We start from the raw sequence: 57,671 nt of genomic DNA on the forward strand, positions 1-57,671 counted from the left end.
AATCCGATAAATAGCAATAAAATAAAAGATACACTTATGTAAATATTCCTCAATATTTTTTTATTCATCCCAAACGTTCCACTACTTCCTTCCTAAAAAAGGCAGATTGGCTTTGCTTTCCTGGCCTTGCAACAGGCGGTTTATATTTTTTTTGTGGGTAAACACTACCATAATAGATAAAAGAACGCCAAATACCAGCAAGAGCGGCTCATCGGGGTGAAAAGCGGGTAACAGCAGCAAGAGCGGAAAAGCAATGGCCGCAATCATGGAGCCCAGCGACACATATTTGGAGATAACCAGTACCACAATAAAAATACCTAAGCAGATAAGAGCCGCCGGCAGGTGCACGGCCAGCACCATGCCCATGAGGGTAGCCACGCCCTTGCCGCCTTTAAAGCCCACGTACACCGGAAAAATATGACCTAGTACGGCCATTACGCCCATTATCAGTTTAAACAGTACCAGCTTATCATCCGGAATTAAATCTTGCATGACCAATATATTGGCAAGCGAAGTAGCGGCCCAGCCTTTAAAAATATCGAACAGCATTACAAAAGTACCGGGCTTTTTGCCCAGCACCCGGAACGTATTGGTAGCGCCGGCATTACCGCTGCCGTGCTGCCGCACATCAATGCCGTAAAACTTTTTGCCTACCCAAACCGCCGTCGGGATGGCACCAATTAAATAAACAACTATTAGAAAAAAGGCAATAATTAAAATATCCATAAATATTTTCGAAAGGACTTATAACTAATAAACGCAAATAAGCCGGACTGGTAAAAATTATTTTGCGAGAAAGTCTATTTTAAGAGCATGTTTAAAATTTATCCTTTGGGCTGCAAAGGATTGGTATTGGAACCTGACTTCGTCTTTTTTTCGGGACGTAGCGCTGCTATGTCCCTCAAAATGAGTCTCGCCAGAACCCAATACCAATCCTTTTCGCGCTCAAATACAAAATTTAAACAAGCTCTAAATACAGTTTAATACCGGACTGGTCCGCAAATTACAGATTCTGTTCTTACGTTTCAGGCAACAGCTATAAATTTTCACCCTACTATTGCAAGGCTTTTGGGCCATTAAACGCCAGGAGCAGGCACAAAAAAGCCGCTCTGGTGAAGCGGCTTTCTGTTTTTCCCAAAAATAAATATTAATTCATATCAGGTAGCAGACCTTCATCTTCTTTACCTTTTTTAGCCTTTTTCTTCTTCTTAGGTTCTTCGGTCATGCCGGGTAAGGCCATGTCATTGGTTTGTTTCGCGGGCTTGGCCGGCTGGGCAGCGGGCTCCTGCGACATATCCACTGCATCGGATTTGGCCGCTTTATCTTTCTTCTTTTTCTTGCCGCCGCTGTCTTCCATAAAATCGAAGTTGCCGGTTTTTACCGGAGCACTTACTTTGCTGCCCGCTACACCTTTAAGCGGGTCATAAGCGCTATTCTGCAGGTAAGCCTTCTGGTAATCGGTTACGAATTGGTTTTTCTCGATTTCTTCGGCCGTTAGTAAGCCGCTGTTCCGTTTAGAAGTTACCAGGCGGTTAAACTCTTCATCCGTAGAAGCCACCATCATCACACTATTATCATAAGTAAAGTAGTACCACAAACCCGGATTCGGCTGCAGGTACAAGGTAACAATATCTGATTCTGGTCCGCGCTTAATTTCGAGATAACCCGGCACCTGGGCATTAATATCTTTCTTAAGCATGTTAGATAAGCTCAGCATATTTTTGCTGTACCAGGCTTTGGTAGAATCGGACCACCGCAGTTCTACGTTACTAAACACCAGACTCTTCTGGAACTTAGAAGAAAATACCGGCAGCGGGGTATATTTAGACTGACTGGCAAATGCCTGGGCTTCTTTTGCCGGTACAAACTGGGCTAATTTGTTTAAGAGTAAACTATTATCGGTGATGGCCTCGGGCGCATTACCGGCGTTGTTGGCCAAAGCAGCGGACATGGCATTCAGGGCCTGCTCCGGCATATTTATGTCGAACGCAAGCAAGGCATTCAGCACGTATAAATTAGCTTTGGGCCTGGCGGTAGCGGCGCCGGCTGCGTCCAGTTTAAAGGTTTTACTCGGCTGAATCAGGTTAAATTTACCTTCGTAACTGGCAATGCCGGTAGAGTCGTTAAAGGTCATGAGGTTACCGGCTAACTCTTCGCCGGCAATGCGACTGGGTTTACCCAACTTAAACTCTTTCTGGTTTTTGTTGTATGCCAACTGACCTTCTACCTCGAATACATCTAAGTCGGTTTCGTCTTTTTTCTGCGACACAAAGGTGTTGTAGATTTTATTATTGGCCACACTTACGTGCAAACCGGTTTTAAGCGGCGTGCCGTCAGCCGATTTTGGGGCTTCAATGTTAATTTTTACCTCGGCCGGGTTTACGGTTGCTTTGTACGGGAACCAGTCCGAAGCGCCGTCTTCGCCGTTAACCGCCACTTTTACATAGCCGTCGAAATTCCAGAACTGCTGGTTAGAGCTCATGATAATATCGCCTTTATACTGAACGCCCGGCGCAATCAGGAATTTATCTTTTTCGGTTACGGTAGCGGCGGCTTCGGTATGCGGCAGGGTTTCGTCCTGAACATCCGGCTTCCGCAGGAAACGCATCCGGTCTTTTTTGCCCGGATCGGCGGTATTCATGGCTAGCAAAGTAGAATCAGGCCGGGCTTCCTGGTCGGCTTTCGGAGCGTTCTTTTTCTTTTTGCGGGAGGCTACGGTTGGTTCGGCTGCCATATCAGATTCCGGGTTAAGGGGCGTATCTCCGGTCGGCGCATTTTCAGTAGTTACTTTCGCTTTTTTCCCTCTGGTTACTAAACTTGCTTTCCGGAATAAGCCACCCTTTTTCACCGGAACTTCGGCGACGGCAGCCGTATCATCCGGCATTATTTCGGTACTAACCAAACCGGCCTTGTCCCGGTTGTTCCATTCCATCAGGTCGTTTTCGGTAATTACCGGCTTCACCTTGTCCATGTTTTTCATGGCGAACTTACCAAACTTAATGGCGAAGGTGTCGGCAGCGGCGTTTACATAATTGACTTTGGCATTACCCTGGTAATTCAGCCGCGACAGAATATTTATTTCGCCCTGGTATAGCTGGTGGTACTTATTCAGGGTATCGCTGACAACAACTGCTTTTTGCAGGGGCTTCAGGTTAGCACTTTCAATAAATACCCGGCCACTATCGGGTACCACGTGCGCATCGGCCACAGCAATGTAGGGCACGCCCCCAATATTCAGGGTGTTTTTGCTGATATCGTAGCTGGCTGATTTGGCTTTAAACTTAAGGCCTTCGTGCGACGGCCTGCCCGAAACAAAGTAGGCATGACTGCCATCTTTGCCTTCGGTTTCGCGCATGGTTACTACTTTTTTGTTTACATCCCACATACCACCGCTGAGGGAAGTCCGGAACTGAGAATTCGGAAAATCGGTACTGGCAATGCCGGTACGTTCCGGCGAGAAAGTAGCCTTCCCTTTGGTTACATTAAAATCCAGCAATACATCAGAAGCCCGCAGGGCTGGTTTGCCCGGCGTTTCCGATTTAATTTCGAGCGTGGCGTTACTGGCCTTGAAATGGTCTTTCGCAAAAGCCAGGCTAGGCGATTTAATAAAACCATCGGTGCTTTCTACCACCCCATCGCCAAAAAACCCTTCGGGCGTTAGAATAGCAATACCCTGGTACGTGTATTTACCGCCGTACAGCTTAAATGGCTCACTCACGGTACTAATGTTCATGGTATCCTTTTTAGGCAACCATTCCATTACATACTTATGAAAAGTACCGCCCATGTAATACGCTTTGCCCACCGTCGCTTCCCGGATAGTCGCCTCGGTACCTAAAGTTTGGACTTTACTCAGGTAAAAGGTGAAGGCATTAGACTTGAGCCGGGTGGTCAGGTATTCTACCTCGCCGGTACCCTGCAAGCCTTTATTGCTCATGGATAGTTTGTTGTAAAAACTACCTTTGCCGCCGTAAGCCGGCAAACCGCCTTTGGGTGTCGTATATTCAAAACCCAACGACTGATCGGGCATTACCGATAATTGGGTTTCGATGGGCGGGAAAATACCCCCGGAATAGAATTTACCTTTAAACCCAACAGCTCCCGGCATACTGGTGCCTAGGCTATCTATTTTAAAGCGCGGAATGGCAAAGTAAACCGTAGTATCATAAGCACCGCCCAATATTTCGGGTTTGTTAAAAAACACGAAGGCGCCGCCGGTAGCATCAAACATTGGGAAATGCGCGTATTTTTTCCGGCCCGATTTATTATCGGCTTTGTTTAAGTAAAGCGTTCCGGCCGATTTGGTAAGGCTGTTGCTGCTGAATTGTTCGTTGCCAGATTTTTTGTCTTTGGCGTTTTTCTTCTTTTTAGGAGCGGCAATGGCAATAGTATCAATTTTCGCCATATCAACCACAAACTCGTCGTACTTAAACGTAAATTTAGATCCGCGGAACCGCAAATCAGCGGCTACAACCGCACCGTTAAATTTTATTTCCCGGTTTTTCAGAATGCGTACCTGGTTGCTGTCGGGCTTGGCATAAACCGCTACCGAATCGCCGGTAAAATAAAATTTTTCAACGCCCCGCACCAGCATTTCGTTTTTGTTCAGGTCGAGCGTAATATTTTTACCCGAAGGCATTAAAGATTTAAGGGTAATAAAGTCGAAATCCTTTTTACCCCGGGCCGCTTTCATGTAATGAACCGCTTTGGGCTTTACCGTAACCTGTCCGGTTGCCGGGTTAAAATCCAGAAAATTCTGCTTGGCCAGCATAGAGGCGGCCAGCTGCAGTTCTTCTTCTTTTATTTTGGTGCTTTGGGCCAGTTCGGACAGGTAAAACGTATTGGTGCGCCGCTTATCGGCGAAATTGGTAATAACAATAAGCGGGTGAAAATCGGCGGTACCTTTTAAGTACTCGTAGCGCTCTTCGGTAAAATATTCTTTCGAAGCCAGGCGTGCCGGCACCTCATTTTTAGCGGTCAGAATTGAAAAATTAACCGTTTGCTCCGGTAAAACCCAGGTTAGCATTTCGGAGCTGATTTCCATCTGGTGATAGGAACTGTAAAAAGGACTGGCCATGGCCTGCTCACTGCGGGTAAGCACCAGTTTCTGGTTCGGCTTGCTGTATTTCAGCCGGAGGCCGGGATGCGCAATGGTATCGGCTTTATTAAAAAGAAGAACAGCCGCGTTCTCCGACGTAATAACACTATCCTGCAGCGAAAAATTAGCCGCCGTGGCTTTAAATTTTGGGGCGCCGCTGTGGCTCACCGTAATTTCGGAACCACTGCCATCCAAAGCTCCCGCACTAATTTTATTACCGGCCAGGGTAAGGCCGCCCTGGTATTTAATATTTTCGCCGATGCTTTTAAGGCGGGCATTATTCGTATAGGAAATAAATTTAGGGTAACCCGTATCGGCACCGGGTGTTTTACGGCGCACGTTCCGGAATTCAAAGACACCTTCTACCGGGGCTTCCAATATCGCCGGGTAAGTAAGCGTTACCCCATCGGCTTTAAAAGCGGCCTTGCTGATGTCAAAGCTAAACTTTTTAAGGGTAACGGCGGCTTCCCCATCGGGCTGTGCCCAGGTAAACTGGCCTTTTTTACCCACAAAAATATTACGCGCCAATAACAAGGCGCCTTCCGTCTGTTTTAACAGCAACGAATCCGGGCCGGATACAAAAAATAAATCAATATTATTTAATTGCAGCACCGGGCCTATTAATATCGGAATACCATCGCTGGTTGTTTTTACCGGGTCTTTGGCATTAGCTGCCGGCGTAGGCGGTGTGTCTTTAAAATCGTCGTTCCAGACTATTTCTCCTTCTTTGGGGGCTGCTTTCGTAGTTTTTTTAGGTGCTTCCTTAACTGGTTCCGGTTTTACGGGTTCCGGTTCTTCCTGGGGTTCAGTACCATCGCGGTATGCAAACGTAAAAGTACCGCCCAACACCCGCAAGGTATTAACCGGCGATTTATAAATAACTTTAGACGCCAGAAAAGAATAAGAAGTTTGCAGAAACTTTTCGAACTCCGGCGTTTTTTCTTTGGCCAGTGCGGTTTCCGTAACGGTTAAAAACTGGTCTAGCGCAGCGTTATTTAGTTTATGAATATTAACGGCACTTACCAGCGCCCCGTATAAGTTTTCGAGATGCGGCCGGGCTTTTAGTTTTTTAGCCTGCATTTGCTGCGAAAGCGCAATAATCCGGGCTTGCTGGCTGCTGGTTAAGGTATTGGTACCCCAGATTTCTTCGAGACGGGCAGCTACCTTTATGGCGTTTTCGTTTTTGGTACCGGCCATCAGGGCTTTCACATCCAGTATAAACTGGGCCGGCTCTTTCGAGAGTTTCTGGGTTGGTGTTTGCGCCTGCGCCCACCCAAGTACACTCAGTAAAAAAAATAAACTAAAGTAAAATTGTTTCATATATTAAACCCACTAATAAACCTCCTGAACTACTACTTCTGGAAAACAGCTGATACCCAATTGTTTTTTATACGATTATTTTTAAAATCCAATCCAACCGAAGCGGCTTTCTCTTTAATCTGGCCCAAATCTTCGGTATAAAACCCACTCAATATTAACGTACCGCCTGGGGTTAATATTTGCGCGTAAGCCGGTAAATCGGCCAGCAGCACATTACGGTTTATATTAGCCAGAATAACCTCAAAGGGCTGTTCCCCTGCCAGTACTGCGGCATCGCCTAAGCGCACGTCAATATCGGGGCAGCCATTCAGTTCGGCATTTTCACGGGCGTTTTCAACGGTCCAGTCTTCAATGTCAACGGCTAGTAATTCGGCCGCCCCGAGTTTGCAAGCCAGAATTGCCAGAATACCCGTGCCACAGCCCATATCCAGCACCCGCTTGCCGGCATGGTCTACCGTCAGTTGGTTCTCAATCATGAGGGTAGTGGTTTCGTGGTGGCCGGTGCCAAACGACATTTTCGGGTTGATGACAATATCGTAAGTCACGTCGGCGGGTTTGGGATGAAAAGAAGCCCGCACCGAACAAATACCGGCAATCAGCAGCGGTTCAAAATTCTTTTCCCACTCTTCGTTCCAGTTTTTCTTCTCTATTTTCTCGATGGTATATTTTATCTCGCCGGCGGCTTCGCGGTATTTATTTAAGACTTCCTGCAGATCGGCTTCCGAAAAAACAGCTTCGGTAATGTAGGCGCACAAACCCTCGTCGGTTTCCATGAAGGTATCGTAGCCGTACTGGCTCAACTCGGCGGTTAAAATGTCGTTAAACTCGGCGGGGGCAAAAAGGGTAATTTGGATAAAATCCATATAAAGGTTATTTTCTACAACCGGCAAATGTTCGCGCTTTGGTGTAATGAATGGTAAAATCGGCGAAAGCCCGGTTGGTGGTTATAAATAAAACGTGGTCGGCAAAGTTACGGCTCGTGGTAATGTACCAAAGGCCAGGGGCATCGGCAAAAAGCTTGTTATTTTCTCTAAATACTAGTAAATCGGCGTAGGTGTCTTCGGTATCGATGTAAACCGTAAAGCGGGCGTAATTCTTTTGTTTGGGGTCAGCAGTAAGATAAATGGAGCCGAACATGCGGCAAATTTCCGGTTCGCGGGGAGCCACAATCGGTATTGTTTCGGGCTTACCAACAGTCGAACCCGCCGGGCTGCCAAGGCCCAGTAAGAAGAAAAATAAAGGCAGAAAATAAAGCATTCCGGAAAAACTAAGTCGCCACTATACCCGAGCGGATGCAAGTGAATTAGAATAATCCCAATTACATCCGCTCTAAGGTACGAAATAAGTAAATCCAGAACAAAAAATTCTTATTTTTATCAGAATGATTTTACAATATCGGTGAAATCGCGGGATTTTAACGAGGCACCGCCAATCAGGCCACCGTCGATGTCGGGCTGCGAGAATAATTCGCGGGCATTACCCGGGTTAGCGCTGCCTCCGTACAGAATAGTAGTGTTCGCAGCGGCGGCGGCATCGTAGTGGCGGGCAATCTGCTCCCGGATAAAGGCGTGCACTTCCTGGGCTTGCTGGCTCGTAGCGGTTTTGCCGGTACCAATCGCCCAGATAGGTTCGTAGGCAATTACCACCCGCGCAAATTCTTCGTTGGTTACATGGAAAAGTCCTTCTTTCAGCTGGGTTTCGATAACCTCAAATGTTAAATCCTGCTCGCGTTGTTCTAAAGATTCGCCGATACAGAAAATTGGAATTAATCCAGCTTGCAGGGCGGCTTTTACCTTCGCTTCTAATAACTGGTTGTCTTCGTTAAAATATTGCCGGCGTTCGCTGTGGCCCAGGATTACGTATTCCACCCCAACCGATTTCAGCATTGCGGCCGACACTTCGCCGGTATAAGCACCGCTTTCTTTCTGGTGGCAGTTCTGGGCACCCAAATGAATTTTACTGTTTCCGCCAAGGGCTTTGCCAACGCTGCTTAAAAACGGAAACGGCGGACACAATACTACCTCGGCTTGGTTGTTTACTTCGTCCTGCACCATATTTACCACTTCCGATACCAGCGCCTGCGCCTCGTCGAAGGTTTTATTCATTTTCCAGTTGCCGGCAACAATTTTCTTTCTCATATTTTTTACTTTCGGTTTTGAGTTGTGTATTAAATTTGAGTTATACGGCGTAAGATTAAGAATTTTGCCGGGGAATGCCTAAAAGTTAAGGTGTGATTTACATTCACTAGCGCCGAAACCTTCTTTTACCAGTAGATTACTTTATCATTACAAATCCGAGTTTTACATTAAAACCCAGATGCAGGCGCCTGAATTTGCCTTCCTGCCGGTCAACCGGTTCAAAATAAAAGTCTACCGGCTCTTTGTAATCACCGGGCTGTTCGCCAAAGGTCTGGTGGTCTACTTTTATCCAGCGTAAACCCGGACCAACAAAAGCATCCAGCAAAAAGCGCTGCCCCAAATAATATTCCAGTCCAACTTTTAAACAAGTGCCCCACATCCGGCGGTTTACATCCGAATATTCGTAATGATAATCCCCATCCGGTTTTACTAACCAATTATCGGTTTTCCGATATTCTTCCGGACTAAAAAACACCGCAGTGCTAACATACGGCTTCACATTGGCTTTATCGTGCCCCCAGGCAGCAGGAAAAAAGTATATTATTTCGCCCCGCAGTTTAAAATATTCATGATTGCGGTATTGGTACTCTTCATTCTTCACAAATTGCTTCGATAAGCCTTTGTAAGGCAAACCATAGTCGATTGAAAAACCAATTCTGCTCTTGAGGGTAGCCTGTGCACCAAACTGCAGAGTTGCCGCCCGCAGGTCGAGTACGTTTAAAGGAGAAAACCTAATTTGCAGGGTTGGCTTGTTCTGTGCCAGGGTTCCGGTCAAATTAGCAAGCAGGAACAATAAAAGGAGTAAAGCCCGCCCGATAAATATTTTTTTCATAGCCAAAAACATCAGCATAAAAACCTGATTGCCAGCAAATTCAGAATAACCTGTTTATTAGCCAATATAATAGTAGAACTAGCCCTGTAGCAACCAATAATAACTATTTATTTACAGAAACAGACGAAATTTCATAAAAAAGCCCGGCTATTTGGCTCCAGAAACCAAACCAGCCGGGCTGTTATATTAAAATAAAACTTCTCGTGCGCTTAATCTAATGCGAACACCAGGGGCCGGCAGGTGCTGATTTCGTTAGCCACTGGGCATTATATATACAGGCTAAAAATTATTTACTAAAGCTTGAGCATCCAGAAGATGAGAAAAGAAGATGCATAATTTTCAAGCTGATTTATTTAACGAGTACAAACCCAATTTTAGCGCCAAGAGCCAAATGTGGCCGGGTAAAACTACCTTCCCGATTATCTACTGAGCCGAAAGAAAACCGTGTTGGTGGTTCTATGTTTTCTCCAAAAATCTGGTGATCTATTGTTATCCACCGCAATCCCAAACCCACAAAATTATCTAATATTAATCTCCGGAAGACAATATATTCCTGGCCGACTTTTATACAACCGCCCCAGAGTTGACGATTCACATCCGAGTATTCGTAATAGTAATTTTCGTCCTCTTTTAATAACCAGCTATCTATCTTTTGGTACTCTTCCGGACTATGGAATGCCTCGGCACTAAAATATAATTTGGATTTTTCATCGCCTTTAAGCCAATCTGGCTGCATAAAATATTTGAGTTCGGCCCGGAGTTTATAATAGTCGTGATAGCCATACCTGTTTTCCGGGTTCTGAAATATGGTTTTGGCCAATCCTTTGTAAGGTATGCCATAGTCTACGGATAGACCAATTTTATTCTGTATAGTTCCTTGTATACCTAATTGAATGGTTGCCGCCCGTGGATCAAATAAACTTAAAGGCGAAAAGCGAAACTGCAGCGCACTTCTGTTTGGTTCCTGGGCTATGGACAAGCGGGTAAACAGGAGTAAAATCAGCAGAAGATTACTTCTAAAAAATATATTTTTCATAGCTGAAGTTAGCTAAATCAAAAAGCAGGTAAGATTGCTGGTATATGAAAGATATATTTTATTCAGCCTATATAATATAATACGTGACCTCAGCCATAGAGGCCAATACTTTACTATTATTTCTGATACTAGCTTTTTCGGTTCTCTTGAAAAGGACTATTGTATAAAAGGCTTACAGGCAATTACGAGTAACCCCAAAATTTTCTACTTTTCAATTCATGTAAAATATTCTTCCAAGATGACAACCTGGTAAAAGCTGTTAGGTATCAAAAATTTGTTCTGTACAAATATTTGATCCTGATTATAGAATAACTTTTTCCTCTCTATTTAGACTTAAATGTAAAAGGCTTGAATTTTAATTGCTGCTCATTTAACAGATTTACCTTTCTGTAAGTTTTGCATAGCCTGGGCATATCTGCGGCCTAGTTCCCGGGCGGAGGTGGCATCAAAGTGGGTATTATCGCCTTTATGGGTTAAGCCCGCGGCGCTAACCACCGCCGTAAAAGGCACCTGGGCCGGCAATTGATTTAGTACCTGATTCATGCTTTTGAACGGCTCTTTAAAATACCCCAGTTCGCCGGCAACAAAGGGCAAATCAGGCGCGTCTAATTCGGTCCGGAAACGGTTAATCAAATCTTTTAACCTGACCAGGTGCAGTTGTTCCGCCGCCGGGTTGCTATCGGATTCGCCCTGGTGCCAGATAATGCCTTTTAAAACGCCGGTTTGCATGGCTGCTTTCGCACGGTCGATGGCTTCGTCGTACGGGTAGCCTTTGGTTTGATCGTGGTAGCCGCCTTTTACCCACGAAGTAATGGAAGAACCGCCATGCGCGGCAGGAATAAGGCCAATCCGGATTTTACCGGTAACAAGAGTTGCCATTTCGCGGCCAAACGAAAATCCCGGTCCGGTACCCGGATTTGGTTTATCCCAATGCAGCGGTTCTCTGGCCGGCTGCCACGTTTTGTCTTTGGCAAAGACCAGCAAATTGGGTACGGTTACGGTATCAGGGCCAACCGGGGTAGCCCGCCCGGCCATATTCGATTGCCCTACGAGTAAATACAAATGCAAATCCGGATCGGGCTGCTGGTTAGCTGTTTTAGTATGTACCTTACAACAAAACAAAAGCAGTAAAAGCAAAAAGCTGTAGCCGTATTTCATATTTTCTTTACCATTTCCGGCCCACGCAGCCGGTACCTGTAAATATATAAATCCTGCTTAAGAAAATAAGAGCTTTTTACTATAGCCCGAGCCAATATATAAGAGTGCCGAAATTCAAAATGGCTAAAAAAGAAGCTAACTTAGGCTAACTTCTCTTTTAAATACCGGGCGGTATGGTTATCCTCCAGTTTCACCATATCTTCGGGGGTACCTTCAAATAATAAATGGCCGCCGTTTAAGCCGCCTTCTGGCCCCATGTCAATAATCCAGTCGGCGCACTTAATAATATCCATGTTGTGCTCAATTATTAAAACCGAGTTGCCTTTATCAATCAGCGCATTAATCGCAGTGAGCAGTTTGCTGATATCGTGGAAGTGCAGACCGGTAGAAGGCTCGTCGAAGATAAACAGAATATTCTCGGAATGCGCGGTGGCGCCTTTGGTTAAGAACGAAGCTAATTTTACCCGCTGCGCTTCGCCGCCGCTGAGCGTATTCGACGACTGCCCCAAGCGGATATAACCTAAGCCTACATCATCGAGCGGTCTTAGTTTTTCGGCTACTTTGGGTTGGTCTTTAAAGAAACCAATGCTGTCGGCAATGGTCATGTCCAGCACCTCGGCAATATTTTTATCCTGGTACTTTACGTCCAGAATATCCTGCTTAAACTTATGGCCGTTGCAGCTTTCGCACTTCAGGTAAATATCGGCCATAAACTGCATTTCTATTTTTACCTGGCCTTCGCCCTGGCACACCTCGCAGCGGCCGCCTTCAATATTAAAAGAGAAATGCGAGGGCTTAAAGCCCCGGGCTTTGGCCAATGGCTGGTCGGCAAAAAGTGTCCGGATGCTGTCGTAGGCTTTTACATAGGTAACCGGGTTAGACCGCGACGACTTGCCAATCGGGTTCTGATCCACGAATTCCACGTGCGCTACTTTAGAATAATCGCCCTGAATTTTATCGAACTTGCCGGTAGCATCGGAGTGGCCGCCTAATATTTTGGTAAGCGCCGGGTGCAATATTTTTTTAATCAGGGTTGATTTTCCGGAACCGCTCACGCCCGTTACTACTGTCATGACATCGAGCGGAAACTTAACGCTCACGTTTTTAAGGTTGTTTTCACGTGCGCCTAATATTTCTACGGCATTGCGCCATTTGCGGCGTTGGGCCGGTACCGGTACGGCCATCTCGCCGCTTAAATATTTACCGGTGTAGGTCTGGGGCGTTTTTAAAATATCGTCGAAAGTTCCCTGGAACATGAGGTTGCCGCCACCCGAGCCAGCTTCCGGCCCGATATCAATAATCTGGTCGGCAATTTCCATCATTTTTTCTTCGTGCTCTACCACAATTACGGTGTTGCCCATTTGCTGCAAAGAACGCAACACGCCAATGAGTTGCTCGGCATCGCGCGGGTGCAGGCCAATACTAGGTTCATCCAGAATATACATAGAACCTACCAAGGCACTGCCCAACGAAGTAGCCAGGTTTATGCGCTGCGACTCTCCGCCCGATAAGGTAGAAGAAAGCCGGTTGAGGGTTAAATAGCCCAAACCAACCCGCACCAGGTAACTCAAACGATTCGTGATTTCAATAGCCAGGCGATCGGCTACGGCGGTTTCGTGCGCGTCCAGTTCTAAGTGCTGGAAAAATTCGAGTACGCCGGTTACAGGTTTCAGCAATAAATCGGTTATGCTCTGGGCGTTTATTTTTACGTACGAGGCATCTTTGCGCAGGCGGGTGCCGCGGCAATCCGGGCAAGTAGTGCGGCCCCGGTAGCGGCTTAGCATGACGCGGTATTGTATTTTGTGCGTTTGGGTCTGAATGTGGTCGAAAAAAGCGTGCAAGCCATCGAAATATTCATTGCCGGTCCAGAGGAGTTGCTGTTGTTCTTCGGTTAGTTCGTTAAAGGGCCGATGAATTGGAAAATCGAACAGAATGCCGTTTTTAATTAACGGCTTCTGCCATTCACTTTGCTTTTCGGTCCGCCACGGCGCAATGGCGCCTTCGTAAACCGACAAACTTTTGTCTGGAATAACCAAATCCTCGTCGATGCCCAGCACGGTACCAAAACCTTCGCAGCGCTGGCAAGCACCGTAAGGGTTGTTAAAGCTGAAGAAATTTACGTTGGGCTCTTCAAACACCATTCCGTCCAGCTCAAACCTATCCGAGAAGACGCGGGTTTCTTCGCCAAAAATTACGTGGCACTCGCCGTGGCCTTCGAAAAATGCCGTTTGCACCGAGTCGGAAACCCGGAACTGCAAATCTTCGTCGTCTTTGCGCACGACAGCCCGGTCAATCAAAATAAAAACTTGTTCGGTAATATCAGCAGCACCGCCGGCTAATAAATCTTCGATAAACAGCACCTGGCCGCTGGTATAAATTCGGGAGTAGCCTTTCTGCAAAAGTAAATCCAGTTCCCGGGCCATTTCGCGGCCATGCTGCAACTGCAAGGGAGCCAGAATCATTACCCGGGCGCCATCATCGAGGTTGAAAATAAAATCAACTACATCGCTTACCGAGTTTTTCTTTACCTGCTGCCCCGAAATTGGCGAAATGGTGCGACCAATACGGGCGTAAAGCAATTTTAAGTAATCGTAAATTTCGGTGCTGGTGCCTACCGTGGAGCGGTTATTTTTAATGCTTACCTTTTGCTCAATGGCAATGGCCGGACTAATGCCCCGGATATAATCGACATCGGGCTTATCCATACGGCCCAAGAACTGGCGAGCATAGGAGCTTAAGCTTTCTACGTACATGCGCTGGCCTTCGGCATACAAGGTATCGAAAGCCAGCGACGATTTGCCGGAGCCCGAAAGGCCGGTAACCACAATAAATTTATTGCGCGGCAAAGCCACGCTCAGGTTTTTTAAATTATGAACCCGCGCGTTTTTTATTAAAATAAACTGCTTTGGGTCTAGGGTATCTATAATATTATTATCGGTATGTGAAGTCATGCTGTAAGGTTGGTCCAAAACCATTCTATCCGTAACAAAACTCCAGACGAAAAGATTGGTTTTCCGGCGCAAATTTACGAATACATTACCGGAATAGGAAGCAATGCTTTTTACCTTTTGGTTTACCGGCCTGAAAAACAAATAAATACCTAAAACCTTGGTTCTCTGCCCATACTTTTGTAACGTAGTATCAGCTAACACGTAAATTTTAAGTCACTCACAATTTAAACAAACGCTAAAACTATGGGTAAAGGAGATAAAAAATCCAGAAAAGGTAAATTAGTTAAAGGATCGTTCGGCAATAGCCGTCCGCATAAACCAACCAAGAAAACCGAAGAAAAAACAGCCACCCCTAAAAATGCTGCGGCTCCTGCCGCTACGAAGTAGTTCATTTTTCTTCCCGGAAAATAAGCCCTCTCTGTTTACCGGGAGGGCTTCTTGTTTTTTGCTATTGCCTTCTTCCGTGAATGGTATAACCAACTACATTAGTTTCTGAAAATTGGTAGTAATTAAAATTAAAACCGTATCTAAACTATAACTAGCCTGCATCTGCGTTCCTAATTCCTGAAACTGGGTGCGTTGCCTCTATAGCTAAATTTTAATTATTCTAATTCCTACCGTTTCACCCTATAAATAAATTACGCCAACCTTACCCTAAAAAATGGGTAAAATATGCCTGTTTAGCTTGTCTGAAAAGCAAAATATGCCCAAGCTTAAAACATATTCATTCCGCAGTAAAAAATGGTGCTGAAAGAAGAAAATTTTAATTAAATTTAATCGTTTCCATAAGAAACCCAATAATCCAACCGATTACAGAATAACGCATATGAATAAAACCATTTACACAAAAGTAAAGGGTAAAGTATTTCTGCTGCTGCTGGCCACCATCTGCCCGATGGTAACCGCAAGTGCCTATGCTTTTAAAGAAAAATCTGCAAATTTAGTTTTAGCCGATATTGTAGTTAAAGGTACCGTCCGTATTCAGGGGAGCGGGGGCCAACCGGCCGAAGCCATGCCTGGCATTAACGTTATAGAAAAAGGCACCCAGAACGGCACAATCACCGATGCCCAGGGCAATTTTCAGCTTGCCGTGAAAGACAATGCCGTGCTGGTGTTTTCGATGGTTGGTTATCAGTCCCAGGAAGTACCGGTTAGCAACCGCACCACCATTAACGTTACGCTGGCCGAAGGCGGCAAGAGTTTAGAGGAGGTAGTGGTTACGGGTTATCAAACCATCGACCGAAAAATGTTTACCGGCTCTGCGGCTTTGTTAAAGGCTGGTGACGCCAAACGAGAAGGTATTACGGATGTTAGCCGCATGCTGGAAGGCCGGGTAGCCGGCGTATCGGTGCAAAACGTATCGGGTACTTTTGGTGCCGCGCCTAAAATACGCGTGCGGGGGGCTACATCCATTACCGGCGATAATAAACCGTTGTGGGTAGTAGATGGGGTAATTCTGGAAGATGTAATTAATATTTCGAATGAGCAGTTATCAACCGGCGACCCTTCTACCCTGATTGGTTCTTCGGTAGCCGGTTTAAACCCCGACGATATCGAAAGTTTCCAGATTCTGAAAGATGCCTCCGCCACTGCGATGTACGGTGCCCGCGCGATGAACGGGGTAGTTGTTATTACCACCAAAAAGGGTAAAATTGGCAAACCCATTGTATCGTATACCGGTAATTACAGCAGCTACTTAAAACCCACCTATCGTTCTTTTGATATCATGAACTCCGCCGACCAGATGTCGGTGTATTTAGAACTGGAACGGAAAGGCTGGTTAAACCATTCGGATGCCTCGCGCCGGCAGAATGGGGGTGTTTTTACGAAAATGTACGATCTCATAAACTCCTACGATGAGGGTACCGGCACATTTGGTTTACAGAATACCCCAGAAGCACGGGCTGCTTTTTTAAACCGCTACGCCCGCACCAATACGGATTGGTTTAATACGTTGTTCCGGAACTCTTTTATGCAGGAGCACTCGTTAAGCATCTCGTCCGGAACCGAAAAATCGCAGCTATATTTTTCTACGAGCTATTTACAGGATAACGGCTGGAGCCTAGCCGACCAGGTGAAGCGCTTTACCGGAAACGCCCGGGCCAACTTTAATATTTCAGATAAAATATCGATTGGCTTAATTTCGCAAGGTTCTATCCGGGATCAGCAGGCACCCGGCACGGTAGGCCGCATCAGCAACCCGGTTACCGGGCAGTACGACCGCGATTTCGATATAAATCCGTTTAGCTATGCCCTGAATACCAGCCGCACCTTAACGGCTTACGACGAGAATGGCAACCGCGAGTACTTCCGCCGAAACTTCGCCCCTTTTAATATCCTGGACGAGATTGAAAACAACACGCTGGACCTGTCGTTGCTGGACCTGAAACTACAGGGCGATTTTTCTTATAAAATCCGGAATAATCTGAAATATTCGTTTCTGGGGGCCATCCGTTACGCCAAAACCAACCAGGAACACCGGGTGCGGGAAAATTCGAATATGGCCAATGCTTACCGGGCAGCCGGCGATGCTACCGTACAGGCCGCCAACAAATATTTATACCGCGACCCCGACAACCCCGAAGCCCAGCCAGTAGTGGTGCTGCCTTACGGCGGTTTTTACAATACCACCGACGATAATATTGTAAGCTATAACTTCCGGAATAATTTAGAATGGGATAAAACCCTGAACGAGGTTCATACTTTGCGCTTTTTTGCATCGCAGGAACTTAGGTATGCCGACCGCCAGAACAAAGTTTTTAATGGCTATGGTTACCAGTACGACAAAGGCGGCGTACCCTATATAGACTATCGTATTGTTAAGAAAAACGTGGAGGGTAATTTTAATTATTACGACATGAACATGCGGTACGACCGGTTTCTGGCGTATATGGCCAATGGCGCTTATTCGTACAGAGGCAAATACAACCTAAATGGTACCGTTCGTTACGATGGCTCTAACCTGCTGGGAGAGGCCCGCACGGCCCGCTGGCTACCCACCTGGAACATTAGCGGTTCCTGGAACCTGGATACCGAACCCTTTATGGAACGCTTTGCCGGTATTGCCAACCGCTTAACCTTACGTGCTACCTACGGCCTTACCGCCAGTATGGGCAATGCTACCAACTCCAGTTTGGTATTACAAAATGCCAGCACCCGCCGGCCTTACTTATCAGAAGTTGAATCGCAGATTAGTATTCAATACCTCGAAAACTCAGAACTGACCTGGGAGAAGCAGTACGAAACCAACATTGGCCTGGATGCCGGTTTGTTTAACGAACGGATAAACTTAACCATAGATGCTTACCACCGGAACGGTTTCGACCTGATTGGGGAACTGCGCACCTCCGGTATTGGCGGAGAAGCCATTAAAACGGCCAATTATGCCGATATGACTTCGCAAGGAGTGGAATTAACGCTGGGGGGTAATGTCATAAACCAAAAAGATTATGGTTTCCGCACCCAGCTTACGGCTGCTTACAACAGAGGCAAAATTACCAACTTAAAAAACGAGCCTAATATATGGGCATTGGTTACCTCCGATGGTGGACCAAAAGAAGGTTATCCGTACCGCGGTTTGTTTTCCATCCCTTTCGCAGGGCTCGATCCTACCACTGGTTCGCCCTTGTTTAAAAATAATGAAGGAGAAAGCACCGGCAATATTTACCTACAGGGACAGGAAACCGACTTTTTAAAGTACGAAGGGCCCATCGACCCAATTTTCACCGGCGGCTGGTTTAATGCATTTCGGTACAAAAACTTTTCTTTGTCGGGCTTGGTAACCTACAGCGGGGGCAATAAACTGCGACTTAACCCAGCGTTTGCCACCAGCTACACCGACCTGGATGCCATGCCGAACGCCTTTATAAAACGCTGGACCCTGCCCGGCGACGAAGAAACGACCAATGTACCTTCTATTCTGGACCGGATTGAGGCGTCGCAACTAGGGGGCACTTACCCGTACAATAACTACAATTATTCCTCGGCCCGGGTAGTAGATGGTGATTTCGTGCGGCTAAAACAAGTATCGCTTACGTATACCTTACCGCCCACCCGCATCAGCAGCATTGGCCTGAACAACCTTTCGTTAAGTTTAGTAGCCAATAACTTGTGGTTAATTTACGCCGATAAACGCTTGAATGGTCAGGATCCGGAGTTTTTCAGTTCCGGTGGCGTAGCCATGCCAATTCCGCGTCAGTTTACTTTGTCCTTAAAAATTGGTTTATAAATAGTTTAAAGCCTGGTTTAGCTGTTTTGGCAGAAGCCACAAATATTATCACTTTTAACCTTAACAGCTTAATCCCTCATCCCTGAAAATTTTAAATGAAAAAAATAAGTTTATACCTTACGCTTAGCAGCCTCCTGGCTTTTACAGGTTGCGAAAAGTTTCTGGAACAACCCGTAGACCAGCGCACCCAGCTAGATACGGTAGAAAAGGTGAGCGAATTATTAGCAACCGCTTATCCACAGGCCGACTATGCCACTTTCACCGAGTCCTTATCGGACCTGGCGCAGGACAAAGGAGTTGGCCAGGGCATCGTTGAACCAGAGAACCGGGATCCTTATTTCTTCCAGGATGTCCGTTACCGCGAAGAAGGCTCGCCGGATTTTTACTGGTATGCTGCCTATAAAGCCATTGCCGCCGCTAACCATGCCCTGGAAACTATTAGCAAGGCTTCTAACCCGGAGGCGTATCAGGCACAGAAAGGCGAAGCATTACTGGCCCGGGCTTATTCGCATTTTATGTTAGTAACCCTTTTTTCTAAAGTATATAACCCCCAAACGGCCGGCACCGATCCGGGCATACCATACGTAACTACCCCGGAAAAAGTAGTATTGGGCCAGTATGAACGGGGTACGGTAGCCTCTGTGTATGAACAAATTGAAAAAGATATAACCGAAGGTTTGCCTTTATTAAGCAACCAGGCTTACCGTATTCCTAAATATCATTTTAATACAACCGCTGCCCACGCCTTTGCCACCCGGTTTTATTTATTTAAAAAAGACTACGCCAAAGTAATAGAACACGCCAACCAGGCTTTTCCGGGTAATACCATAGGTTCTAATCTGCGGCCTTGGGTAAATGTTTACAGCACCCTAACGGCTAACGAAGGGCTGGCTATTTATACCCAGGCTTCGCAAAATGCCAACTTGTTGTTAGTAGAAGCCCGTTCGTTGTGGGCACGTAATCTGGCCCAATACCGGTATGGGTTAGCTACTCCGGTGGTAAACCGGTTGTTCCGGAGCCCTAACGTAACGGGTGCCCGCTGGATTTTTCCCTTGTATACCCAGGGCGAAGAAAATTGGCTCGTGTTAAAATTCCGGGAGCATTTTGTACGGGAAGACATTAACGCCGACATAGGCTTACCTTATACTATTTTTCCGTTACTAACCGCCGAAGAAGTATTATTTAACCGCGCTGAAGCTTACCTGGAGTTAAATAATAATACAGCGGCCCGTACCGACTTAAACCTTTATGCCAGTATGCGCATCGAAGATTACAATGCTAATACCCATGCTATAACCGATGCCAAACTCCGGAATTATTACGGCACTTCCAATGTAAAACAGGGCTTATTAGCCGCCTTACTCGACTTTAAAGCCGCGGAATTTGTGCAAGAAGGCATGCGGTGGTTTGATATATTACGCCACGGCCTTACGGTAATTCACCCTATTGCCGAAGGACAAACCCTCACCCTGCCACCCAATGATCCGCGCCGGGTACTTCAAATTCCGCAGGAAGTGGTTTTGTCCGGCATTGAACGCAATCCCCGTTAAAAGAAAGAATTGAGAACACGATGAAGAATTATTATAAAATACTGGCTGTATTTCTGGGGTTTAGCCTGCTAACGGCCTGCACGGAAAAAGAAAATCTGGACACAGATCTGGTTGGTTTAGGAGGGGAAACCTGGGTTAAAGGGCCTGTAGATAACTGGCTGGATCAGAATTATGTAAGCCCTTACAATATAGAAGTAAAATACCGCTTCGACCGCTACGAACTGGCGCTGGGCCGGGTACTTTCGCCACCCCGCGAAGACAAGGTTATTCCGGTAATGGAAACTATTAAAAGCACCTGGATAGAACCTTATAACCTGGAAGCCGGACCTAATTTCATCAAAAAATTATCGCCGAAACAATTTGTACTGGTGGGCAGCGCTTCTTACAACTCCAACGGTACCATTACCCTGGGTACCGCTGAGGGTGGCCGCAAGATTGTATTGTACGTGGTAAATGATTTCGATAAAAAGCAGAAAGATGAGGTTAAGCAAATGCTGCACACCATCCACCACGAGTTTGGCCACATCTTACACCAAACCATTATGTATCCGGAAGAATATAAAAGGGTTACTACCGATTATACCGCCAGTTGGAACGATTTTTCTTTGGCGGAGGCCCGTTCCCGCGGCTACATAACCGAATACGCCCGCAGTAACCCCGACGATGATTTTGTAGAAATGATTTCGATAATGCTGATAGAAGGCCGCACTGGTTTTAATAACATTGTAAGCAGTGCTCCGGAAACAGCCCGCCCGCTCTTAAGAAGAAAAGAAGAACTGGTGGTGCGCTACTTTAAAGAAGCCTGGAATATAGATTTTTACGCTTTGCAAACCAGAACCCAGACCGCTATTAACGCCTTGTAGAAGCCACCGGAAAGTCTGAAAAAATAATTAACATGAAAAGAATATTTCACTTGTGTCTGCTGGTAGTAATGCTGCTGTCGGCGTGTGATAAAAAAGAAGAGATTGCCCCAGGCGAAAAACCCGATGAGCGGCTGAATAAAACCTTGACCGATTACAAGAACCAGTTGGTTGGTGCCGAAAACGGTTGGAAAGCGGTTTTGTACCCGGATGGTGGCGCGGCCTACAGCTTTTATATTAAGTTTAACGCCAACGATCGCCTGTCGATGCTGAGCGATATGAATGCCAGTTCGGCTGCTACTGCTCTGGAAAGCACCTACCGCTTAAAAGCCATGCAGCGCCCGGCCTTGCTGTTCGACACCTACAACTACATGCATATTCTAGCCGACCCGGACCCCAGTAAGAGCAATGGAGAGGTAGGTGCCGGAAAATATTCGGATTTTGAATTTTCATTTGAATCTGTTACGCCCGAAGCCATTACTTTAACCGGAAATTTGCAGGGCAGCCGGCTGATTTTAACCAAGGCCACCAAAGATGAGGCCGATAATTTTATTAAAAGAATAGCCGAAAAAGTTAAGACCTTTGAAAGTATAAACAACTTCGCTACCTATTTCAAAAAGTTAGTTATTGGCAACTCCTCTTACGATATTTCGGTAGATACAAACCTGCGGCAAATTACCTTTACCTATTTTGAAGGAACAACTGCCAAGACCTTTACCACCGATTATTATTATACCGAAACCGGTATTACTTTTTTAACTCCTTTTGCTGTAGGCGGATTAAATATTACTGGTCTTAATGCCATCCAGTACAATGCTACCAACCGGAACATTAGTTTTACGGTTAATAACGTAGCCGGCAATATTCAGGAGTCGGCCCGGCCTACCAGAATAGATGTAGAGGCCGCCCGCAGCTTTTTTAACGCTACCGGCGACGATTATTTAGTTGCCGAAAGCGGATTTACGGTAAACGGCGTACCTGATGCTTATAAGGTTTCTTCTATCACCAATTTTTATTTTGTTGCCTTCTGGCCTAAATACGGCACTTCTAACGGACAATCTTACGACATATTTGGAGTGGTTACCCAAAATCCTACTAGTGGTCAATTAACACTTTTCGGACCAGCCGCCGCATCAAGGTTAACTACCGATGGCCGTATTGTTTATACTTTATTGGGAACGGTGGGTACGCAGCCCGCCGGTGTCGAAGCCATCATGACCCCAACCATTGCCTTATGGACGAATACCCAAGGCTTTTATGTAGTTACAACGCAATATGGCGTTGACCTGGTAAGTGCCAGCGATGGTAAATCCTGGATTAATTTATACAGGTAAAAAATATTCCTCCCTATACTATTAAAACAAAAAAGCTCCCGGTTTAACACCAGGAGCTTTTTTGTTTTTTATTTTATCAAGAACAACCTTAGTTAATCGAGAAAGAATGGGTAATCACGGCGGTTTTATTTAAAATAGCCGTTACCGAGCAATATTTTTCCATCGAAAGTTCAATGGCCCGCTTTACTTTATCTTCGTTCAGGTCGCCTTTAAAGTTATAGTGTACATGAATATTTTTAAAAACCGAAGGCGTTTCGTTGGGAACGCGCTCGCCTTCAATACTAATACTCATATCTTCTATTACCTGCCGCTGCTTCTGCAAAATCAGCACAATATCAATGGCGCTGCAACCGCCTAAGCCCATCAATATCATTTCCATAGGCCGGGCACCAGCATTTTCGCCCCCAATGTCCGGCGAACCATCTATATGTACGGGTACGCCAGCGGTACCTACTGCTTCAAAATGAAAGGCTTCGTTTACGCGCCTCAATTCTACTTTCATATTAATCCGTGTTAAGTATCAGGATATGATTATGCCGGCAAAATTAATATTTTCGGCTTAAATCATGCTTATAACAATGCCGCAGGCAATATAATTTCAATTGTTAGGGTTTGAACCCAAGCACCAATACTGTATAAAGCTTTAGTTATTCTGCCTTAGGGGGTTGAGGCGGTTCCATTACCGTACCGCAGTTTTTGCAGGTTCGTTTTTCTTCCGAAGCATAAAATTTATTCATTACCTCGGGTAATTGCTTCACAATATCGGTTACCTCTAAATATTCTTCGTACAGCTTTTCACCGCAATTTTCGCAGAACCACAAGAATCCATCCTGCTCGCCGGGTTGCCGGTAGCGCTCAATTACCAGGCCGATGGTATTAGCGGGCCGTTGTGGTAAATGCGGTACTTTGGCCGGCAACAGAAATATTTCGCCTTCTTTAACCGGTACATCCACGGGCTTGCCGTCCTCTATAATCCGTACATTAATATCGCCTTGAATTTGGTAGAAAAATTCTTCGCCTTCGTCGTAATGAAAATCCTTGCGCGAATTGGGGCCGCCCACCACCATCACAATAAAATCCTGGTTGTCTTTAAATACCTGGGCATTGCCCACCGGGGGCTTTAAAATATGCCGGTGTTCGTCAATCCACTTCTGAAAATTAAAAGGTCTGGTTATCATAGCGTTGTTCGTTAATCGTGGTTCGTAAACCGGGTTGGCACTTACCAAAGAGATACTGTTTTTATAGCAAGCTAATTTATACGGCTAAAAGTATAAAAAAGCATTTATCAATTACACAAAACTTTACCCTAATAATCTGTTTTATTTGAGGAGATAAAAATAAGATTAGGCTTAACTACTTATTTGCGGATAACGAACAACGATTAATGAATAACGACTAAATTTAGGCATGGATTTAAACTTAAGCCAGAAACAAGCCATCGTCTGCGGCAGTACCCAGGGCATTGGCAAAGCCACTGCTATAGAATTAGCCTTACTGGGCGCTTCGGTAACCTTGATTGCCCGCAACGAAGAAAAGCTAAAAGCTACACTAACCGAACTAGACACCAGCCAGGGCCAGCAGCACGACTATATTTGTGCCGATTTTACCCAACCCGAAGTACTGGCCGAGAAGATACAACAGTATGTGCAGCAAAAAACGGCTGTGCACATTTTGGTAAACAACACGGGCGGGCCGGCGGGTGGGCCTATTCTGGAAGCTAAACCCGAAGATTTCAAGGCGGCTTTTGCCAGCCATTTGCTTTGCAACCACCTGCTGGTACAAGCGGTAGTGCCGCTGATGAAAAAAGCCAATTATGGCCGCGTTATTAATATTATTTCTACCTCAGTAAAGCAGCCGATTCCGGGCCTGGGGGTTTCAAATACCACGCGGGGAGCCGTGGCCAACTGGGCCAAAACATTATCCTTTGAATTAGCTGCCTTTGGGATAACCGTAAATAATGTGTTGCCGGGGGCCACAGTTACCGGTCGCCATACATCTTTAATTCAGGCCCGGGCCGAAAAGACAGGTAAATCAGTAGCAGAAATTGAAGCCAATATGTTACAGAATATTCCGGCCGGCCGCTTTGGCGAGTCGAAAGAGGTAGCGGCGGCAGCGGCTTTTTTAGCGACTCCGGGGGCGGCTTACATTAATGGGGTAAGCATTCAGGTAGATGGCGGACGCGTGAGCAGTTTATAGAGAGCTTAGCTTAAGTACAGAAATTTTAAGCGTTGGGTATCTGATAAACTAACTAATATTATGCCAGTCTGCAACCAACCCGCTGCCACTAGGCAGGTACCATCATGCTTATTTACTTGTAACGGAGGCTAAATACGCTAACGGAAGATTTTATTAAGGGCAAGCTTTTTAGCTGCACATAAGCTAATTTTACATACTTTTCGTTTAGCCTTTAATAATTCAGCTTCCAGAAGTAATTAATTTATCAATGCGCCTACAACCTGCTTTTTTTCTGTTATTGTTAACTTATGTTGGGCTGTTTCTGGCCGGCTGCGATGCCCCCGAACCGCGCACCCGGCTGCTATTTGCAACCGGTACTGGTTTAATTGCAGGTAACCAATCGGTAACCGGCGGCAATATTGTATCTACCTCGGTTTATGCCGAAACCGGTTCGGGCAATGCCTTAAAAAACTTTAGAATTACCTGCACTTACGATAATGGCCCGGATTCGCTTATTTACCTGGACTCGACGTTAAATGCGCCGGAATTTGGTATGTTTTTCACTTTTGCCACCCGTAATGTGCCCGGCAAAGAAACCTGGGCTTTTACCATTTCCGACGAAAAGAATGCCGTTTACCGCCGAAAATATACCCTTACTACTACCTCCAGTAATATTCCGCGGCAACCTTTTTACACCTATTCCAGCTATTTTTACCAAAAATCGGCGGTCGAAAATCTGCGGTATTTTTCTTTACATGATGGTACAACTTACCCGGGTTATGCCGTCCAAAACAATCCGGTTATCAAAGCCAAAGTTGACTTTTATTTTAAGCAGCAGACCGATGAAAGTATTTCGCTGCAGGCAATGCCGGGTTCTGGCATTCGGTTTAGAGCCACAGCGCTTTCTCCCGCCGACTTTAGTGATACCCGGACAGAAGAAGCCTTGGTCAATGCATTTGCCACCAGTAATGCGGCGCTGGTTGAGGAACTGCCTGATTTAAAGAAAAACCAGTTATTGGCTTTCAAAACCGGCTCAAAATCCGGTCTCATCCGGATTACCAGCTTCGATAAGGCTTTTGATGCCCAGCTAAAAGATTCGGTATTGGTGCGGATGCGCTACGAAGTTAAAACGCAGAAGTAAAATTCAGGTTAAAGCTCAAGTACTGTATTTCTTTTATTTACCTAAAGAGAAAGCCGGAAGATTTTAACTCGAATTATAAAAAAGGGAACCGCTAAATAGCGGTTCCCTTTTTTATAATTACCTGATATTCTTAAAAGTTTAAGCCTACCGTAAATAATAAATTATTAAAACGGTTCTTAGTATTTACTACCGGCTGTTCGGATACATTGTTAAGGGTGTATGGCGAGTAAACTGAATTGGCCGATGAATTAACCAGGGCCACATCTAAAAAATAACCAGATTGCCGAATGCCCGCGCCGGCGGTAATAAAAGATTGCTTACGGTCAAAAGCGCTGTTTTCGTAAGGGTCGCCCATAAGCGCATAACCTGCCCGTAACCGGAAAATATCAAAGCGGCCTTCGGCTCCTACTTTAAAGTTTACGGCAGGTTTAAATAAAGTACTTATCTTATTATTTTCATCCCGGAATTCACCACTATCCGTTTCGTCGTTTAGCCGGGCTTTACTGTAATCTACGTATTCCAGGTCGCCGGAAATAAAGCCGTTTTTACCCAGAATAAAAGCCACGCCCCCGTTCAGGCGCATGGGCGTAGTTAAGTTATAACTGTATTCACCGGGGTCGGTACTAACGTTGTGCGATTCATGCTCCTGCACCTGCAAAGAAGTCTGGTAAGAATCGTTCATGGCATAATAGGTTGGAGTCTGAAAGCTGGCTCCTACCCGCAACAAATCGTTTGGTTTAAATATTATCCCTAAACGGCCATTAATTCCGTTACCGGTAGTCGTAAACTCATCCCGCAAGGTCAGGTTATGAAACACCGTAGTACTATTATTTTCCGATTCTTTAAAAGTGCTAACCTGGTTGTAACGCATGGTTGATAAACCAATAGAGGCTCCCAGGAACAATTTATCGCGGTAGCTGGCGCCATAGGCAAAATCCCATTGGTTCTGCGCACCCTGGCTCAACACATCTTCTGACTGCTGCACCACTCCTAAGCGATTAGTAGCATAATATTCTTTTGCATCCTCATCGTAATTAATCAGGTACGTTTCGTATGCCAAACCTTCACGGTTTTCGAAGTTAGTTTGCCCAATGCCAAACTTGTTAGCACTTTCGGCCAGCGATTCAACAATAGTAGCCCCACTGGCGGCGCGCTGGTAATTAAACTTATTGTGGAACGACTGCTGGCGGGCAAAACCAATTCCAAAAGAACCACCGCGCCAGGCACCTTCGGTACCATCGCTCTTGCGGCGGCCAAATACTACCCCTAATTGCCCAAGGTTCAGGTTCTGGCGCTGATCTACCGAACTGGCACCATCTACGGTGCTTTTGGTATTGCCAAACTGAATACCGGGGCTAAACGTAAATTCAGATCGACGGTAAAGACCCAGACCTGCCGGGTTACCGGCTAAGTTACCGGCATCGGCGCCCAAAGCTGCTTGCGAACCGCCAATTCCCTGCACCCGGGCCGTACCACTAATTCCTAATCGGGAATAGCGTAAAGCATCGTTTTCGTTTTGGGCCATTGCGGTACCGGATAGGCAAAGCAATGCCAGTCCGGTTAAAATATTAATCGATTTCATGTTAATTTAAGCTAAACGTAACTAATTAGTTCCGGGGTCGGCCGCCACGGCCACCGCTGCTACTTCCACCATCGCTGCCGCTGCTGCTACCGCCCGAAGAAGGCCGGCTGCTGGGTTGGTCGTAAGTACGAGGGGCCTCGTAACGAGGTGCCTCATACGTTCTTTCCCGGCGGGGCGCCTCATAAGTCCGTTCTTGGCGAGGAGCCTGGTAAGGTTCCCGTACGCGTTCCTGGCGCTCCATACGCTGCGGCTCATACTCACGGCGTTGTTGTGGCTGGGTAGTTTCCGGGGTATACCCCTCGGTGCTGCGCTCTCTACGCTGCGGACGAACAGATGGGCGTTCTTCCACGCTACGGGTCGGCTGATCCGGGAAGTTATAATCGTTGGTTTCAACCCTCGACCGGCGTGCCGGACGCTCCCGCTCCAGGTTTGGCTGAACCGTACGGTCAGCTGGACTTTCAACGAGATTTTCGGCATTTTCAGCGCTCCGGCTCTGACGACCTACCCGGGTAGCTCTTTCGGGAGAATCAGTTGGCCGGGCCATATCCGGAGAAGTATTCCGGCTGCCATTCACATCCGGCGCAGTATCTGCATTACCAGCTGATCTGGCACGGGTAGAGCGAACATCGGCATTGGCCGGACGGCCGCCGCGGTTATCGCCGGGAGCTACCACACCGCCGCCACCACCTGGTGCTACCCGGCCGGCATCACCCCGCGGACGGGCACCAGTATTGGTACCAGCATTACCATCAGGCACTACGCTTCGGTCGCGACGCGGACCATACTGTACTTTTGTAGCATTATTGGTATCGTTCCGGTACCAGCCGCTATTGGCATAATAACGGTTATAGCCACCACCACCGTACCAGCCCCGGTTAAAGCCGCCGTAACCCGCATAATACGGATATCCGCCGTAGAAGCCACCATAATAAGGCCGGCCAATTACAACAGTTAAACCCGTGTAAATACGTGGATTTCTAAAGCCGTAATCGTAGTAAGGGCTGTAGAAAGGATCGTAATAAGAGTAGGAAGAATAAAACGGATCGTAGAACGGAGACCGACCGTACATATACGAATTGCGGTTATACCACGAATAATCGGGGTAGGCTAAATCGTAATAAGATAAGCCCGACCGGTAAGGGGCATAACGCCGCGAAGAATACAGGTAATCATCAGAGTAATAATCTTCTGTATTGGCATAATCGCGGGAGCTGTAACCAGTACCGCTGTTCTTCTCCGAATATTCCGGATTTGGTACCGCATTCTCTTCTACTACCATTTGTTCATCAGCTACTTCCGTAGCAGCAGAAGCCACTACCTGGTCCTGAATTACGGTTTTATCGGTAGAGGCATAATAAACATCGTCGTATTCAGAAGACTGAAAAGCGACGGGGCTGCTGCAACCAATTGCCAGGGCCGCAAACGCGGGTATCAAAAGAAATTTGTTTATATTTTTCATGGCCTTGCTGATAATGTAATATACCTGGAACAAAATTTAAAGACAATCGCGCCTCCAGGTAACGGTTTATCTATTTATTAACGTAATTTTGCCCCGGATTGGTGCAACTAATATTTGTTTTTATATAGCAAAACTTGTACCAAACCTATAAGGTTTAATATACTACAAATATAAGAATAAAAATGAGCAAAAGCTTGCCTAAAAGAAGCGAAGATTACTCTCTGTGGTACAACGAATTGGTGAAAAGAGCCGGCCTGGCCGAAAACTCGCCGGTGCGCGGCTGTATGGTAATAAAACCGTATGGTTATGCTATCTGGGAAAAGATGCAGCGGGTACTCGATGATATGTTTAAAAGAACGGGGCACACCAATGCTTACTTCCCGCTGTTTATTCCTAAATCTTTTTTTAGCAAAGAAGCCAGCCACGTAGAAGGCTTCGCCAAAGAATGTGCGGTAATTACTCATTATCGTTTAAAAAATGCCGAGGACGGCAGCGGTGTAATCGTAGATCCGGATGCTAAACTGGAAGAAGAACTGATTGTGCGGCCTACTTCCGAAACCGTTATCTGGAACACGTACAAAGGCTGGATTCAGTCGTACCGCGATTTACCATTATTAATTAACCAGTGGGCTAACGTAGTACGCTGGGAAATGCGTACCCGTTTATTTTTGCGTACAGCCGAATTTTTGTGGCAGGAAGGCCACACCGCCCACGCTACTGCCGAGGAAGCCATTGCCGAAACCGAGCAGATGCTGGATGTATACGCCGACTTTGCCGAGAATTTTATGGCCGTGCCCGTAGTAAAAGGTATTAAAACCCCCAACGAGCGTTTTGCGGGCGCTTTGGAAACTTATTGCATCGAAAGTTTGATGCAGGATGGCAAAGCCTTACAAACCGGTACTTCACACTTTTTAGGGCAGAATTTTGCCAAAGCCTTTGATGTAAAGTTTGCCACCAAAGAAGGCGGTTTGGAGTACGTGTGGGGCACGTCCTGGGGCGTAAGTACCCGCTTAATGGGCGCGCTGATTATGGCGCACTCCGATGACGATGGTTTGGTATTGCCTCCTAAATTAGCGCCTATTCAGGTAGTAATTGTGCCGGTATTTTTTAACGATACGCAACTACAGCAAATCAGCGAAAAAGCGATACAAATTAAAAAAGCCCTGGAAGCCAAAGGCATTTCGGTAAAATTCGATAATCGTGACACCCAAAAGCCCGGCTGGAAATTTGCTGAATACGAGTTGCAGGGTGTACCGGTACGTATTGCCATTGGTGCCCGCGACTTAGAAAACGGCACCGTAGAAGTAGCCCGCCGCGACACCAAAGAAAAAGCTGCTTACTCCCTGGAAAATATCGAGAACAGAATAGAAGCATTATTAGAAGAAATTCAGACTAATATTTACCAGAAGGCTTTTAAATTCCGGGAAGAAAATACCACCAAAGTAGATTCTTACGACGAGTTTAAACAAGTACTGGATACCAAAGGTGGCTTTGTATTGGCACACTGGGACGGTACCTCCGAAACCGAAGAGCGCATTAAAGAAGAAACCAAAGCAACCATCCGCTGCATTGCTTTAGATACCCAACCAGAAGAGGGCACCTGCATGGTTACCGGTAAACCATCGGCCCGCCGGGTCTATTTCGCAAGGGCTTATTGATGAACTTTGGTACCAGGTAGCAGATAAAAAGTATTACAACATAAAAAAGGCGCTGAAAATATTTTCAGCGCCTTTTTTATGTTGTACCTAATAGACTGACTTCTTTAGTTGCTACTCCCCGGCCTGGGCCCTCACAGGCCGGAACCCAAAGCTTGCAATTTCATTAACTGTCAGGCACCAGCCCATGGATAGCAAAATTATATCATACTAAAAATGCACGCGAACTTACTTTTTCAGAATCACGAAATCCACGCGGCGGTTCAGCTTCCGGGTTTCTTCTTTCGCATTGCTGTAAATCGGTCTGGAACCACCGTAACCACGGGCCCGAATCCGCTTCTTGTCAATTCCTTTATCGATTAAATATTTCCGCACCTCATTAACCCGGTTCTGCGATAATTGCAGGTTTAATTTGGCATCACCCTGGTTATCGGTATGACCCTGGATTTCTATTTCCATGGTCGGATTATCGTTCATGTGCTGCACCAGCAAATTCAACTCAGTAAAGGAGCTCTCCAGCAGATCGTATTTACCCCGGTCGAATACCAGGTTTTTCAGGTTAAGTTTTCCGCCCACTTCTTTCGCTACCAGTTCCAGGTCTTTCGATTCTTCTTTATAAGCCTTGGTATCGATGGCATCCACTTCTTCGTTCATGGCAATATAACCTTCGGCTTCGGCTCGGTAGCCGTATTTGGTACCTTTGGGCAATACAATGGTGTAACTACCGTCTTTAGGGTTCGTACGGGCCGTCCCGATTTCTTTACCGCTCGGGTATTCTACATACACAATTTTGGCATCAATGGGCTTACCGGTTGCTTTATCTATTACTTTACCGGTTACCAATATTACCGCCTCCGGTTTAAACCGTTCTTTAGTAGCAATCCGGAAAATATCGCGCGAGCCTTGGGTGCCTTCTTTTGAGGATACCAGGTAAGCATCGGTACCAGCCGCCGATACGGTATAATAAGCCTCCCAGTCGGGGGTATTTACGTTTGGTCCTAAGTTTACGGGCGTGGACCAGTTCTGCCAGGTGTCGTCGAGACGCTTAGAATAGTATATATCGCTTTTCCCAAAACCTTTGTGGCCTTCCGAAGCAAAGTAAAGGGTTTTTTCGTCGGCTGCCAGGAAAGGTGCAAAATCGGCTTTACCGGAGTTTACTTGTTTACCTAAATTTAAGGGCTTGGTCCAAACGCCAAATTTTTGCTGAAAGCTCACAAATAAGTCCAATTCTCCTACACTTTCTTCGCGCTCTATGGCCATCAGCAAAATTTTACCGGAGTTCGACAGAAAATAATCTACGTTTTCTTTATTGGTGTTATAATAATTCAAAATATTAACCTTGGCCGGCAGGCTCCACCCTTTTTTAGTACGGGTAGTAATCGAAGCGCCTTCCATCACCATAGAGCCATCCGGGTTGTAATTATTTATCAGCAGCAATGAGTTGCCATCGGGCGTTACCGCACAAACGCCGTTAGGATCAGCGGTATTAACCGGCGAACCGAGGCTGCGGGCTTCCGACCATTTTTGTTCTTTGGTGTTAGACCGGGTAGAATACCAGATATCCTGCTCGTCTTGCTGCCCCCCTTTGTTTTTGGGGAAGAATTGCCGGGCAAAGTACAAAGTTTTGCCATCCGGCGAAATAACCGGCCGTACTTCGGTAAAGCGGGTGTTAATGGCCGGCCCCAGGTTTTGCAACACCGAATCGTACCCAATTACCTCTTTAACACCTATTTCGGGGTCTTGCGCCTGGGCCCAAAAGGCCAAGCAGAATAGAAAAGCTACAAGTGTAAATTTTTTATACCACATAACTGAAATTAAAATAATACTAAAAGTATGAATTTATTTTCAGTTTAAACAAGAGGTTTTAAATATTAATTTAGTTAAAAAATGAAAAAAGCCAGGCAAACCCAAATTTATAATTTAAATCCAAATTTACCTGACTTAAAGCCTTCAAAAACAAAGCAAATGTTAAGAAGCTTTTAACGTGAATTTACGCTCTACGGTATTAAACGGACCGGGCACAACCTTGCCGTCTTTATCTATTAACTCCAGTTTAATTGTATTTTCACCCATTGGCAAACCTTCAATGGTATAAGGCAGCCACTGGTTCAAAATAAATTCAGTGCCGTTTATAGTGGCTCTTACCTTATCGCCATTATCCGACAAGTCGGTATTTACCAGGTAAAAATCCAACATGACTTTTTTGGTATCATTACCCGTATAATCACCTTTCGGCCGGCTATAGAACAGATGCTTTCCGTCATCATCAAAGTTAGCACCCGGCCCGGTAGTACTATTTCCTACATTAACTACCCGCAAGTCATAAGCATCTTTGTGCTTTAAGCTTTCGTGATAAGAGCGCGACAGGAAAGATAATATTACGTGACTGCCATCTTTTACGGGTTTGGTAAAAGTAGTAGTGTAATGCGCGGTATACGGCTCGTTATCTACAATATTATGGATGTGCTGCCCTTCTTTGGAGTTAGCATGATCCAGGTGCGCCGGCCCTTCGGTGGTTTGAGCAGTTAATTGGTAATTTTTTAGTTCGTAAACAAATTTAACTTCGCCGGACGGCACTTTGCTATCATCATCTGGTTCTTCCAAATCCAGGTCAGCATCCGGAAACTTGGGTGAGGTATCAAAGGAATAAACTTTTAGTCCGTTCTTTTCCATTACCGCACCGGTACCACCGGTTGCCGAGGTATCAGTAGCTGTTCCTTCGCCAGCCGCTTGTTCGGTTTCAGTCGTTTCGGCTTCGGTTTGCCCTTTGTTGCCCGAATTACAGGCTGTAAAATTGACCGCGGCCGTGATGGCGGCAAAAATCATTAGTTTCTTCATAGTTTGGTAACGTTAATAAAGGTTAAACAGTAAATCAAAATTATAAAATTTGGTAACTTGCAGGGTTTATTTCCCCCAATATTTTGGTTATAAATAAGTATACGATATGAACGACCAGTTAGTAGAAAAAATACCTTCGCTGGACTTGCATGATTTTACATCGGGCGATGCGGAGAAGAAAAATAAATTTGTGCAGGACTTAGGCGAAGCTTTCCAGAGCATTGGCTTTGTGGCCATTCGCAACCACGGCTTAAGCGATACACTTACCAAAGATTTATACGATGCGGTTAAAAAATTCTTTTCCTTACCCGACGAAATAAAACAAAAATACGAGCGGTTGGATTTAGCCGGTCAGCGCGGCTATATTGGTAAAGGAAAAGAGCACGCCAAGGGCCGCAACACCGGCGATTTAAAAGAATTTTACCATGTGGGCCAGGAATTGTCCGCCGCCGAACTAAAAGCCGAAAACTATCCGGCTAATATCTGGCCCGACGAGGTACCGGGGTTTAAAGAAACTACCCTTACGGCCTATAGAGCACTCGAGAAGGCCGGCCAGGATATGCTGCGGGCTATTGCCCTTTATTTAGACCTGCCCGAAAATTATTTCGATGATAAGGTGCATCACGGGAACAGCATTCTGCGCCAGATTCATTATTTCCCGATTGCAGATCCCGACAGTGTACCAGCCGATGCCGTGCGGGCAGCCGAACACGGCGATATAAACCTGATTACCTTATTAATGGGTGCCAGTGCCGATGGCCTACAGGTATTGCGCCGGGACGGCAAATGGATACCCATTACGGCCTTACCAGAACAAATTGTGGTAAACGTAGGCGATATGTTGTCGCGCCACACGAATAATAAGTTAAAATCAACCATCCACCGGGTGGTAAATCCGCCGCGTGAACTCATGCACACCTCGCGTTACTCCATACCGTTTTTTATGCACCCACGCTCCGAAATGGATTTATCTTGCCTGGAAAGCTGCATAGACGCCGAAAACCCAAAGGCTTACACCGACATTACCGCCGGCGATTTCTTAACTGAAAGGTTGATTGAACTGGGTTTACTTAAAAATAAAAAGTAGTTTATCTTCTGCCGGAAGCTTAACAATCATTGAAGCTCGTTGATTATTAGTAAAATAACCAGGTTTAAGAATTTTGCCAAACAGGTAACGTTTTAAACCTGGTTATTTTATTTAATACTACCTCAGCGGCTAACTAAAAGTAGTTTATGAATAAAAATTTAAATTTTAGTTTTAATTAGCCGCAGAAATTACTTACTTCAATACCAAGTCTTTAACCAGGTCTGTTTAAAGCAAAATTATATCTTCAGGCATCAAGCAGGTAGCTATGAAAATAACGACTCTCGAACAACGCGTATCTAATAACCACCCAGTTAGTTTGAGCCTCAGACATTATATTTTCCTGAAAGATGTTTTAAAACTAGCCCTTACCGCCTTTGGCGGGCCGCAGGCGCACATTGCCATGATGCTTAAGTTAATGGTAGAAAAGCGCCGTTATCTTACCGAAAAAGAACTAATAGAATTAAATGCGCTGTGTCAGATATTACCCGGCCCAACCTCTACCCAAACTTTAACGGCTATTGGGTACCGGGTAGGCGGCGCCAATCTGGCCTATCTTACCCTGCTCGTCTGGATTACCCCTACTGCCCTGTTCATGACCGCCGTAGGGTTAGCCATGACTTACCTAACCCGGCATAATATTTCGCTCCATTTTCTCCGGTTTATTCAGCCCATAGCTGTGGGGTTTGTGGCTTTTGCGGCCTACCGGATAAGCACCAAAGTAATTGCCACCAAAACCAGTATTTTGTTAATGGTGGTTTCGGCGGTTATATCTTATTTTTTCAATTCGCCGTGGGTTTTTCCGGCTTTGTTAATTGCCGGCGCTTTTACTACTTCCTTGCGGTTTAGAAAACACCCGAAAGAGCAAAACAAAAAGCTAAAAATAGACTGGAGCAATTTTATTTTATTCGGTGCAGTACTCATTTTTGCGGCCGCATTGGGGGGCGCTACCCGTTGGTTGCCCATTCGGTTGTTCGAGAACTTTTACCGGAACGGCAGCCTTATTTTTGGGGGTGGACAGGTACTGGTTCCGCTCATGTACACCGAATTTGTAGAATTTAAGCGTTATTTAACTTCCCAGGAATTTTTGTCGGGTTATGCTTTGGCGCAGGCGATTCCGGGACCTACCTTCATTTTTTGTACTTATATTGGTACCCTGGCTATGCGCAGTTACGGTTTCTGGGGGCAGCTACTAGGTTCATTTGTGGCCACTACCGGCATCTTTTTACCCGGTACTTTTTTAATTTTCTTTATAATCAGGTTTTGGGAGGAGCTTAAAAAATACCGCTTCATTAAAGCTTCGTTAGAAGGCATAAATGCCGTTAGTTCCGGCATGGTATGCGCGGCGGCATTACTACTTTTCCACCCAATTGAGTCTTCTTTCCTGAATATTGGCATCATCATCGTCACTTTTTCCCTCCTGCTCTGGAGCAAAATTCCGCCTTATGCTTTAATATTTACAGGAATTCTGGCGGGTGTAATTATTCAATAAGGCTTTTTGGCAGCGCATTAAATCTCTCTTATTTATATTGGCTGTCCAGGAATGGATCTTTTCTACCTTGTAAACTAAAAGAGCGACCTTCTTCAGCCGCTCTTTAATTTTCAAACTTCATATAGTACAGCCTAAAATTCTGTCCGCTCTACTATTTTATCATCCGGCAACCGGAGCAAATATTCGCCGTAGCCGCTTTTTACCAGCGGAACCGCTATTTTTCGTAACTGTTCGGCATCAATAAAGCCCATGCGGTAAGCAATTTCTTCAATACAACCAATTTTAAGGCCTTGCCGCTCTTCTATCACCTGTACAAAAGTACCCGCTTGCATCAACGAGTCGAAGGTACCGGTATCGAGCCAGGCGGTTCCACGCCCTAAAATACCCACCTTTAATTTACCCCGGCGCAAATATTCCTGGTTTACATCGGTTATTTCGTACTCACCCCGCGGGCTAGGCTGCAGTTCTTTGGCAATCTGCACAACTTCGTTATCGTAGAAATATAAGCCCGGCACCGCGTAGTTGGATTTAGGCTGTTTGGGTTTTTCTTCAATCGAAAGGGCTTGCTGGTTTTCGTCGAACGCTACTACCCCGTAACGTTCCGGGTCGTTTACATGATAAGCATACACCACGCCACCATCGGGGTTGTTGTTACTTTGCAGCAGTTTAGCTAAGCCTGCGCCATAAAAAATATTATCGCCCAACACCAAAGCCACCTTATCGGGTCCGATAAATTCTTCGCCGATTACAAAAGCCTGAGCCAAACCATTTGGTTTCTCCTGAATAGCGTACTGGAAATTACATCCTAAACTGCTGCCGTCCCCCAGCAACTTTTTAAACGATTCATTGTCGTGCGGCGTGGTAATAATTAATATTTCCCGGATGCCGGCCATCATCAGAATAGACAATGGATAATAAATCATGGGCTTGTCGTAAACCGGCATTAGTTGCTTGCTTACCGCCAGAGTTAAAGGGTGTAATCGGGTGCCGGAGCCACCAGCCAGAATAATACCTTTCATGCTATTTAATTGTTGATGGTTAAATGGTTGAATTACTGAATTGTTGAATGGTTAAATTGCTGGAAGGTTGAAGAAGTGTACTAATTTCTCTTACCTGTTATCCCGTATTTCCAGGAACCATTTAACTATTCAGCAATTCAACCATTATCTCTCGTTGTAAATAAAAGCCTGATTGTTCCGGAACCAATCCAAGGTTATCTGCAAACCCTCTTTAATCCGGATTTGCGGATCGTAACCCAGCAGCCGTTGGGCTTTTGAAATATCGGCCAAGCTATCGCGGATATCACCCGCCCGGTCTGGCCCGTATTCCGGCGAAATATCCGAACCGGCTTCTTCTTTTAAAATATTAAACAAATCGTTTAGAGAAGTGCGGTCGCCTACGGCAATATTATAAACCTGGTTTATGGCTTCGGGGTTCTGCACCAACGCGGCCCGGATATTAGCCTCCACACAATTTTCTACAAAAGTAAAATCGCGGGTTTGGCCGCCATCACCGTTAATGCGCGGCGAATTGCCTTTCAGCACGGCATCGATAAACAGCGGAATTACCGCGGCGTAAGCACCGTTCGGATCCTGGCGCGGCCCAAAAATATTAAAATAGCGCAAACCAATAATTTCCATGCCGTAAGTTTTGCCAAACACATCGGCATACAACTCATTGGCATATTTGGTAACGGCATACGGCGATAAGGGCTTGCCAATATTTTCCTCTACCTTCGGCAAGGCTTTGCTGTCGCCGTAAGTAGACGAGGAAGCCGCGTAGACAAAGCGTTTTACGCCCTGGTCTTTGGCGGCCAGCAGCATATTTACAAAACCACCAATATTTACGTTGTTAGTGGTAACCGGGTCTTTTATACTGCGGGGTACCGAGCCCAAAGCTGCCTGGTGCAGCACTACATCTATTCCGGCACAAGCGTGGGTACAAACCTCTACATCGCGAATATCGCCTTCGATTACTTCAAAAGCCGGATTATCTAGAAAAGACTTAATATTTTTCCGAAAACCGTTCGATAAATTATCTAATATCCGGACTTTACCAGCCTCGTATTTCAGCAGGTATTCTACTAAATTAGAGCCAATAAATCCGGCTCCGCCAGTTATCAGAAATGATTTATTTTTTAAAGACGCTTGATGAAATGGCTTCTCGTACACTATTACTTTAATTATGAATTAGAAATTAGAAATGATGAATTAGAAAATTTTACATGATGGATTATTAAAAGGCAGATTCAATTTTGCACATTTATAATTCATCATTTCTAATTCATAATTTATTATCGGGTGTATTGCTGTTCGTAATAGGCTTGGTAACTACCGGAGGTTACGTTTTGCAGCCATTCTTTATTTTCTAAGTACCAATCCACGGTTTTAGAAAGGCCTTCTTCAAACGTTACGGACGGCTGCCAGCCCAGTTCCCGCATTATTCTGGAAGAGTCGATGGCATAGCGCAAATCGTGGCCGGCCCGATCGGTTACAAACGTGATTAGTTTTTGCGAAGTACCTTTTTCCTGGCCGGTTTTTTCATCCATTGTATCACATAGTAACCGGATGAGGTCAATATTTTTCCATTCGTTTACACCGCCAATATTATAGGTATCGCCAACCTGGCCTTGGTGGAATACGGCATCAATGGCCGTGGCATGATCTTTTACATACAACCAATCGCGCACATTCTCGCCTTTGCCGTAAACGGGCACCGGCCGGCCGTTCTGAATATTATTAATCGCCAGCGGTATTAATTTTTCCGGAAAATGATTAGGTCCGTAATTATTAGAGCAGTTAGATACTTTTACTGGCAAGCCATAAGTATGGTAGTAAGCCCGCACGAAATGGTCCGAACTGGCTTTAGAAGCAGAGTACGGCGAACGCGGGTCGTAAGAAGTTTCTTCGGTAAACATGCCTTCTTCGCCCAAAGAACCATAAACCTCGTCGGTAGACACGTGGTAGAAAACATGCCCCGCAAAGTTATCTTTCCAGCTATTTTTGGCGGCATTAAGGAGGTTAACCGTACCGATTACGTTGGTAAAAACAAAGGCCAGCGGATCAGTTATAGAACGATCCACGTGCGATTCGGCGGCTAAATGAATAACAGCATCAAACTGGTGTTCCTGAAACAAGCTGTTAATAAAATCAGCGTCTACGATATCGCCTTTTATAAAAGTATAGTTTGGCGCCGCTTCTATATCGCGCAGGTTTTCGAGGTTGCCGGCGTAGGTGAGTTTATCCAGGTTATAAATCTGATACGCGGGATATTTAGTTACAAACAACCGCACCACGTGCGAACCAATAAAACCGGCACCACCGGTAATTACTATCTTCATGTATTATTTTTTATTCTTTTGCAGATAAAGCTCCCATTGCCAGGCGCTGGCTAAGCCTTCTTCCAGGCCCAATTCGGTTTTGAAACCTAGTTCCTGGGTGGCTTTGGTTACATCGGCGTAAATCTTAGGCACATCGCCGGCCCGGCGCGGCCCGATTTCGTAATTAAGCTTCTGGGCCGATACTTTTTCGAAGGTTTTCACTACTTCCAGCACCGAATTTCCCTGGCCGGTACCAATGTTAAACATTTCGATCTGTTGCGCTTTGCCTGCTAACAACCGGTCGATGGCTACTACGTGCGCTTTGGCCAAATCTACTACGTGAATATAATCGCGGATATTGCTGCCGTCCGGGGTATCGTAATCGGTTCCGAAAACGGTTAATTTTTCGCGAATGCCAATGGCGGTTTGGGTAATAAATGGTACCAGGTTATTAGGAACGCCCAGTGGCAACTCACCAATTTTAGCGGATGAATGCGCCCCAATTGGGTTAAAATACCGGAGGGCAATGGTATGGATTTTACTGCCGCCACTATTAGCCAGATCGGTTAAAATATCTTCGCAAATTTGTTTGGTGTTGCCGTACGGTGAGTTTGCTTTTTTAACCGGCGTCTCTTCGGTTACCGGTAATTGGTCAGGCACGCCATATACCGTACAAGATGATGAAAACACCAGGTTGGCAACTCCAAATTCTGCCATTACCTGCAGCAAGGCTACTAAGGAACCAACGTTATTATGGTAATATTTCAGCGGCTCCCGCACCGATTCGCCTACGGCTTTAAAAGCGGCAAAGTGGATGACTCCGTCAATATTGCCTTCTTTCCGGAACACTTCGCGCAAGGCGGCCACATCGGTACAGTCGATGCGATGGCAGGGCACCTCGATGTTCAGAATAGAAGCAATACCAGCTAACGCCGATTCCTGGGAGTTAACGAAGTTATCGATAATTACCGGCTCGTAACCAGCCTGAAACAATTCTACGACGGCGTGTGAGCCGATATAACCGGCGCCACCGGTTACCAATATTTTACCTTTTGTTTCCAACGTTTATCTTTTTATCCGGAGTTTGTAAAAATCAGCACATTATTTCTACAAACTCCAGTAGGTTAGTTTACTGTTTATTTTATCGCGGTAAATACCTTTTACATCAATAAAGACGGCCTTGTCCTGGGTGATAGATTCAAAATAAGCCTGCTCCAGATTGGTGTACGGCCGGTGGTTCACGGCTACAATCACGGCATCATAGTCGTTGGCCGGCTCTGCTACCAGGCCGAAGCCGTACTCGTGCTCCAGTTCGGCTGAGTCCGCAAACGGGTCTACTACCTCTACATTCACCGAAAAGCCTTTTAACTCATTGATTACATCGGCTACTTTGGAGTTGCGAATGTCTTCTACGTTTTCTTTAAACGTAGCCCCCATCACCAGCACTTTGGATTTAGAAATGTCTTTGCCTTGCTTCACCATCAACTGCACGGTTTTCTTGGCAATGTACGCGCCCATGTTGTCGTTGGTGGTGCGGCCGCTCAAAATAACTTTGGCATCGTAGCCCAGCTCTTTGGCTTTGTAGGTCAGGTAATACGGGTCTACACCAATGCAATGACCACCCACCAGGCCGGGCGAAAACTTCAGAAAGTTCCACTTGGTACCGGCGGCTTCCAGCACTTCGTAGGTGTTTATTTTCATGCGGTCGAAGATGAGCGAGAGTTCGTTCATCAAGGCAATATTCACATCGCGTTGCGTATTCTCGATGATTTTAGCGGCTTCGGCTACTTTAATCGAAGAAGCGCGGTGAATACCGGCGGTTACTACCAGCTCGTAGGTTTTGGCAATATTGTCCAGAGACTCCTCGTCGCAGCCCGACACAACCTTCACAATCTTAGCCAGCGTGTGCTCTTTATCGCCGGGGTTAATGCGCTCCGGCGAATAGCCTACTTTAAAGTCCGGACCAAACCGCAGGCCTGAATGCTCTTCCAGAATGGGAATACAATCTTCTTCGGTGCAGCCGGGGTAAACCGTAGATTCGTATACCACATAGTCGCCGGGCTTTAATACCTTACCTACCGTGGTGGAAGCGCCAATTAAGGGTTTTAAGTCCGGCATGGCGTGTTCATCAATGGGGGTAGGCACCGCTACAATAAAAAACTGCGCTTCCCGCAACTCATCCAAGCTATGGGTAAAGGTTATATCGCAACCGGCAAAGGCCTCGGCTTCCAGTTCCCCGCTTGGGTCTACGTTTTGCCGCATCAGTTCTACGCGGGCTTGGTTAATATCAAAACCAATTACCTTTATCTTGCGGGCAAATTCCAGCGCAATCGGCAGCCCGACGTATCCTAACCCTATCACCGCTAAGGTGGCTTCTTTCTTAATTAATTTATCGTACACAGAAAAAATTTTTATTCAACTTGTTCACGCTTGCTTAATACCTCTTAAGTTATGCCTTGTCGGTTTATAAACAAGTGTTCTAAAAATAGACAACCATTGTATCCGGGCTAATATTTCTCTTAATCGGCGAACTGCTATTTTTTTATTTATTAATCTTAACTAATTTAAATTTCCGGAAAAAGAATCGAAGTATAATAATCTGATTATCTGTTTCGGCACGCAAATTTATAGGTTTATCCGGAAATTAAAGCATCTGAATTAAATACTATTAATAATTGCCCGCGTAAAACGGTCTTTACCAAACATGTCTTTTATCACCTTAACTTCTCCGTAGCCAAGTTCCTGCAATAAAAAGCTAAGCTCAGCCGCCTTGTTTTCGTTTATTTCGAAATATAAAACACCGGTTGGCTTCAGCAAGGATAATGCCTGCCCGGCAATTTGTTTATAAAATTGCAGGGCATCCTCGTCGGGCACAAAGAGGGCCAGATGAGGCTCAAAACTAAGTACATTCTGGCGCATCAACCCTTTTTCCTGCTGCAACACATAAGGCGGGTTACTCACGATAATATCCAAACTTTGAGGCGGAAAATCCGACGTACCGCTTAAAATATCGTGGTGTAACCAGGTAATGGATTGCTGGTATTTTAGCGCATTTTGCCGGGCCACAGCCAAGGCAGGTTCCGAAATATCTAAACCGTACACCGCTTGGGTATTCAGGTGGGCCGTTAGGGCTATCGGTATGCAGCCGCTGCCTGTACAAATATCCAAAACCGTTAAGTTCTGATAAGCATTATTTTCTTTGATGATAATATCTACCAGCTCTTCGGTTTCGGGCCGTGGAATAAGAACAGCGGGCGATACTTCCAGTTCCAGGCCATAAAAATGAGCAGTGCCTAAAACATATTGCAGTGGTTCTTGCTGTTGTAAACGGAGAATAATCTTTTCAACATCGGTCCAGGTTTGTTCGTTTACCGGACGTTGACGTTCGGTGCTTAACTGCAACCGCGAAAGCTGCAGCACGTGTTCGGCTACCTGCATCGCCATGGCATCGGCCTCTGGTTTTTCGTAAATATTACCGATAGCCGTACGAATATGGCTAATCAAATCCTGGATATTTTTCACGCGGAATTTAAGGTATCCTGATACCTTTTATATTTTTGTAAAAATAAAGAAGCTAAGTGACATCCTCCGACGAAATATTTATGCGCCGCGCGCTGGAACTGGCATTGCTGGGCCAGGGCAAGGTTGCGCCCAACCCAATGGTAGGCTGCGTAATTGTGCACGAAAACAAAATTATTGGCGAAGGGTGGCACCAGCAATACGGCGGACCACATGCCGAGGTTAATGCGATTAATGCCGTAGCGGATAAAAGCCTGCTGCCGGCCAGCCGGATTTACGTAACCCTGGAACCTTGCTCCCACTACGGCAAAACGCCGCCCTGTGCCGATTTATTGATTCAACACGGGGTGAAAGATGTAATTATTTGCAATACCGATCCCAATCCGCTGGTAAAAGGAGCCGGTATTCGTAAATTATTAGATACCGGCTGCCAGGTACACGTGGGCTTGTTAGAGGAGGAAGGTTTGCATCTGAACCGCTGCTTTTTTACTTTTCATACCCAGAAAAGACCTTATATTATTCTGAAGTGGGCCGAAACTGCTGATGGTTTTATTGGCAAAACCGATGGCACGCAGCTTAATATTTCGAATAATTTATCTAAAAAGTTGGTGCACAAATGGCGAACCGAATTACCGGCAATTATGGTAGGAACCCGCACTGCCCTGCTAGACAACCCGCAGCTAAATACCCGTGCCTGGAGCGGCAAGAACCCAACCCGAATAGTTCTGGATAAATATTTGCAACTACCCGGGCATTTAAATTTGTTCAACCAAAGCCAGCCTACCCTGGTTTATAATTTTAATAAACAGGAAACTTTACCTAACCTGGAAAAGGTTAAACTAGACGAAAGAGAAGCATTGCTGCCCACCTTGCTGCAAGATTTATACAATCGCCAGCTAAATGGCGTTTTGGTAGAAGGCGGGGCGGTGTTGCTGAACAGTTTTATCCGGACCGGTTTGTGGGATGAAGCCTACGTATTTAAAAGCAACTTTCATTTGGCAGAAGCGGGCGTAGCGGCTCCTACGCTGCCGTTAGCATTTTTAAAACACTTAAGCCCCGTTGCCACCGACAAGTTATTCATTTACACAAATAGTCAGGTTAAATTGCCCATAGCCGGAGAAGAATAAAACCTGGTTAGATGTTTTATAATTTATTAATAATAAAATGGCAGAATCAATAATAATAGATAATACTTTAACGAAAGAAGAAAAATATCAGGCCTTATTGCCCCAGATAGAAGCGCTGGTAACCGGCGAAACCGACCAGACGGCCAACCTGGCTAATGTAATGGCCGCTTTAAAATATAGTATGGGCTTTTTCTGGGTTGGCGCTTACCTGGCCAAAGAAGGCGAGTTGGTGTTGGGGCCTTTCCAGGGACCAGTAGCCTGTACCCGCATACCGTTTCACAAAGGCGTTTGCGGGGCCAGTTATACCCGCAAAAAGACCATTCTGGTACCCGATGTAGAAGCTTTTCCGGGCCATATTGCCTGCAGCAGCGATTCTAAATCTGAAATTGTAGTGCCCGTGCTAAAAGACGGTGAAGTTAAAATGGTGCTGGACGTAGACAGCGATAAACTGAATGATTTTGACGAAACCGATAAAGTATACCTGGAGCGGCTCGCCGATTTAATGGTTAGTTGGTTTTAGATTGGATTTTCGATTGTTCGATATTAGATGTTCGCTTTGGAAACTTGCTATCTAAAGAAATTCTTCTGATAAAATTAGCGATTTAACCAATAAACCACTCAACTTCTAATCTTACATATTATACCGAATATTCAAATATCGAATATCGAACCATCGAATACGCTACCCAAAGAAAGAGCCGGTTTCGGTTTTTATTTGGGCAATAACGGTTTGCCCGCCTTTGGTTTTCTGGCCAATGTTAACTTTAACTTCGGTATCAACGGGTACAAAAACATCTACCCGCGAGCCAAATTTTATAAACCCAAATTCTTCGCCTTGCGATACTTCGTCGCCTTCTTTCACGTACCACACAATGCGGCGGGCCATAGCCCCGGCAATTTGCCGGAATAAAATATCGGGGCCGGCGGTAGAGGAAACCACCACGGTAGTGCGTTCGTTTTTGGTGCTCGATTTAGGATGCCAGGCTACAAAATAATTACCCGGGTGATATTTAAAATATTTAACCACGCCGGCCACCGGGTTGCGCGTTATGTGCACATTTATCGGTGACATAAAAATCGATATCTGCTTGCGCACATCGTTGAAGAACTCCGGTTCGTGCACATCTTCAATTACAACTACTTTGCCGTCGGCAGGCGCAATAATTAAATCTTCGTGCAGGATTAAATTCCGGAAAGGGCTGCGGAAAAACTGCAGCAATAGCAGGAAAACAATAACCGAAATGGCCGAAAATATTTTATTAAAGGTAACGTGGATGGCATTAAACTGGTACAGTAACAGATTTACGACTAAAAGCCCGAGCAAGGTAAATAGTAATATCCTGCGTCCTTCCTTGTGAATTTTCATGTAACTTTGGTTAACCCGCTCCTTATAAACGTGATATCCTACCTAAATAGTTAGAATATTCTGTACCGGCACGCAAATTAAAGGGTAAAATATGAATTTTAAAATAGACTTTGTGCCGCCGTTGTATTTAGCAGGCTTGGTTTACTTTGTCCGGCGCATAAAAGATGCAGACCAGCCGGGTCTGAAAGTGCGCGAAACAATTACGAAATATTTAGCTGTTTCAATGAAATACCTTTAAAAATGCCACCACAAAAGGTGTTATCATGAGTAAACTATCGAACCGGTCCAGAATACCGCCGTGGCCCGGCAGCAAACTACCGGAGTCTTTAATCTGCATACTGCGCTTCAGCATCGATTCTACTAAATCGCCGATTACGCCAAACACCGATACGATTAGGCCAATGCCTATCCAGGCAGCTAAGTCTAAATCCTGAAAATATAAAGAGAGCAAATAAGCTACCCCCAGGCAAAGCAGCGTACCGCCCAGCCAGCCTTCCCAGGTTTTGCCCGGCGAAATGCGCTCGAATAATTTAGTCCGGCCAAAAGTTCGGCCAAAAATATATCCGCCAGTATCGGCTGCCCATATTAAAAAAATAGTACCCAGAATAATGTGCCAACTGTAATAATCATCGGGAAAACCTAATAAAATAAGCAGGGTAAAGGGCATGGCTACGTACATTACAGCCAGCAGGGTAAGGGCAATATTTATAAAAGGTTGCTGCTTTTTCCGGTAAAGCTCGGCTACCAAACACAGCAACATAACCGGTGGCAGCACAAATAATACCGAGGCGGCTATGAACTCTTTCTGAATAAGGAAAACCAGCACGTACAAACCAGCACCCAGTATTAAGCCTATATTATGATTTGGTTCGAAACCCCGGGCGGCTATTATTTTATAAAACTCCAGCATTCCTAAAACCGTCAGGCCCAGAAATAATGCGCCAAAAGTCCACTCGTTAAACCAGATACTACCGATAAAAACTGCGCCGCCCAAAATACCCGTTAATACACGTAACTGCAGGTTTGATAAATTAGCTGATTTAAAACTCATGAATAACTGTTTAGGTATTTTTATAACCGGTTTTAGGCACGAAATAATTTTAAAAAATAGTATTTGTTTCGGTAGGGGCAGTTCCGGAGGCAGCCGGCACCGTTTTAAATTGCTGCCGCAAATAATACAGCAAGCCAATGGTGGCAATAACGGAAAAAATAATGGTTTGGATGGGCATGGCCTCTTCGGTGTCTATCTGGTAGGTAATAATTTTGCGCTGGAGCAAATACATAAGCAGCACGGTAAAGCCGTTGTTTATAAAATGCCCCACAATAGGCACCCAAATATTGCCCGACCACCAGTACAAATATCCCAGCAGCGCGCCTAACAAAGTGCGGGGCAGCATCCCGTAAAACTGCATGTGAATAGCCCCAAAAATAATAGCTGTTACCCAAATACCTACGTGCGGCTGCTGAAACCACCGGATAAGCTGCTTCTGTACTACCCCCCGGAACACCAATTCTTCGCCGATAGCCGGAATTAAAGCAAATATTATCATACCCAGTATAAATTCACCTACCGAATCGAACTTGGTTAAATAATTGGTTAAGGCTTTTAAAGTCTCTTCTTTTTCTTTCGCCCACAGCTCAAAACCGTGCAAAAAATCGGGCAAATCCATCTTGCTGTTAACATCTATAAACCAGGAGTTAACCGGCATTATAACCACAATGAGTAAAGCCGAAAGCAAAAACAGCAAGGCCGGCACGTGCCACTTCGGCGATAAGTACCGCCGCAGGTTAAACCCCATCGCCAGTAATAGCATCACCGGAGCCAGGGTAAACGCGCAGAAATGTGAAATACCCTGAAATAAATTAACCGCTATTTTGCCGTTGGGGTAATCGGCCGGGTTCTGCACCACGTTGGCCAAATCCTGCAAACCGTAATTAAAAAAGCCATACAGCACTGCCAACGAAATAAAATTACCTACAAAAAAGCCTCCCAGCATAAACACCAGTAACAAAATAATATAATAAACAGGATGCATATTTTGCGGAATGAAACCTTTCATGGGTATGTTTAAGTTAAAAATGACGTAAATTTACCTTAATTTTTAAATATCGCTACGCGTGGCACAAATTGGAAATATTACTTTACCTGACTTTCCGTTGTTATTAGCCCCGATGGAAGACGTAAGCGACCCGCCATTCCGGGCCGTTTGCAAAGCCAACGGGGCCGATTTGATGTATACGGAATTTATTTCGTCGGAGGGTTTGATACGGGATGCGGCCAAAAGCCGGCAGAAACTGGATGTATTTGATTACGAGCGGCCCATTGGCATTCAACTGTTTGGTTCCGATGTGGAATCGATGCGCGAATCAGCCGAAATATCAACCCTGGCTGGTCCGGATTTAATAGATATAAATTACGGCTGCCCGGTAAAAAACGTGGCCTGCAAAGGGGCTGGCGCGGCTTTGTTGCGCGATATTCCCAAAATGGTGGAAATGACTTCGGCGGTGGTAAAAGCCACCCCCTTACCCGTTACGGTTAAAACCCGTTTGGGCTGGGACGATGCTACCAAAAATATTACCGAAGTAGCTGAGCGCTTACAAGATATTGGCATCCAAGCTTTAACTATTCACGGCCGCACCCGGGTACAGATGTACAAAGGCGATGCCGACTGGACCTTAATTGCCAAAGTAAAAGAAAACCCGCGCATTAAAATACCCATCTTCGGCAACGGCGATATCGAAACCCCACAAAAAGCCCTGGAATACCGCAACCGCTACGGCGTGGACGGCATTATGATTGGCCGGGCTTCAATTGGTTACCCCTGGATTTTCCGGGAGATAAAGCATTATTTCGAAACCGGGGAAATATTGCCGCCGCCCACCCTGCAAGAGCGCATGGAAGTTTGCAAAATGCACTTTACCAAATCGCTGGAGTGGAAAGGCGAACGTTTGGGAATATTTGAGATGCGCCGGCATTACACCAATTATTTCCGCGGTCTGCCTAATTTTAAACCTTACCGCATGCGTCTGGTTCAAACCGAATCGCCGGCAGAAGTTTATGATATTCTGGAAGAAGTGGCCGGTTCGCTGGTTTACGCCGATTAACCCACCCTATTAAATTTATTCACCAGTTCTTTTGGTTTGAGCTTTTTAAACGTATTAACCCAATCCCGGCTGCTGCGTTATTTACGCCTGAACACGGCTTTGCTAACGTGGCTATTGGTGGGCATGCTTTCTGTAATGTGGGGCACTTCTTACATATTAATAAAGCGTAGCCTCACTGTTTTTACACCCTTTGAGTTAGCCGCCTTGCGTACTACTATTGCGTCCGTGGTTTTTCTGCCGGCCGCTTTGTCCAGTTTAAAACAGGTTAATCGCACCGAGTGGAAATACTTACTAGCAATGGGTTGCCTAGCTATATTATTCCCGGCCTTTCTTTTTCCATTAGCGCAAACCCATTTAGCCAGTACCCTTACGGGTATTATAAATTCTTTAACCGGTTTATTTACCTTGTTGGTAGGCGCTTTACTATTTCGGCAAAAAATCACTGCCCTGAAAATAGGCGGCATTTTGCTGGGCATGGCCGGCACCGCAATTCTCATTCTTTCGGGCCGCCAGGACCAGATTACCAGCAATGCATTTTACGGCTTGTTTGTGGTGCTGGCTACTATTTGCAATGCCCTAAATGCCAATATTGTAAAGCGATATCTGCAGCATATTAATGCGCTCAAAATGTCGGCATTAGGTTTGTTCACGGTGGGCCCGGTGGCTTTTATTTATTTGTGTACCACGGCAGCGCCGGCTAAAATATTGTATACCACCGCTGGTCTGCACGGGCTAGGGTATGTAAGCATTCTGGCTTTGGTAAGCACAAGTTTGGGATTTATATTATATAATAAACTTATTCAAATCTCCAGCCCCTTGTTTGTAAGCGTCATTACGTACCTGATACCAATAGTGGCTTTGTTGTGGGGTTTACAGGACGGAGAACAGATAACCACCTTTCACTACGTGGGCATGGCTACTATTCTGGCCGGGGTTTTTATTGTAAATAAGTCGGAGTAACCTTTACCGCCGAATTACGCTGATTCAGGGAACATTGATTCTTTTCTGATAAATCAGAAATAAGCCTTGAATACGCAGGAACAATATGTATAAAGCACTTAAGTTCATTTAGTTATCAATACTACATCTGCTTCCAGGCGGGTTTCTGAACAAGCGCTGGCCTGGTTTATTTTGTTATTTCTTTCGCTGGTCTGGGGCACTTCTTTCATTTTAATTAAAAAAGGCCTGGTGGTATTTTCTTCGGATGAGCTGGGTAGCGAGCGTATTACGATTGCGTGCCTGAGTTTACTACCCTTTGCGCTGAAAAATATTAAACAAGTACCGCGGGAGAAATGGAATTACGTAATGGGCAGCGGCTTTTTTGGCAATTTATTTCCGGCTTTTTTATTTGCTTACGCCGAAACCAAATTAGCCAGCGGCCTGGCCGGGGTGCTTAACTCGCTTACGGCTTTATTTACGCTGATTATTGGAGCAATATTTTTTCAGCAAAAGATTACGGGTTTGCGCCTGGCGGGTATTCTGATTGGCATTGCCGGTACCGCTATTCTAATATTTGGCGGGGGCTCCCGTACATCTGGCGCTACCCACGCCGCCTTTGGTATTTATGTGGTAATCGCCACCATGATGTATGGCCTCAGCCTGAACCTGATTAAGCATCGGCTACAGGGAATTCCGGCGCTAACCATGGCCAGCATGGCTTTATTTACGGTAGGACCACTGGCCTTTGGTTATTTGTGTACTACTTCTTTCTTTTACAAGCTGGCGCACGTACCCGGCGCTTACGAAGCTTTGTTTTATATTGCTTTGCTGGCCGTTTTCAGTACAGCCATCGGTCTGGTATTATACAACCGGCTCATACATCTGACCAATACCTTATTTGCAAGTTCATCCACCTATTTAATGCCTATTGTGGCTCTGCTCTGGGGCGTGCTCGACGGCGAACAGATTTTATTTGTTCATTACCTGGGTATGCTGGTTATTCTGGCGGGCGTATTAATTGTAAACCGCAGTCGTTGATGGCAAAGCCATGTAAAAAGGAGCCGGGCCGTTAAGAATAGTGTAATATTCTTAACGGCCCGGCTGTTTAAACTAAAGTTCGGTAATTATTTTATCACCTCCGGAATAGGCTGGCCAATACTGCCACTCGGGGCCTGAATACGTAGCAAGGCTGCTACAGTAGGCGCAATATCCGACATGTGTGTAGGCCGCGTTAGCTTCCCTTGGTTAATACCCCAGCCCATCCAAACCAACGGAATGTGCGTATCTACCGGGCTCCAGGTGCCGTGCGAAGTACCGGTGGCATTAGCAGAGCCACTGTACCAACCTGGCTTCATAAACAGCTGAATAACGCCGCTGCGCTCCGGGTGGTTACCTCTTAACATACGGGTCCGGAGTTCATCCGGAATATTGGCCGTCTGCACCTCTTTTACATCTATGGCGTACGCTACACCCTCCTGCTTTTCCATAAACTGCACACAATCTTTCCGGATGGCACTTTCATCCAATTTATTGCTGGCAATTAACGGATTGTTCAGGTTAACCTGGTAATTACTGAGGCTTAAAACAAGTTTACCTACTTTATATTTAGCTTCCAGCATACTGTTCAGTTCCTTTAACTGGGCACTGGCGGGCCAGAATCCACCCGGAATTTTGTTATCAATTAAAAAATTAGGATTGTGCGATGCACCGTGGTCGGCTGTCAGGAAAACGGTGTAATTGCCTTTACCCAGCGTTTTATCCAGCGTAGCAAAAAAATCGCCTAATTCTTTATCCAGGCGCAAATACATATCTTCTACCTCAATGGCATTGGGACCAAACCGGTGGCCAATATAATCCGGAGTAGATAAACTCACGGCCAGAAAATCGGTTACATCCCGCTGTCCCAGTTGTTCGTTTTGAAGAGCTGCTTTTGCTAAGTCTAGCGTTAAGGTATTACCCGCCGGCATAGAGCGGATAACACTTACTCCCTTTGATTTGAATAACTCCTCCGTCTTTACCGGAAACACGGGGCCGGCAGACGCTACAAAAGCGCCTTCGTAACGGGTATTATCGGCGGTGCTTTGCACGTAAGTATTTATCGGATAAAGCGTGGTCCAGTCTTGTTGCAGGTATTTTTGGGGTAACTTTTGCGCATTAAACTGCTGCACCCAGGCCGGCAATTCTTTCATATACCAGGTGCTGGTAACCCAGTTGCCGCTGGCATCGTCGAACCAGTACGCCGCATTGGCACTATGGCCGGCCGGTAAAATAGAACCCCGGTCTTTCAGGGCAATGCCAATTACTTTAGAACGGAAATTCGTAGCCAACCGCAACTCGTCGGTAACGGTGCTGGCTAGCAGGTTGCGCGGCGACATTTTGCCGGCCGCCGCTGTGGTACCCACGGGTTCCACCGCATTGTCTTCGGTGCAATACATCGATTTACCAGTAGCTTGTATAATAAAATCGTTGCCGGCAATACCGTGCAAAGCCGGCACCGAACCGGTATAAACCGTACTATGACCAATAGCCGTTACAGTGGGCAAATAATCAATACTCGTGTTTTCGCAGGTAAAGCCTTCATTCAGCATTCGCTTAAAGCCGTTTTCGCCGTAGCGGTCGTAGTACCGGTACAGAAAATCCCACCGCATCTGGTCTACCATTAGCCCCACTACCAATTTTGGCCGGGGCAATGTAGCTGTATTCTTTTTTGGTTTCTTCTGAGCCGAAGCAGCAATAATCAGGGTGAAATAAAGGAGGAAAATCAGTCTTAATCTCATAAGAGCATTTTTAAACTATTGATAATATTCTGAATGATTAGTTCTAAAATTTAAAATAAAAATATACAATATATGCAAATCAAAAAAACCAGAGCTATACCACAAACCGCAATAGCGGTTTGTCTGCTATCCGCAACCTGGCAATAATAAAGACTGTTTAAGCAGCAAAATCTAATGCTTTTTAAACAGTCTTTTGTAAAAAATTTAATACCTCTGGGTTAATAAGACGCTATTATACCTAAAAGAAACTTCGGAGTTAAAAAGCTATTCTTTTCCGCCATAGGTCAGATCCACTAAAATCGGAAAATGGTCGGACGGGAATTTACCGTGGTACGTATCGGTCAAAATGCCCCATTTATTAACTTTAAAATGATTTGTAACGAAAATATGGTCGATAATCTGGTCGCCATCTAGCTTATTTCCAAAAGCATTAAAGGAAGCATTATTGGCATAAGGATGAGACACTTGTTTGTACGTATCTTTTAAAACACCCGAGTTGGCAATAGTCAGGTACCACTCACTTTGCTGATCGCCGTTAAAATCGCCGGATAAGATTACCGGCTCTTTACCCGCAATCTCTGCTATTTTGCGTAATAATAGTTTACTGCTCTCGCGGCGGGCTACCTTGCCCTGGTGGTCGAAATGCACGTTAAAAAAGTAGAACTTCTTTTTATTCTTGATGTCCTGCAAATAAACCCAGGAAGCAATGCGGTTACAGCAGGTAGCATCCCAGCCCAGCGAAGGCTTATCGGGTGTTTCGGATAACCAGAAATCACCTTTTTTCAGGAGTTTAAACTTATCTTTCTTGTAAAAAATAGCGGAGTGTTCGCCCTTCTCTTTACCATCATCGCGGCCCAGGCCATAGCGGGCATAAGCCGGCAAAGCATTACTAATATCGTCCAGCTGGTTTTTCAAAGCTTCCTGCGTACCAAAAATATCGAAGTCGTGGAAGCGTATTAAGTTGGCTACCACCGGCGCCCGGTCGGCCCACAGGTTACCCTCATCGTTGGCATTGGCATACCGCACGTTATAAGAACCAACCGTAAGCCCTTGGGCAAAGGTTTGGCCTATTAGGCTAAAGACTAAAAGAAAAGTAAGTAATGTACTCTTAAATTTCATTGGGCAATTCTGTTAGGTTATTTTCAAAAGTAAATTAAGATAATATTCCCCGAATGTATTTTTACTTGTGGTATTATCCAAAATATAAACACTTTCGGGGAATATTTTTAGGGTAAAAAGTTACCAGCCGGTATTCTGCCCAAGACTCGGATTGGTGAGTAAATGTGATTCCGGAATAGGATAGAAATATTTCCGATCTTCCCATTTCCGGGGAATATTGGGCAACCAAATAACCTGACCGCTGTTACCATTAGTTAATTTGTAAGACTCAGTAGCTACATTTACATAGGTAACGCCGCTAATCTGATTTGTTGGGGTCTGTGTGTAAAAGTACACATCAGGTGTACCGTCTTCATTTAAGTCCATTAGTTTATTTGCTTCGGGCACATAAATACCAAGCCAGGGCATTTCCATGAGTTCTCCCCTTTTCCAACGAACAATATCATAGAACCGGAATCCCTCCAGGGCCAGTTCAATGCCTCTTTCACGGCGCACTTCCAATATTACAGGGTTCGAAATATTCGGAAAGTAAGTAGACTGCAGGTAAGGATCAACTACTGTAGGCAAGGTAGTTAACCCGCCCGTAATACCCGCCCGGCTACGCAAAGCCCCAATTGTTTTGGACCAATCGTCGTTGGTAAGTGTACCCAGTTCGGCTTTTGCCTCGGCGTAGTTCAATAATATTTCGGCGTACCGGAAAATAGATACGGCATTGGTATTATTATTTCCGCCATCAATCGCCACATTATCCACACTCCACTTAATGGGCTGATAGCCGGTGTAAGTATAGGTAAAAGCAGGCGGTGCCGCTACCAGGTTTCCGCCGTTGGTTCGCTTGTAACTGCCGGTCCGAATAGTCTGGGCTAACCTTTTGTCCCTGCCTTTTACTTCGTCCATAAACGTTTGGGTCTGATAATCGGCTTCATTCGTATAAGGAGTACCATCAATATTTAAATAGGTATTAATAAAGGGCCGGATAAAGCTGAAACGGGTGCCGGTGGTAGCGCTGGTAAAATACCAGTTAGCCGCATGTCGCACGTTTAAAGCGGTACTGGATACCACCGCCAGCATAATTTCCGCAGAAACCGGTGCATCGCTGATAAATAATTGCCGATACGACAAATCAGTCCCGCCACCACGGTGTAAGCTAAACCGTCCATTGGTCATAACCGTTTGGGAGGCTTCAGCAGCCGCCGTTAACCAAGTGTTGGCGGTATTGACCAAGCCTTTGTCGGTGTGGTATTTCCGGAATGTACCCTCAAATAAGGCAATCCGTGATTTCAGCGCCAATGCCACATCTTTGGTAATTAGAGTGCGCGAAGGGTCGTTAATTGTCTTAATATTCTGGATAGCGAAATTGATATCAGCGAGTACGCTGTCCATTACCAAAGTACGAGGATCGCGGCTGGCATATAATTTGGGGTCGGCTACGTCCAGGGGTTTGTTTACCCAGGGCACATCGCCATATCTCTTAACCTTTTCAAAATAAAACCAAGCTCTGAAAAACCGGGCCAGCCCATTATAGTGTTGTCTTACATCGGCAGCAATTTTAGGATCTTTATTATTTTCCAGAAAGAAATTAATATTGCGCAAGGTACCCCAGCCCCAGTTCCAATCAGCACCGATGGCGATGAGGTCGTAGCCGGAGGCCGACGTATTATCGCTCGTCCGGGAACTATACACATTGCCTGCCCGCAGAAAATCCGGAGCATTTCGCCGAGTCGAGTAATCCGATATGGCATCGGCCTGGTGAATATTATTGGCGCTGGGCAACCAGTCGTAAAACGAGTTGGCATATAACTGTAATCCGCTTTCGCTGCCGAATACGGCATCTTTGTTGGCGGTATCAACCGGCACTTCCTCCAGGTCGCACCCTGCAACCATAAAGGCACAGCATAAAATGAGCCAGCAGTAACTAATCTTTTTACTAAATATATCTTTCATAATTAATTTATTAAGGACTAAGCAATTAAAATGTGACGGATAAACCCAGATTTAGGCTTTTCAGCAGGGGGTAATTATAACCATCACCAGCATTGGAACTGGTAAACAACTGGTCCGAGGGAGCGGTTGCATTCTCCACATCCACATTATCCAGTATCCGGTAAAGCGGCGACCAGGTCCAGAGGTTTTCGCCGGACAGGAATACCCGGCCACCTTTTACTACTTTTAGGCGGGCTACCAAACTCGGCGACAAGTTGTAGCCTATCTGGATATTTTTCAGGCGTACATAGGCCGCATTCATTACATATTTGGTCTGCTGCTCCCGTAAGGTGCCACCACTCCGGTTAGCCAACCGCGATACGTATCTCGGGAAAAAGGAATCCGGATTCTCGGGCGACCAGATGATGCCTTCTTCTAAGTGCCATTTAGGAATATCGCCGTACGGCCGGTTATACTGTCCCCAGAACACATTCGATTCAGCCAGCGGGTACCAATCCTGCTTGCCAACGCCCTGAAAAAATGCAGAGACAAAAAAGTTGCTCCAATCGGCACCCAGGTTTATGCCGTAGGTGTAACGCGGGGCATTATTACCAATAATTACCCGGTCGCCAGGATTAGCTACGGTGTTGTCGCCGGGGCTAATTTTACCGTCGCCATTTACATCTTTAAATTTAATATCGCCGGGTAAGTATTCGCCCCTGGAGGTAGAAAGAAATAAACTTTGGTTAGCATGGCTTTTAATTTCATCGGCCGAAGTAAAAAAGCCTTCGGTTACATATCCCCACATCTCGCCCACCTGCATGCCTTCGTAATAATCATTCAGGAATTTATTGGGGTTATTGTATTTTAATATTTTAGCCTTGTTATCGGCCAGATTAAAACCAACCCGGTAATTAAATGGCTTAGAACCAACCGAAAACTGATCGCGCCAGTTTAGGGTGAATTCCCAACCGGTGGTTCTTAAATCGGCATAATTGCCCTTGGGTGAAGTAGCACCGAAAATGGCAGGCAAAGTCATGCCAATGGTGTACATATCGGTTGTTTCCCGAACATAGGCATCGCCGGAGAACTGTAACTTACCCGAAACCATGGCCAGGTCGGCCCCAATATTCTTGGTAGTGGCAGTTTCCCAGGTAAGGCCGCTGGGCAGTACGGTTGGCCGGCTGGTTTTCTGGGGCAGGATGCCGTTCAGGATGCGGCCGGATTGCGAGATGTTAAAGGTTTCCTGAAAGGCATACGAGTTGATATTACCATTACCCAGCGAACCATAAGAAGCCCGGAATTTTAAATCTGACACAATATTATCGGGCACCGGCCAGAATGGCTCCTGCGAAACGCGCCAGCCTACCGAAACCGAAGGGAAAAAGGCATATCTCTCGTTAGCAGGAAATTTAGAAGAACCATCGTAGCGTCCGTTAAATTCTACCAGGTACCGGTCGCCAAAAATATAGTTTAGCCGCGAAAAACCACCAAAAATCTGCCATCTTTCGTAACCACCGCTGGTCAGAATAGATTGGCCTAATGCTAAATTTATATCGGTAGCATCTTCAAAAATAAGCCCGTTCCGCTGCGTTAAGTTGCGCTGAAACGTAGACTGCTCGTAGTTGGTACCCACCATTGCTTTAAAATAATGCTTTTCCCGGAAGGTATTTTCGTACTCGGCATACAGGTTAGAAGCATTATAATTGGTCCGGTCGTTCACATTCCGGATGTCGTTGTACTGGGTACCCACGTACTCAACTACGCCGGGGGCCGTGCTGTAAGGCACCTGCACCCGTTTGGTAAATTCATCCTGGAATATTTTCTGGAATGTAAAATTACCAATTACCCGGATTTGGTTCTGGAATACTTTTGATTCAAAACCAGTGGTATTCCGAAGAATGCTTCTGCGGGTGTCGATGCCGTTTTTACCGTAATAGAAATCGCCAACAGTATAGGCTGCCGAGTGGGTAAGCGTTCCATCGGGGTTAAGCATGGGGGCCAGCACATGGCCTTCATCGGCAATATTCCGCCAGATACCGGAGCCCTCACCTACGTTTAATGGGTTGTGATAATCCCGGTTCGAATAATCAAAATTGTTGTTTACTTGCAACCAAGGGAACAGTTCGATAGCCCCTCTGGCCCGGAGATTATACGTTTTGAAATCATCTGAATTATAACGGAATAAACCTTCCTGCCCCAGAAAACGCCCCGAGATGGCGAAATTAGCTTTATCGGTACTTCTGGATAATGAAATATTATGCTGATTGGTAAAAAGTTGGTCTTTGTACAAATGTTTATACCAATCGGTATTTTCATAATATACATATCTGCCATCGGGACCAACTTCGGTCTTGGGCAGACTGGGGTCCTTGGATCTTCTTTCCAGTTCCTTTAAATATTCCTGCGAAAAAGTTAAAGTTTTATTTACATTTTGCGGGTAGGTCCCCTCCCAATTATAAAAAGACTCGTTAAATTTTGTAGCCCATAAAAAGCCATCGGTAACATAATTGGGTAGTACAGTAGGTTCTTTGGTACCAAAAGTG

At 45.6% G+C, this 57,671-nt stretch carries 44 protein-coding genes (1 of these 44 running past the window's edge); 16 read left to right on the plus strand and 28 right to left on the minus strand.

The features are described from left to right. Nucleotides 1-81: 81 nt before the first annotated feature. The 9 genes from plsY to uvrA all read right to left on the minus strand — a co-directional run bounded on the left by plsY (nt 82) and on the right by uvrA (nt 14,533). Entirely contained in the window at nt 82-726 is a 645-nt protein-coding gene (plsY, locus tag AAE02nite_RS04845) for a glycerol-3-phosphate 1-O-acyltransferase PlsY (RefSeq protein WP_146895476.1), read from the minus strand. Between the two features lie 421 nt (nt 727-1,147). Further along, complete coding sequence (locus AAE02nite_RS04850; RefSeq protein WP_146895478.1) at nt 1,148-6,418, minus strand: hypothetical protein; 5,271 nt, start codon at nt 6,416-6,418, stop codon at nt 1,148-1,150. Between the two features lie 32 nt (nt 6,419-6,450). Then, nucleotides 6,451-7,281 (minus strand): 50S ribosomal protein L11 methyltransferase, encoded by an 831-nt coding sequence (gene prmA, locus AAE02nite_RS04855; RefSeq protein ID WP_146895480.1) that lies wholly within the window; start codon nt 7,279-7,281, stop codon nt 6,451-6,453. Between the two features lie 7 nt (nt 7,282-7,288). Further along, on the minus strand, nt 7,289-7,675 hold the full coding sequence (locus AAE02nite_RS04860) for a 7(1) septoil knot domain-containing protein (protein WP_246150799.1): 387 nt from the start codon (nt 7,673-7,675) through the stop codon (nt 7,289-7,291). Between the two features lie 119 nt (nt 7,676-7,794). Further along, nucleotides 7,795-8,556 carry a triose-phosphate isomerase gene (gene tpiA, locus AAE02nite_RS04865; RefSeq protein ID WP_146895482.1) on the minus strand — a complete coding sequence of 254 codons (762 nt, stop codon included), beginning with the start codon at nt 8,554-8,556 and terminating at the stop codon, nt 7,795-7,797. A 136-nt stretch (nt 8,557-8,692) separates the two neighbouring features. Next, on the minus strand, nt 8,693-9,388 hold the full coding sequence (locus AAE02nite_RS04870; RefSeq protein WP_146895484.1) for a hypothetical protein: 696 nt from the start codon (nt 9,386-9,388) through the stop codon (nt 8,693-8,695). Nucleotides 9,389-9,737: 349 nt separating this feature from the next. Then, complete coding sequence (locus tag AAE02nite_RS04875) at nt 9,738-10,424, minus strand: hypothetical protein (protein WP_146895487.1); 687 nt, start codon at nt 10,422-10,424, stop codon at nt 9,738-9,740. A 366-nt stretch (nt 10,425-10,790) separates the two neighbouring features. Continuing rightward, nucleotides 10,791-11,582: a sialate O-acetylesterase gene (locus tag AAE02nite_RS04880; RefSeq protein WP_146895489.1), complete on the minus strand. Its 792-nt coding sequence runs from the start codon at nt 11,580-11,582 to the stop codon at nt 10,791-10,793. Between the two features lie 140 nt (nt 11,583-11,722). Beyond that, nucleotides 11,723-14,533 carry an excinuclease ABC subunit UvrA gene (gene uvrA / locus AAE02nite_RS04885; protein ID WP_146895778.1) on the minus strand — a complete coding sequence of 937 codons (2,811 nt, stop codon included), beginning with the start codon at nt 14,531-14,533 and terminating at the stop codon, nt 11,723-11,725. 243 nt (nt 14,534-14,776) lie between these two features. On the opposite strand from uvrA, the gene AAE02nite_RS04890 reads away from it, so the two are divergent. From AAE02nite_RS04890 to AAE02nite_RS04910, 5 genes are all read left to right on the plus strand, one after another. After that, nucleotides 14,777-14,920: a 30S ribosomal protein THX gene (locus AAE02nite_RS04890; RefSeq protein ID WP_146895491.1), complete on the plus strand. Its 144-nt coding sequence runs from the start codon at nt 14,777-14,779 to the stop codon at nt 14,918-14,920. Nucleotides 14,921-15,359: 439 nt separating this feature from the next. Next, nucleotides 15,360-18,761, plus strand: coding sequence for a SusC/RagA family TonB-linked outer membrane protein (locus tag AAE02nite_RS04895; RefSeq protein ID WP_146895493.1), 3,402 nt, complete (start codon nt 15,360-15,362; stop codon nt 18,759-18,761). 95 nt (nt 18,762-18,856) lie between these two features. Beyond that, nucleotides 18,857-20,311, plus strand: a complete 1,455-nt coding sequence (locus tag AAE02nite_RS04900) for a RagB/SusD family nutrient uptake outer membrane protein (protein ID WP_146895496.1) — start codon at nt 18,857-18,859, stop codon at nt 20,309-20,311. A gap of 20 nt (nt 20,312-20,331) precedes the next feature. After that, nucleotides 20,332-21,174, plus strand: a complete 843-nt coding sequence (locus AAE02nite_RS04905; RefSeq protein ID WP_146895498.1) for a zinc-binding metallopeptidase — start codon at nt 20,332-20,334, stop codon at nt 21,172-21,174. A 32-nt stretch (nt 21,175-21,206) separates the two neighbouring features. Beyond that, on the plus strand, nt 21,207-22,505 hold the full coding sequence (locus AAE02nite_RS04910; RefSeq protein WP_146895500.1) for a DUF4302 domain-containing protein: 1,299 nt from the start codon (nt 21,207-21,209) through the stop codon (nt 22,503-22,505). 88 nt (nt 22,506-22,593) lie between these two features. On the opposite strand, the gene AAE02nite_RS04915 is transcribed toward AAE02nite_RS04910, so the two are convergent. Both AAE02nite_RS04915 and AAE02nite_RS04920 read right to left on the minus strand, forming a co-directional pair. Further along, nucleotides 22,594-23,007 carry an OsmC family protein gene (locus AAE02nite_RS04915; protein WP_146895502.1) on the minus strand — a complete coding sequence of 138 codons (414 nt, stop codon included), beginning with the start codon at nt 23,005-23,007 and terminating at the stop codon, nt 22,594-22,596. A gap of 145 nt (nt 23,008-23,152) precedes the next feature. Beyond that, nucleotides 23,153-23,683 carry a 3-hydroxyanthranilate 3,4-dioxygenase gene (locus AAE02nite_RS04920; RefSeq protein ID WP_146895504.1) on the minus strand — a complete coding sequence of 177 codons (531 nt, stop codon included), beginning with the start codon at nt 23,681-23,683 and terminating at the stop codon, nt 23,153-23,155. 229 nt (nt 23,684-23,912) lie between these two features. Between AAE02nite_RS04920 and AAE02nite_RS04925 the strand changes: the two genes are divergently transcribed. Together AAE02nite_RS04925 and AAE02nite_RS04930 are read left to right on the plus strand one after the other, a co-directional pair. Continuing rightward, nucleotides 23,913-24,701 carry an SDR family oxidoreductase gene (locus tag AAE02nite_RS04925; protein ID WP_146895506.1) on the plus strand — a complete coding sequence of 263 codons (789 nt, stop codon included), beginning with the start codon at nt 23,913-23,915 and terminating at the stop codon, nt 24,699-24,701. Between the two features lie 247 nt (nt 24,702-24,948). Next, nucleotides 24,949-25,821: a hypothetical protein gene (locus AAE02nite_RS04930; protein ID WP_146895509.1), complete on the plus strand. Its 873-nt coding sequence runs from the start codon at nt 24,949-24,951 to the stop codon at nt 25,819-25,821. 130 nt (nt 25,822-25,951) lie between these two features. Here AAE02nite_RS04930 and AAE02nite_RS04935 read toward each other — a convergent pair whose 3' ends face one another. Both AAE02nite_RS04935 and AAE02nite_RS04940 read right to left on the minus strand, forming a co-directional pair. After that, the gene (locus tag AAE02nite_RS04935) at nt 25,952-27,403 is read right to left on the minus strand and encodes an OmpP1/FadL family transporter (RefSeq protein ID WP_146895511.1); all 1,452 of its coding nucleotides are present in this window, start codon (nt 27,401-27,403) and stop codon (nt 25,952-25,954) included. 25 nt (nt 27,404-27,428) lie between these two features. Next, entirely contained in the window at nt 27,429-28,862 is a 1,434-nt protein-coding gene (locus AAE02nite_RS04940; RefSeq protein ID WP_146895513.1) for a hypothetical protein, read from the minus strand. A gap of 182 nt (nt 28,863-29,044) precedes the next feature. On the opposite strand from AAE02nite_RS04940, the gene proS reads away from it, so the two are divergent. Continuing rightward, complete coding sequence (gene proS, locus AAE02nite_RS04945) at nt 29,045-30,520, plus strand: proline--tRNA ligase (protein ID WP_146895515.1); 1,476 nt, start codon at nt 29,045-29,047, stop codon at nt 30,518-30,520. A gap of 225 nt (nt 30,521-30,745) precedes the next feature. Here proS and AAE02nite_RS04950 read toward each other — a convergent pair whose 3' ends face one another. Both AAE02nite_RS04950 and AAE02nite_RS04955 read right to left on the minus strand, forming a co-directional pair. Next, a complete protein-coding gene (locus tag AAE02nite_RS04950) occupies nt 30,746-32,323 on the minus strand; it encodes an OmpA family protein (protein ID WP_146895518.1) in 1,578 nt (525 codons plus the stop codon). 162 nt (nt 32,324-32,485) lie between these two features. After that, nucleotides 32,486-33,355, minus strand: coding sequence for a hypothetical protein (locus AAE02nite_RS04955; protein ID WP_146895520.1), 870 nt, complete (start codon nt 33,353-33,355; stop codon nt 32,486-32,488). A 106-nt stretch (nt 33,356-33,461) separates the two neighbouring features. Between AAE02nite_RS04955 and AAE02nite_RS04960 the strand changes: the two genes are divergently transcribed. Beyond that, the gene (locus tag AAE02nite_RS04960) at nt 33,462-34,442 is read left to right on the plus strand and encodes an isopenicillin N synthase family dioxygenase (protein WP_146895522.1); all 981 of its coding nucleotides are present in this window, start codon (nt 33,462-33,464) and stop codon (nt 34,440-34,442) included. Nucleotides 34,443-34,758: 316 nt separating this feature from the next. Beyond that, entirely contained in the window at nt 34,759-35,931 is a 1,173-nt protein-coding gene (gene chrA, locus AAE02nite_RS04965) for a chromate efflux transporter (RefSeq protein WP_146895524.1), read from the plus strand. A gap of 131 nt (nt 35,932-36,062) precedes the next feature. Here chrA and rfbA read toward each other — a convergent pair whose 3' ends face one another. The 6 genes from rfbA to prmC form a co-directional block, all read right to left on the minus strand. Beyond that, the gene (rfbA, locus tag AAE02nite_RS04970; RefSeq protein ID WP_146895526.1) at nt 36,063-36,950 is read right to left on the minus strand and encodes a glucose-1-phosphate thymidylyltransferase RfbA; all 888 of its coding nucleotides are present in this window, start codon (nt 36,948-36,950) and stop codon (nt 36,063-36,065) included. 144 nt (nt 36,951-37,094) lie between these two features. Next, nucleotides 37,095-38,102 (minus strand): SDR family oxidoreductase, encoded by a 1,008-nt coding sequence (locus tag AAE02nite_RS04975; protein WP_146895528.1) that lies wholly within the window; start codon nt 38,100-38,102, stop codon nt 37,095-37,097. A gap of 122 nt (nt 38,103-38,224) precedes the next feature. Continuing rightward, complete coding sequence (rfbB, locus tag AAE02nite_RS04980) at nt 38,225-39,271, minus strand: dTDP-glucose 4,6-dehydratase (protein WP_146895530.1); 1,047 nt, start codon at nt 39,269-39,271, stop codon at nt 38,225-38,227. 3 nt (nt 39,272-39,274) lie between these two features. After that, a complete protein-coding gene (gene galE / locus AAE02nite_RS04985; protein ID WP_146895532.1) occupies nt 39,275-40,312 on the minus strand; it encodes a UDP-glucose 4-epimerase GalE in 1,038 nt (345 codons plus the stop codon). A 45-nt stretch (nt 40,313-40,357) separates the two neighbouring features. Further along, entirely contained in the window at nt 40,358-41,650 is a 1,293-nt protein-coding gene (locus AAE02nite_RS04990) for a nucleotide sugar dehydrogenase (protein ID WP_146895534.1), read from the minus strand. Nucleotides 41,651-41,908: 258 nt separating this feature from the next. Then, entirely contained in the window at nt 41,909-42,772 is an 864-nt protein-coding gene (gene prmC, locus AAE02nite_RS04995) for a peptide chain release factor N(5)-glutamine methyltransferase (protein ID WP_146895537.1), read from the minus strand. Nucleotides 42,773-42,828: 56 nt separating this feature from the next. On the opposite strand from prmC, the gene ribD reads away from it, so the two are divergent. After that, nucleotides 42,829-43,896, plus strand: a complete 1,068-nt coding sequence (ribD, locus tag AAE02nite_RS05000) for a bifunctional diaminohydroxyphosphoribosylaminopyrimidine deaminase/5-amino-6-(5-phosphoribosylamino)uracil reductase RibD (RefSeq protein WP_246150801.1) — start codon at nt 42,829-42,831, stop codon at nt 43,894-43,896. Nucleotides 43,897-43,933: 37 nt separating this feature from the next. Next, nucleotides 43,934-44,416 carry a free L-methionine (R)-S-oxide reductase MsrC gene (msrC, locus tag AAE02nite_RS05005; RefSeq protein ID WP_146895539.1) on the plus strand — a complete coding sequence of 161 codons (483 nt, stop codon included), beginning with the start codon at nt 43,934-43,936 and terminating at the stop codon, nt 44,414-44,416. 162 nt (nt 44,417-44,578) lie between these two features. Here the strand turns inward: msrC and AAE02nite_RS05010 are convergent, their stop codons facing one another. Then, on the minus strand, nt 44,579-45,262 hold the full coding sequence (locus AAE02nite_RS05010; RefSeq protein WP_146895541.1) for a phosphatidylserine decarboxylase family protein: 684 nt from the start codon (nt 45,260-45,262) through the stop codon (nt 44,579-44,581). A 91-nt stretch (nt 45,263-45,353) separates the two neighbouring features. Here AAE02nite_RS05010 and AAE02nite_RS26200 point away from each other — a divergent pair, with 91 nt between their 5' ends. Further along, nucleotides 45,354-45,500 (plus strand): hypothetical protein, encoded by a 147-nt coding sequence (locus tag AAE02nite_RS26200; protein ID WP_170252517.1) that lies wholly within the window; start codon nt 45,354-45,356, stop codon nt 45,498-45,500. On the opposite strand, the gene AAE02nite_RS05015 is transcribed toward AAE02nite_RS26200, so the two are convergent. Further along, the gene (locus tag AAE02nite_RS05015; protein ID WP_146895543.1) at nt 45,483-46,313 is read right to left on the minus strand and encodes a phosphatidate cytidylyltransferase; all 831 of its coding nucleotides are present in this window, start codon (nt 46,311-46,313) and stop codon (nt 45,483-45,485) included. The two genes, AAE02nite_RS26200 and AAE02nite_RS05015, sit on opposite strands and share 18 nt — an antisense overlap. Nucleotides 46,314-46,362: 49 nt before the next feature. Then, nucleotides 46,363-47,322, minus strand: coding sequence for a CPBP family intramembrane glutamic endopeptidase (locus tag AAE02nite_RS05020; protein ID WP_146895546.1), 960 nt, complete (start codon nt 47,320-47,322; stop codon nt 46,363-46,365). A gap of 58 nt (nt 47,323-47,380) precedes the next feature. Between AAE02nite_RS05020 and dusB the strand changes: the two genes are divergently transcribed. The 3 genes from dusB to AAE02nite_RS05035 all read left to right on the plus strand — a co-directional run bounded on the left by dusB (nt 47,381) and on the right by AAE02nite_RS05035 (nt 50,344). Beyond that, the gene (gene dusB / locus AAE02nite_RS05025; protein ID WP_146895548.1) at nt 47,381-48,367 is read left to right on the plus strand and encodes a tRNA dihydrouridine synthase DusB; all 987 of its coding nucleotides are present in this window, start codon (nt 47,381-47,383) and stop codon (nt 48,365-48,367) included. Between the two features lie 36 nt (nt 48,368-48,403). Continuing rightward, on the plus strand, nt 48,404-49,327 hold the full coding sequence (locus AAE02nite_RS05030) for a DMT family transporter (protein WP_246150803.1): 924 nt from the start codon (nt 48,404-48,406) through the stop codon (nt 49,325-49,327). 171 nt (nt 49,328-49,498) lie between these two features. Further along, nucleotides 49,499-50,344: a DMT family transporter gene (locus tag AAE02nite_RS05035; protein WP_246150805.1), complete on the plus strand. Its 846-nt coding sequence runs from the start codon at nt 49,499-49,501 to the stop codon at nt 50,342-50,344. Between the two features lie 86 nt (nt 50,345-50,430). On the opposite strand, the gene pafA is transcribed toward AAE02nite_RS05035, so the two are convergent. The 4 genes from pafA to AAE02nite_RS05055 all read right to left on the minus strand — a co-directional run. Further along, on the minus strand, nt 50,431-52,083 hold the full coding sequence (pafA, locus tag AAE02nite_RS05040) for an alkaline phosphatase PafA (RefSeq protein ID WP_146895552.1): 1,653 nt from the start codon (nt 52,081-52,083) through the stop codon (nt 50,431-50,433). A 264-nt stretch (nt 52,084-52,347) separates the two neighbouring features. Beyond that, nucleotides 52,348-53,202, minus strand: a complete 855-nt coding sequence (locus AAE02nite_RS05045; RefSeq protein ID WP_146895555.1) for an endonuclease/exonuclease/phosphatase family protein — start codon at nt 53,200-53,202, stop codon at nt 52,348-52,350. Nucleotides 53,203-53,322: 120 nt separating this feature from the next. After that, a complete protein-coding gene (locus AAE02nite_RS05050; protein WP_174761919.1) occupies nt 53,323-55,146 on the minus strand; it encodes a RagB/SusD family nutrient uptake outer membrane protein in 1,824 nt (607 codons plus the stop codon). 25 nt (nt 55,147-55,171) lie between these two features. Next, nucleotides 55,172-57,671: the 3' portion of a SusC/RagA family TonB-linked outer membrane protein gene (locus AAE02nite_RS05055; protein WP_146895557.1), read on the minus strand. 743 nt of this gene lie beyond the right edge of the window; the window shows 2,500 of its 3,243 coding nt (coding positions 744-3,243); the start codon falls outside the window, past its right edge — the gene reads right to left on this strand; it ends in the stop codon at nt 55,172-55,174.

It is taken from the genome of Adhaeribacter aerolatus (assembly GCF_007991635.1).
In the GTDB taxonomy this organism is placed as follows: Bacteria; Bacteroidota; Bacteroidia; order Cytophagales; family Hymenobacteraceae; genus Adhaeribacter; species Adhaeribacter aerolatus.

Coding starts and splice junctions, on each gene's coding strand:
- plsY (WP_146895476.1), bottom strand. CDS start 726: ATGGATATTTTAATTATTGCCTTTTTTCTAATAGTTGTTTATTTAATT.
- AAE02nite_RS04850 (WP_146895478.1), bottom strand. CDS start 6,418: ATGAAACAATTTTACTTTAGTTTATTTTTTTTACTGAGTGTACTTGGG.
- prmA (WP_146895480.1), bottom strand. CDS start 7,281: ATGGATTTTATCCAAATTACCCTTTTTGCCCCCGCCGAGTTTAACGAC.
- AAE02nite_RS04860 (WP_246150799.1), bottom strand. CDS start 7,675: ATGCTTTATTTTCTGCCTTTATTTTTCTTCTTACTGGGCCTTGGCAGC.
- tpiA (WP_146895482.1), bottom strand. CDS start 8,556: ATGAGAAAGAAAATTGTTGCCGGCAACTGGAAAATGAATAAAACCTTC.
- AAE02nite_RS04870 (WP_146895484.1), bottom strand. CDS start 9,388: ATGAAAAAAATATTTATCGGGCGGGCTTTACTCCTTTTATTGTTCCTG.
- AAE02nite_RS04875 (WP_146895487.1), bottom strand. CDS start 10,424: ATGAAAAATATATTTTTTAGAAGTAATCTTCTGCTGATTTTACTCCTG.
- AAE02nite_RS04880 (WP_146895489.1), bottom strand. CDS start 11,582: ATGAAATACGGCTACAGCTTTTTGCTTTTACTGCTTTTGTTTTGTTGT.
- uvrA (WP_146895778.1), bottom strand. CDS start 14,533: ATGACTTCACATACCGATAATAATATTATAGATACCCTAGACCCAAAG.
- AAE02nite_RS04890 (WP_146895491.1), top strand. CDS start 14,777: ATGGGTAAAGGAGATAAAAAATCCAGAAAAGGTAAATTAGTTAAAGGA.
- AAE02nite_RS04895 (WP_146895493.1), top strand. CDS start 15,360: ATGAATAAAACCATTTACACAAAAGTAAAGGGTAAAGTATTTCTGCTG.
- AAE02nite_RS04900 (WP_146895496.1), top strand. CDS start 18,857: ATGAAAAAAATAAGTTTATACCTTACGCTTAGCAGCCTCCTGGCTTTT.
- AAE02nite_RS04905 (WP_146895498.1), top strand. CDS start 20,332: ATGAAGAATTATTATAAAATACTGGCTGTATTTCTGGGGTTTAGCCTG.
- AAE02nite_RS04910 (WP_146895500.1), top strand. CDS start 21,207: ATGAAAAGAATATTTCACTTGTGTCTGCTGGTAGTAATGCTGCTGTCG.
- AAE02nite_RS04915 (WP_146895502.1), bottom strand. CDS start 23,007: ATGAAAGTAGAATTGAGGCGCGTAAACGAAGCCTTTCATTTTGAAGCA.
- AAE02nite_RS04920 (WP_146895504.1), bottom strand. CDS start 23,683: ATGATAACCAGACCTTTTAATTTTCAGAAGTGGATTGACGAACACCGG.
- AAE02nite_RS04925 (WP_146895506.1), top strand. CDS start 23,913: ATGGATTTAAACTTAAGCCAGAAACAAGCCATCGTCTGCGGCAGTACC.
- AAE02nite_RS04930 (WP_146895509.1), top strand. CDS start 24,949: ATGCGCCTACAACCTGCTTTTTTTCTGTTATTGTTAACTTATGTTGGG.
- AAE02nite_RS04935 (WP_146895511.1), bottom strand. CDS start 27,403: ATGAAATCGATTAATATTTTAACCGGACTGGCATTGCTTTGCCTATCC.
- AAE02nite_RS04940 (WP_146895513.1), bottom strand. CDS start 28,862: ATGAAAAATATAAACAAATTTCTTTTGATACCCGCGTTTGCGGCCCTG.
- proS (WP_146895515.1), top strand. CDS start 29,045: ATGAGCAAAAGCTTGCCTAAAAGAAGCGAAGATTACTCTCTGTGGTAC.
- AAE02nite_RS04950 (WP_146895518.1), bottom strand. CDS start 32,323: ATGTGGTATAAAAAATTTACACTTGTAGCTTTTCTATTCTGCTTGGCC.
- AAE02nite_RS04955 (WP_146895520.1), bottom strand. CDS start 33,355: ATGAAGAAACTAATGATTTTTGCCGCCATCACGGCCGCGGTCAATTTT.
- AAE02nite_RS04960 (WP_146895522.1), top strand. CDS start 33,462: ATGAACGACCAGTTAGTAGAAAAAATACCTTCGCTGGACTTGCATGAT.
- rfbA (WP_146895526.1), bottom strand. CDS start 36,950: ATGAAAGGTATTATTCTGGCTGGTGGCTCCGGCACCCGATTACACCCT.
- rfbB (WP_146895530.1), bottom strand. CDS start 39,271: ATGAAGATAGTAATTACCGGTGGTGCCGGTTTTATTGGTTCGCACGTG.
- msrC (WP_146895539.1), top strand. CDS start 43,934: ATGGCAGAATCAATAATAATAGATAATACTTTAACGAAAGAAGAAAAA.
- AAE02nite_RS05010 (WP_146895541.1), bottom strand. CDS start 45,262: ATGAAAATTCACAAGGAAGGACGCAGGATATTACTATTTACCTTGCTC.
- AAE02nite_RS26200 (WP_170252517.1), top strand. CDS start 45,354: ATGAATTTTAAAATAGACTTTGTGCCGCCGTTGTATTTAGCAGGCTTG.
- AAE02nite_RS05015 (WP_146895543.1), bottom strand. CDS start 46,313: ATGAGTTTTAAATCAGCTAATTTATCAAACCTGCAGTTACGTGTATTA.
- AAE02nite_RS05020 (WP_146895546.1), bottom strand. CDS start 47,322: ATGAAAGGTTTCATTCCGCAAAATATGCATCCTGTTTATTATATTATT.
- pafA (WP_146895552.1), bottom strand. CDS start 52,083: ATGAGATTAAGACTGATTTTCCTCCTTTATTTCACCCTGATTATTGCT.
- AAE02nite_RS05045 (WP_146895555.1), bottom strand. CDS start 53,202: ATGAAATTTAAGAGTACATTACTTACTTTTCTTTTAGTCTTTAGCCTA.
- AAE02nite_RS05050 (WP_174761919.1), bottom strand. CDS start 55,146: ATGAAAGATATATTTAGTAAAAAGATTAGTTACTGCTGGCTCATTTTA.